Raw genomic sequence first — 57671 nt, 5'->3', positions numbered from 1 at the left:
CCGCTTCGAAGAGCGCGGGATCGCCGCCGGAGTGCGCGTCATCGACGACTACGCCCATCACCCGACAGAGCTGCGGGCCGTTCTCAACGCCGCCCGCGGAGTCGTCACCGACGGCGGACGCGTCTGGGCGATCTTCCAACCCCACCTGTATTCGAGGACCATGGAGTTCCGGGAGGAGTTCGGTCGAGCTCTGGGCCTGGCCGACGAAGTCGTCGTGCTCGACGTCTTCCCCGCCCGCGAAGACCCGGTTCCCGGTGTCACCGGCGCCCTCATCGCCGATCGGGTCCCGCACGATCACGTCACCTTCGAAGAGTCCTTCGCCGCGGCGGTTCCCTTCGTCGCCGAGCGCGTGCGTCCCGGCGACCTCGTGCTCACTCTCGGCGCCGGGGATGTGACGATCCTCGGGCCCGAGCTGCTGAGCGCACTGGAGAGCTGAGACCGATGGTGCCGCTTCCCCCAGCCCGCGCCGGTGAGAACTCCACCGCGGACCTCACCGGGGTCATCCGGGCCCGCCGCCGGCAGCTGTGGCGCAGACGCCTCATCGCCATCGGCCTCGTCCTCGGTGTGCTCGCCGTCGCCGCCATCGCATGGTTCTCACCGCTGCTGGCCCTGCAGAAGGTGAACGTGAAAGGCAGCGAACTCGTCGACCACGCCTCGGTGAGCTCCTTCGTCCTCGATGGGGAAGGCGGCACCCCACTGCCTCAGGTGCGTCCCGGGACGGTGGAGAAGTCCGTGCTCAAGAAGTTCCCGAAGGCCCAAGAGGCCGCGGTCCGCTACGCCGGGCCCCGGTCGCTGCAGATCACGATCACCGACCGGACTCCCGTGCTTGCGATCGAAGGCTCCTCGGGCTATCGCCTCTACGACGCCGCGGCCGTCGACCTCGGCGTCGTGGACAAAGCGCCGAAGAAGCTCACGGTGCTCGGAGACTCCGGAGCCGAACCCGACAAGTCGACGGTCTCCGCAGTCATCCGCTTCCTCGGCCACCTGCGGCCCGAGCTGCGCGGCCAGCTGACGACCATCGAGGCGAAGGACGCGAACAGTCTCCAAGCCGAACTCGACACCGGCGACGACCATGCCACGGTCGTCCTCGGCGATTCCTCCAACGCCAGCCTCAAGGTGCGCACAGCCGCACAGCTGGCCGCCGAGGGCCGCACCGAGATCGACGTCTCCGTGCCTTCGGTGCCCGTGACGAACTGAGGCAGTTCTCGCGTGGGAGACGCCCACGTCTGCGCCGCGGCACGAATCGCCGACGATTGCCGCTGTTTGGCTCCGACACACCGGGTGGGAAGTTTGGCCGAAGCCCGACACTCCGGGGAGAATGGTTGCAGTGATGTTGCCCCGCCCAATAGCCTCAGGGCAGAGAACACAGACCGAATGCGCACGCAGACCCTGCGTGACTGAAGCGCTTGAGACGAGGAACCGACTTGGCTGAATTCCCACAATCCGGAGCGGATATCAAGGTTGCCGGAACCGGCGGCGGCGGTGTCAACGCTGTGCAGAGGATGATCGACGTCGGCCTGCGCGGCGTGGAGTTCATCGCAATCAACACCGATGCCCAGGCTCTCGTCCTCTCCGACGCGGATGTGAAGCTGGAGATCGGCCGTGACCAGACCCGCGGCCTCGGCGCCGGAGCCGATCCGGAGATCGGACGCAAGGCCGCCGACTCGTCCGAAGAGGCCATCCGCGATGCCCTCGAGGGCGCCGACATGGTCTTCGTCACCGCCGGCGAAGGCGGCGGCACGGGAACCGGTGCGGCCCCCGTCGTCGCTCGAGTGGCCCGTTCGCTCGGCGCCCTGACCATCGGCGTCGTCACCCGCCCGTTCACCTTCGAGGGGCGCCGTCGTTCCGCGCAGGCCGAAGCCGGCATCGCCGCTCTGCGCGAAGAGGTCGACACCCTCATCGTCATTCCCAACGACCGACTGCTGTCGATCTCCGATCGCAGCGTCTCCGTCGTCGAAGCCTTCCGCTCGGCCGATGAAGTCCTGCGCTCCGGTGTCCAGGGCATCACCGACCTCATCTCGGTCCCGGGCCTGATCAACCTCGACTTCGCCGACGTGAAGTCCGTCATGCAGGATGCCGGCACCGCGCTCATGGGCATCGGTGCGGCCACCGGAGACGACCGCGCCGTGCAGGCCGCCGAATCCGCCATCGCCTCCCCGCTGCTGGAAGCCAGCATCGACGGAGCCCACGGCGTGCTCTTCTGCATCACCGGCGGCGGCGACCTCGGTCTCTTCGAAGTCAACGAGGCAGCGCGACTGGTCCAGGAAGCGGCCCACCCCGAAGCGAACATCATCTTCGGCGCCGTGATCGACGACAACATCGGCGACGAATGCCGCGTGACCGTCATCGCCGCCGGCTTCGACAACACCTCCCCGAACGCCGAAACCGCGGGTGCCGAAGCGGTCCCGGCCTCCATCCCGGCCGCCGCCCCGGCGGAGACCGAGAACGAATCACCCGTGATCTCCGAGCCGGAGGCCGAGGAAGCCGAAGCCACGGAGACTCAGCCGGCTCGCCGCAGCGAGGACCACCAGATTCCGGCGACGCTGCCCAACGAACGCAGCAGCTCGAACGTCGACAACGACCTCGATATCCCGGACTTCCTCAAGTAACATGCTGCGCTCGAGGTTCGTCATCCCCGGCAGGCGCACCGCCCACGTCGCCTTCACCGACCGGCACGGCGGGTACTCGAGCGGGGACTTCGCCTCGTTCAACCTCGCCCGCCATGTCGGCGATGATGACGAACTCGTCGCAGCCAACCGCGCCGCTCTGGCCCAGGTTCTGGGTCTGAGCGGCGAACGTCTGTCCTTCGTCTCCCAGGTCCATGGCACCACGGTGCACAGCATCGCCGCCGAGACCGAACTGCGGCAGGCTCCCGTCGAAGCCGATGCGCAGATGACGAACCTCGGCGGCATCGGACTGGCGATCATGGTCGCCGACTGCACCCCGATCATGCTCGCCGATGCCGAGACCGGGATCATCGCGGGTATCCACGCCGGCCGGCAGGGAATGGCCGCAGGAGTCGTGCCCGGCACGATCGCGCGCATGCGGGACGCGGGAGCCGGTCAGATCCACGCCGTCATCGGGCCCTCGGTGTGCCCTCGCTGCTACGAGGTCTCAGCCGAACTGCGCACCGAAGTCGCCGAGATCGAGCCCACGGCCGCCTCGGTGTCGGTGACGGGAACCCCTGCTCTCGATGTCGCCGGAGCGGTCGCCGAACAGCTGCGCCGGGAAGGCGTGACCATCGACCATTTCTCCCGCACCTGCACCAAGGAATCCGAAGATCTGTTCTCCTATCGCAGGCACCAGCGGACGGGCCGGTTCGCCGGGATCATCTGGCTGCAGGAAGAAAACCCCACGACACACCCGTAGGACTCACCCTTCCGTATGCCCACGTGCGATAGTTTGGGCCACAGGTGAGCAAGTGCCGAAGTCCGAGGAGCTTAAGACATGTCAGCAATCAAGAAGACGCTGGAATACCTGGGTTTCGTCGAAGAAGAGGACGAGACCACCGAGCGCCATGAGTCCGAGCGTCGCGAACCCGCATACCGGGACCGCGAAGTCATCGAAACCTTCGACGACGTCGACCGGCACGAAGAACCCGAAACGGCAGAGGATCGCAGCCCCGCTCCGGTGACGCCGATCCACCCGTCACCGATTCGTCCCGTAGACACCCCGGCTCCAGGAACCTCAATGAATCGCATCAGGACCATCCACCCGCGCAGCTACAACGATGCCATGGTCATCGGATCGGCCTTCCGCGAAGGCACCCCGGTGATCATGAACCTCTCGGAGATGGACGAGAACAACTCCAAGCGGCTCGTCGACTTCTCCGCCGGCCTCATCTTCGGTCTGCACGGTTCGATCGAACGGGTGACGAACAAGGTCTTCCTGCTCACCCCGGAGAACATCGAGGTCGCAGGCGAGAACGAAGCCGATTCGGACACTCAGGCCAGCTTCTTCAACCAGAGCTGAGCGGTTCGGGAACTTCTCTCAACTCCTCTTCAGCTCGAGCCGTTAGGCTGGGGCTCCGACACTCAAGCACCAACGAAAGGCGCGAGGGACCCCCGTGGCCATGATCTTCTACATCCTCGGCACTGCGCTGAGCCTCTATGTCTACGTGCTCCTGGCCCGAGTCGTGCTCGACCTGGTCCAGGTGTTCTCCCGTGACTGGAAGCCGGCCGGTTTCTTCCTCGTCCTCGCGGAGATCGTCTACACACTCACCGACCCGCCGCTGAAGCTGCTGCGCAAGGTCATCCCACCACTGCGGCTGGGGCAGATCTCGCTCGATCTCGGCTTCATCGTTCTGCTCATCGGCATCCAGATCATCGCCTCGGTGTTCTTCAACCTCTCGCACACCACGGCCTGATCCCCGGCGCGGAGGGTCCCACGCTCACAGGAGAGCGGAGACCGGTGTTTGCGGCGAATAGCCCGAAATGCTGATTGTGCCTCGTGAAATGCCTCAACGAAGTGCAATGCGACTATCGGGATTCGATTGTCCCAATAGTCGATAAATGGTGAATATACTCACCGAAATTGGCCGAGCGTGTGGAGACCTTGTTAGCCTCGGATAGGTAAAAGTTCGTCATCGAATGCGTGACACGCCTTAACTGCACGACAAAACTGCAGGTGTTACGCTAATGTGACGTTGAAGCCGTCCTTCCGGGCGGCAGCGTAATGATTGTAGATCGACCGAAGGTGACCTCATGGCGCTCACGCCTGAAGACGTAGTAAACAAGCGGTTCCAGCATGTGAAGTTCCGCGACGGGTACGACCAGGATGAAGTCGACGATTTCCTTGATGAGGTCGTCGTTGAGATCCGCCGTCTCTACCAGGAGAACGACGAACTGCGTCAGAAGCTCTCCACCGCCGAACAGCGTGTGAAGGAACTCGAAGCCGGCGGCGCCTCCGCCGCTCCGGCGCAGGACATCGACGCTACCCAGGCCATGCCTGCCGCGGTTCCGGCTCCCGAGGAGCAGGCCGAGGCGCCGGCACCCCAGGAAGCACCTGCCGCTCCGGCACCGGTCGAAGAAGCCCCGGCTCAGACCTCCGCTCCGGTGGTCAAGGAAGCCGCACCGACTCCGCAGGAGTCCTCGGCTGCACCCGCAGTCGCTGCCGGCGCAGCCGGTGGAGCAGCGGGCGCGGGCCTCGGTGCAGTCGGCGGCGACGGAGATGCCCACGGCCTCATCGCACTGGCCCAGCGCGTCCACGACGAGCACGTTGCCGAAGGTGAGCGCAAGCGCGACGAGCTCATCCAGGGCGCCGAGAAGGAAGCCGCCGATATCGTCGGCAAGGCCGAGACCAAGCGGGATGAGACCCTGTCGACCCTCGAGTCGCAGAAGTCCACGCTGGAGCGGTCGATCGACCAGCTGTCGAACTTCGAACGTCAGTACCGCACACGTCTGAAGAGCTACCTCAACGATCAGCTGCGGGACCTCGAGAACTCCACGAGCCTGGCTCCGGAGACCCTCGACGGAAACAATCCGCTGGGCGGTTCGTCGAACCACAAGCTCTGATCCACAGCGCACGGCAGAGGTCCGGGAACTCCGCGGAGGTCCCGGACCTCAGTCGTGCGCGTTCGACGTCGATGACGGTGGACTAGAATGAACCGAATGAACGATCCTGCCCCACGGGTGAACAGACCTCGTGCCGCCAAGCTGGTCCTCCTGTTCTCGATCGCGGCGATCGTGCTCGTCATCGATCAGGTCACAAAATTCCTCGCCGTCACTCTGCTCGAAGGGCAACCGCCGGTGCCCGTGATCGGGTCCTTGGCCGGGTTCAACTTCTACCGCAACCCCGGTGCCGCCCTGGGACTCGGTTCGAGTGTGACCTGGGTGTTCCCGCTCATCGCCGTCGGCGTGTTCATCGCGATCCTCCTGCTCTCCCGCAAACTCGGTTCTCGGGCGTGGGCGATCGGACTCGGCCTGCTGCTGGGCGGGCTCTTCGGCAACCTCGTCGATCGGCTGTTCCGGGAACCGGCATTCCTCCACGGGGCCGTCGTCGACTTCATCGATCTGTCGCTGTTCATCTGCAATGTCGCCGATATTGCGATCTCCGCCGCTGCCGTGGTGCTCATCATCGCCAGCCTCAAAGGCATCGAACTCGACGGTTCGGACTCCACCCGTGTGAAAGAGGACTCTCAATGACCGAACGTTCCATCCTCGTCCCTGAGGGGCTCGAAGGCCAGCGCGTGGACGCTGCGATGTCGAAGCTTCTCGGACTCTCCCGCACCGCCGCCGCAGACATCTGCGCCGACGGGGGTGTGCAGATGTCCGGACGTCCCGTGATCAAATCCGACCGGGTCATCGCCGGCGAACGCCTCGACATCATGATGCCCGAACCGAAACGGCCCCTCGAAGTCGTGGCCGACCCGGTGCCGGGCATGCGGATCGTCCACGACGAGGATGCGTTCGTCGTCGTCGACAAACCCGTCGGCGTCGCGGCCCATCCGGCCATCGGCTGGACCGGAAGGACCGTCGTCGGCGGACTCGCCGCAGCCGGTTTCCGGATCGCGACCTCCGGTGCTCCCGAACGTCAGGGCATCGTTCAGCGCCTCGACGTGGGCACTTCCGGTCTCATGGTCGTGGCGAAGAGCGAATACGCCTACAGCATGCTCAAGCGTGCGTTCAAGGAGCGCACGGTGGAGAAGACCTACCATGCGGTCGTCCAGGGGCTTCCCGACCCGGTGCTCGGAACCATCGACGCCCCCATCGCACGGCACCCGAAGCACGACGGGCTCTACGCCGTGCGCACGGAAGGCAAGAACGCGATCACCCACTACGAGGTCATCGAGGCCCACCGCCGTGCCGCGCTCGTCGAAGTCCACCTCGAAACCGGGCGCACGCACCAGATCCGCGTCCACTTCTCCGCGACCAAGCATCCCTGCGTGGGCGACGTGCCCTACGGTGCCGATCCGGTGCTGGCCAAAGAACTCGGGCTTGAACGGCAGTGGCTGCACGCGGTCAAGCTCGGATTCCACCATCCCGACACGCAGAAGTGGGTCGAATTCGAAAGCGGCTACCCCGAGGATCTGCAGGTCGCTCTCGACGGCATCCGACCGAACTGAGCACGGTCGGCCGGGCTATGACCGTGGCCCGAATGACAGCCTGTGGGCCTCTGTCGAAACGCAGCTGATGGACTAAGCTGGATGGGCAATACCGGCCACTTCAGGAAGGCGGCGCCCAGTGCCGAACGAGGACTTCGTCCACCTCCACGTCCACACCGAATACTCCATGTTGGACGGTGCGGCCCGCCTCGCCGACCTCATGGCGGCGACGAAGGCTTCGGGCATGTCCGCGATCGCCACGACCGACCACGGCTACCTCTTCGGTGCCTTCGACTTCTGGTCCCAAGCCACGGCGGCCGGCATCAAACCCATCATCGGCGTCGAAGCCTATGTCACCCCGGGAACCGACCGGCGGGACAAGACGCGAGTGAAGTGGCGCACCGACGAATCGCAGAAGAGCGACGACCTCTCCGGCGGTGGTCTCTACACGCACATGACCCTGCTGTCGCGGAACAACACGGGGATGCGCAACCTGTTCAAAGCCTCCTCGTACGCCTCTCTCGACTCAGTGACCGCGAAGTGGCCCCGGCTGGACCAGGAACTGCTCGAGACCTACTCCGATGGGCTCATCGCCACGACGGGCTGCCCCTCGGGCGAGATCCAGGTGCGGCTGCGTCTGGGGCAGTACGAAGAGGCCCGGGCCGCCGCCGGCAAGTATCGGGAGATCTTCGGCAAGGAGAACTACTACGTCGAACTCATGGACCATGGGCTGTCCATCGAGAAGCGCGTGACGAAGGATCTCATCCGTCTGTCGAAGGAGATGGACATTCCGCTGGTCGCGACGAACGACCTGCACTACACCCACGAATCCGATGCGAAGGCGCACGAAGCGCTGCTGGCCATCCAGTCCGGCTCCAAACTCATCGAACCGACCTACGATCAGGGCGGTTCCCGCTTCGCCTTCTCCGGCTCCGGCTACTACCTCAAGTCTGCGGCCGAGATGCGCTCCCTGTTCAAGGAATTCCCCGAGGCGTGCGACAACACCCTCGAAATCGCTGAGAAGTGCGAAGTCTCCTTCGACACCTCGGCGAACTACATGCCGAAGTTCCCCTGCCCGCCCGGCGAGGACGAGACCTCGTGGCTGATCAAGGAAGTCGCGAAGGGACTCGACTACCGGTACCCAGACGGTGTGCCCGACGATGTCCGCAGGCAGGCCGACTACGAGCTCGACGTCATCATCTCGATGGGCTTCCCCGGCTACTTCCTCGTCGTCGCCGACTTCATCAACTGGTCGAAAGACCACGGCATCCGGGTGGGGCCCGGCCGTGGTTCGGGTGCCGGCTCCATGGTCGCCTATGCCATGCGCATCACCGACCTCGACCCGCTCCAGCACGGACTGTTCTTCGAGCGTTTCCTCAACCCGGACCGTGTGTCCATGCCCGACTTCGACGTCGACTTCGATGATCGTCGCCGCGGTGAGGTCATCGAATACGTGACGGAGAAGTACGGCGACGAACGTGTCGCGATGATCGTGACCTACGGCACGATCAAGACGAAGATGGCGCTCAAGGACTCCGCACGTGTCCTCGGCAAACCCTTCTCCATGGGTGAACGTCTGACGAAGGCGCTGCCGCCGGCCGAGATGGCTAAGGACATCCCGCTCAAGGACATCGAGGACCCGGACTCCAAGCGGTACAAGGAAGCCGGAGAGTTCCGCGAACTCGTCGACACCGATCCCGAAGCCCGGGAGACCTTCGAGACCGCGAAGGGCCTGGAAGGGCTGAAGCGGCAGTGGGGCGTCCACGCTGCGGGCGTCATCATGTCCTCGGATCCGATCATCGACGTCATCCCGATCATGCGGCGGTTCCAAGACGGACAGGTCATCACCCAGTTCGACTACCCGACATCTGAGGGTCTCGGGCTCATCAAGATGGACTTCCTGGGGCTGCGCAACCTCACGATCGTCTCCGACGCGGTCGAGAACATCAAGGCCAACCGGGACCTCGACCTCAACCTCGAGCACCTGACCCTCGACGACCCCGACGCCTACGAGCTGCTGGCCCGCGGCGACACCCTCGGCGTCTTCCAGCTCGACGGCGGCGGACTGCGCGCCCTGCTGCGGATGATGAAGCCCGACAACTTCGAGGATATCTCCGCGACGCTTGCGCTCTATCGCCCCGGCCCGATGGGTGCCGACTCGCATACGAACTACGCCCTGCGCAAGAACGGACTGCAGGACGTCACCCCGATCCACCCCGAGCTCGAGGAACCGCTCAAGGACATCCTCGACACGACCTACGGCCTCATCATCTACCAGGAGCAGGTGATGGCGATCGCGCAGAAGGTCGCCGGATATTCGCTCGGTCAGGCCGACATCCTCCGTCGTGCGATGGGCAAGAAGAAGAAGTCGGAGCTCGACAAGCAGCAGGTCGGCTTCTTCGGCGGCATGAAGGAACGCGGCTACTCCGAGGCCGCCGCCCAAGCTCTGTGGGACATCCTGCTGCCGTTCTCCGACTACGCGTTCAACAAGGCTCACTCGGCCGCCTACGGAGTCGTGTCCTATTGGACCGCCTACCTCAAGGCCCACTACACCGCCGAGTACATGGCTGCGCTGTTGACCTCGGTCGGTGACAACAAGGACAAGTTGGCGATCTACCTCAACGAGTGTCGTCGTCTGGGCATCACCGTGCTGCCCCCCGATGTCAACGACTCGGCTCTGCACTTCACCCCGGTCGGCACCGATATCCGCTTCGGCATGGGCGCTGTGCGCAATGTCGGCTCCCATGTGGTCGAAGGCATCGTCGAGGCCCGCGGGGAGAAGGGCGCCTACACCTCGTTCACGGACTTCCTCGACAAAGTGCCCAGCCACGTGTGCAACAAGCGCACCATCGAATCGCTCATCAAGGCCGGTGGCTTCGATTCGCTCGAACACACACGGCGGTCCCTCGTCGAGATCCACGAAGAAGCCGTGGATTCGGTCATCGGCGTCAAACGGCAGGAAGCCAACGGCCAGTTCGACCTCTTCGCCGGGTTCGGCGGGGGAGACGATTCGCCGGGCTTCTCCGTGACGATCCCGGACCGTCCGGAATGGGAGAAGAAGGAGAAGCTGTCCTTCGAACGCGACATGATCGGCCTCTACGTCTCCGACCACCCGCTCAACGGGCTCGAAGGGGTGCTCGCCGCAGAATCCGAGGCCTCCATCGCCGAGGTGGCCGACCCCGAATCGCAGCGCCACGACGGATCCCAGATCAAGGTCTGCGGAATGATCACGCAGGTCACCCGCAAGGTGTCGAAGAACTCCGGACGCCCCTACGCGATCGTCACGCTCGAGGACCTCGAAGCCGAGATCGAAGTGATGTTCTTCGGTGACACCTACGAGCCCGTGGCGAGCCTGCTGGCTACCGACCTTGTGATCTCGCTGACCGGGCGCATCCGCACCTCCGAAGACCGCCCGACCTCGCTGATGGCGATGTCGATGACGATCCCGGATGTCACCGACCCCAAGGATCGGCCGCTCAACCTGCTCATGCCGATGGAGAAGGCCACCGAGGAGATGGCGACGAAGCTCAAACGGATCCTCGAGTCGAACAGGGGCCAGACCGATGTCCACGTGATCTTGTCCCAGCCGGGACGTCAGACCGTGATGCGGCTCGACCGGTCGATCCGCGTCGATCCGAATCCGAGCCTCTACGGCGACCTCAAGGCGCTGCTGGGATCGCGCTGCCTCAGCGGTTGAGCCGCGGGGGCCGGCAGAAACGGGGCCGGTGGCCCGCGGGTGGGCGAGGTGCCGTCTCCGCTGCCCGCTGAACGGCTCGAACCGCGGACCGGGCGTCTGGCCCGCAGCGACGGCGACTAGAATGGTGCAGGTGAACATTCTGGACTACCGTGGCGAGACCCTGAACAAGCGATTCCTGGCGCAGGCGCTTCCCCGTGCCGCCGATACGCATGCCGATATCGAACGTCGCGTGGCAGAGCTGCTCGAGACCGTGGCCGAAGGCGGAGCGGCCGCCGTGCTCGACTACACCGAACGCTTCGACGGGGTGCGCCCCGAGACCCTGCGGGTGCCCGCAGCGAGCCTGGCCACCGCCGCGGCCGAACTCGACCCGAAGGTCAAGTCCGCGCTCGTCGAGTCGATCGACCGGGCTCGGAAGGTCGCGGCCGATCAGCGCCCTGCCGATGTCCGCACCCAGTTGGCCTCCGGGGCCTTCGTCACCACTCGCCACCTGCCGGTCGAGCGTGTGGGACTCTATGTGCCCGGCGGTCTCGCCGTCTACCCCTCGACGGTGATCATGAACGTCGTGCCCGCCCAGACCGCAGGGGCAGACTCGCTGGCGATCGCCAGCCCGCCGCAGGCCGACGGACTGCCGCACCCGACGGTGTTGGCCACGGCCCACATCCTCGGTGTCGATGAGGTGTGGGCGATGGGCGGCGCCCAGGCGATCGGTGCCCTGGCATACGGCTTCGACGACGGGGAGGGACTCGAACCCGTCGACCTCATCACCGGACCCGGGAACGCCTATGTGGCGGCCGCGAAATCACTCGTGAGGTCCCGGGTCGGCATCGATGCGGTCGCCGGCCCGACGGAGATCATCATCCTCGCCGACGCGAGCGCGAATCCGCGATTCGTCGCCGCCGACCTCATCAGCCAGGCCGAACACGACGAACTGGCCGCCTCGGTGCTCGTGACCGATTCTGCGGACCTCGCCGAAGCGGTCGTGGCGGAGCTCAAGGTGCAGGTGCCTGCCGCAATGCACTCCGAACGGATCTCCACGGCCCTGTCCGGACGGCAGTCGGCCATCGTCCTCGTCGACGACCTCGACGCGGGCATCACCGTGGTCAACGGCTACGCGGGTGAACACGTCGAGGTCCACACCGCCGATGCCGCCGCGGTGGCCGAACGGATCACCAGCGGGGGAGCGGTGTTCCTCGGCGACTTTGCACCGGTCTCGCTCGGCGACTACTGCGCCGGTTCGAACCACGTGCTCCCGACGATGGGCACCGCCGCTCATGGTTCGGGCCTCGGGGTGCACTCATTCATCAAAGTCAGCCAGGTCATCGACTATGATCGCCAGGCGCTGTCCGAGGTGGCCGAACACATCGATGTTCTCGCCGCCAGCGAACAGCTGCCGGCCCATGGTCGCGCCGTGGATATCAGGTTCGAGGAGTAGAGATGCGTTGTCCGTTCTGCCGTGAGTCCGATTCCCGCGTCGTCGACTCGAGGACCAGCGAAGACGGCGCAGCGATCCGCAGACGGCGACAATGCCGCCACTGCGGTCGCCGCTTCACCACGATGGAGGCCACGAGTCTGTCGGTGATCAAACGCTCCGGGGTCACCGAGGAGTTCTCGCGGCAGAAGATCATGTCGGGCGTGCGCAAGGCCTGCCAGGGCCGACCGGTCAGCGACGATGATCTTGCGAAGCTGGCGCAGAAGGTCGAGGAGAACATCCGCTCGAAGGGCATCGCCGAGATCGATGCCGACGAGGTGGGACTGTCCATCCTCGATCCGCTGCGCGAGCTCGACCAGGTCGCCTACCTGCGCTTCGCCAGCGTCTATCAGGGGTTCGACTCGCTCGAAGACTTCGAAGCCGCGATCGATTCGCTGCGTGCCGATGCGCTTCTGCAGGCCGGCCAGACCCGGGAACCGACCCCGGAGGATTTCGCGGACTGACCGGATCCTGAGACCGTTGAAAAATCCCTGCGGAAATCTTCGTCTCGAGTACCGCGGTGCATAAATAGTTGTGTAGTATTGACAGTGCGCGCTACGGCGCGCGGCCGCTTGCGGTTCGGAGGGGAAGCCGAACCCAAGCGGCCTTTCACATTCACGCTCACGGAAACGGCGGGTCTGAGGCCGAAGAGCGCGTACAGCAACGGCCCCGTCCGAGTCGAAACGCCCACGTGTGAGACCGGGCTGTTCGACTCGGACGGGGCCGAAGCCGATTCGGTGCTGATCAGCCGGCGCGGCGCACGGATTCAGCGGCGAAGAGCTCGACGAGTTCCGTGGTCGCCGAGGCGAGGACGCGCAGACGCTCCGTGGTCCTCGTCAGTGCCACATAGAGCCCGCCGATGCCGGTTTCGCTGCCGGCAGGAGCGATGGAACCGGGTTCGACGATGATCACCGAGTCGAACTCGAGGCCCTTGGCCTGCTGCGGGGTGATGAGGGCGATCTGATGGTCGAGGCCGGTGACCGAACGTCCGAAGTCGAAGTCCGCGAGCACCTCGGCGATGGGGTCGATGAGCTCCGACGGAGCGATGACGGCGATCTTTCCGCCTTCTGCGGCAGCCACTTCCTCAGCGGTCGTGGTCACCAGGGCATCGAGGACCTCGGTTTCGTCGGCGAAGGTATCCAGGCGGGGGTCGACACCTCCCTGACGCACCGATTCGACGAGCTCGAGCTGCGGGAAATGACGGTGGAGGTATCGGTTGGCCAGATCCATCACCGACTGCGGGGTGCGGTAGGAGACCGTGAGCACCTGGAGAGCGAAGCGGTCTCCGACGAACTCGGAGAGGATCGAGGACCAGGTGCGGGCGTTGTCGACCTGCGAAGACTGCGCGAGGTCACCGACGACGGTCGCCGATTTCGAAGGAACCCTGCGGAAGAGCACCCGCCACTGCATGGGGGAGAGCTCCTGGGCCTCATCGACGACGAGGTGACCGTACGTCCACTCTCGGTCCTCCAGAGCGCGTTCGGCCAGGGTCATCGTCGGACCCTGCTCCTCCCACCGTTCGGCGAGCATCTCAGCGGTGACCATTCCGCCGGTCTCGGTCATATCCACGACGGCCTCGGCGTAGTCGCGGGCCGCATCGTCGCGGGCCTGGGTCTGCTGCGGGCTGGAGCCGAGGAGTTCGGCCAGCTCATCGAGCAGCGGGACATCCTCGACGGTGAATTCCTGCTGACGGTGCTCGAGCAGGGTCGACTGCTCGGCCGGGGTGAGGAGCCTGCCGGCGGCGGCACGCAGCTTGTGCGGTTTGCCCAGCAGGGCGCGCAGCGCACCGGCGGGACCGATGGGGAACCAGGCGAGATTGAGGGCACGACGGACGTCGACGCTCGACCTCAGCTCCTCCAACAGCTCGGGCAGGCGCTCACCGGCGGCATCGAGGCCCATCTCGCGGGCGAGATCCTCGGCGAGGATCTTCAGCAGACCGGTGACGAATCCGGTGCGAGCCGCGTTGTGCGCATCTCCGCTGCGCTGTGCTCGGTCGCGGGCCGACCGGACGTCCTTGCGTCGCAGCACGATGGTGTGCGAACCGACGCGCAGCTCCTCGTCGTGCTCGGGCACGCGCTGATAGTTCGCGATGTGATTCTTCAGGATCGTGGCCATGACTCCGCGGCCCTTGATCTCCGCGACCGCCGGATCGTCGGTGGCATCGGTGTCGAGTCCGGGGTAGAGCTGACCGGGGGTGAGGAGGACGGCTCCGGTCTCGCCGAGGCTGGGCAGCACCTTCTCGATGTACTTGAGGAACACCGTCGACGGACCCACGAGGAGGACACCCGACTTGGCGATCCTCTCCCGGTGACGGTAGAGGAGGAACGCGGCACGGTGGAGGGCGACCGCGGTCTTCCCCGTGCCCGGACCGCCTTGGACGACGAGGAGGCCGGAGAGCGGGCGGCGGATGATGGCGTCCTGCTCGGCCTGGATGGTGGCGACGATATCGCCCATCCGGCCGGTGCGATGACTGGACAGAGCCGCGAGCAGGGCTCCTTCGCCCTGCAGGTTCGACCGCTGATCATCGTCGAGGGCCTCGATGTCGAGCACATCGTCCTCGATCCCGGTGACCTTCCGGTTGGCGGTCACGAGGTGACGGCGGCGGGCGACGCCTTCGGGGGTGGCCGCGGTCGACTGGTAGAAACGCTCCGCGGCCGGTGCTCTCCAGTCGATGAGGATCTGCTGACGCTGCGCATCGGTGAGACCGATGCGGCCGATGTAGGTGGGGTCGTCCTCGTCGACGAGGTCGAGGCGACCGAAGCACAGTCCCTCCTCGGCGCCGTCGAGGCGGATGAGCTGATCTTCGTACAGGGTGGCGAAGGCATCACGTTCGGTGCGGTGCTGGTGGTTGCCTCCGACCTCGGAGATCCTCACGGTTCCGAGGCGCGCTGTCGTCTCCTCCCGCAGCTCATCGAGTCGGGCATAGAGCTCGTCGAGCTTGGCCTGCTCGACGCGAATTTCTGAAGTTTCGGTCATCTCACCTTCTTGGGTCGGCATTCAATTATGCCGAACTTTCCTCGGTGTCTGTAGTCGCAGGGTCATTTCGGATCGGGGCGTACCTCACATTCCCCACCAGGACGGGTGGTCAGGACCGCAACGGGGCCGGTTCGCCGTCGGAGTCTCGCGAGTTCACAGGCCCAGGCGGGAACGCAGACCCTTTCCGGACAGGAACGTCGCGACCGAAGCGGCTGTCCGCAGACTGCGGTCGAGTCCGGCCGTATCCAACGGTGTGTTCGATGCGAGCACGACGACGTTGCCGCGCCGACGTCCCTTGAGGATCGCCGGTTCCGTGGCCGCGGCGAGGTGCGCGAAATGCTCCCCCAAAGCATTGAGCTCGGATTTCAGCACCCCATGGTCACCGGAATCGGGGACATTGGCGACATAGAGACCGGAGTCCTTGACCACCTCGGCGCAGGACGCGAAGAAGTCTGGGCTCTGCAGGGCCGGGGGCACCGAATCGTGGTCGAAGGCGTCACGGACGAGGACATCGAGGGTGTCGGGCCGGAACGTCCCGATCTCCGCGGCCCCGTCACCGGCTCGCAGGGCCAGGGCGGGGGAGCGGGGCAGATCGAACCACTCGCGTGCGAAGCCGAGCAGCGCCGCGTCGATGTCGATCGCCGTCTGCTTCGATCCCGGCCGCGTCGCGTCGAGCGCACGCGCGAGCGCGCAGCCGGCCGCACCGATATGTGCGGCCCGCAGAGACCCGGCGGGGAGGACGACGTCGATCGCGCGGCGCATCCAGTCGAGGTACTCGAAGTCCAGGCGGGTGGGATCACTGAGGGTGATCGACGACGAGGGAACGCCATTGACGTGGAGGACATAGGAATCGGCCTCCCCGTCGAGCTTCTCCAGGCGGGCCGTCCCCGTCGAGATGTCGACCACTTGGGACCCCGGTGCTGTGTAAATCCGTCTCTTCGCCACCCCTCACTTGTATGTCAGTGGAGCCCGCGTGGCAATTCGGTCCGAATCCGCGTGGGGACGAAGGCCGCGACTCGGACACCGGGGGCCTGTGGATCGCTTCCCGCTGTCCACAGCCACGGGAAGAGGTCTGGTCGTCGGCAGAGCCGATCGGATGGAGTGGAACCTCGACCGCACCAACGAGTTCGGACCGCACCATCGAGCTCGGACCACACTGCCAGACCACAACGAGGACACAACAGGCGAGGACAGATCATGAGAACACCAGCCCGCTCACCAGAAGACATCATCGGAATCATCCCCCACACTCTCGGCTACACGCCTCGCCGCAGTCTCGTGGCGCTCATCGTCGGCACCGAGACCGGTGGGACCCAGACGAGTTCGACGACCCTGCGTACCGACTTCGACCGGGAGACCGCGGCGCGGATCATCTCCGAAGGAGGAACCTGGTATGCGGATCTCGTCTCCCGCGCCTGCGCAGTGACCGGCATCTTCTTCGTTCTCTACGATGACGACTACGAACCGGTCGCCGAGTGCGAACCGAACGGTGACAGCGAACCGACCGGCGGCTGCGGACCGACCGGCGACCTCGGCGCCGCCGGCCGGGTCGACGAATACGCCGCGGTCCACCGCAGCCTCATCCGTGCGGCCATCGACGAGCTGGCACTGACCTTCGACGCCAGAGGGATCGACACACTCAGCGCCTGGTGGGTGAGCAGGGACCGATTCGGGCGCATCGACCACGACGGATACGACAGCACACCCCTGATCGCAGCGACCACCTCGGCGTGTGCGACGGAACTTGTGGCCGGCGGATCCAATCCGGTCAGCGCCCCCGAAGAGCTCGTCATCGCTCCGCTGTCGGCCGAAGCCTTCGCCGACAGCAGGCGCGGACGCGAAGAGGAATGGATGGGCATGGGGGAGGCCTTCACGATCTTCGCCGAACTCTATCCCCGCCTGAACGCGATGCGCGACGGTGAGGAGCCCCTCGACATCGCCCGGCTGCAGGCCCTCATGGAGCTGCCGACAGTGATGGCCCTAGACACCCTCCTCGCCGAGAAATGGTCGAGGGACGCACTCGAGATGATCCTCAGCTTCGACCACCCGGACTTCCCGCCCGCTCGCGTCCTCGACGCCGACGGCGACCGACTGCGCGAACTCTGCTGGGACTCGAGTCGCCGGGCCGACGCGGCGCGGGAGCTCATCGGGCTCTCCGAACGTGCTCCGCACCCGCGCGATGTGCTGCTGTCCATCGCCTTCCTCAAGGAATACCTGCCGGTCGGTCACCCCCAGGTGCGAGCCACGGCATATTCGGTCATCGCATGGTTCGAATGGGCACTGGGCGGGTCGACGATGGCAGAGAACTACGCTCTGGCCGCCCTCGACCTCGAACCCGAGCACGGGCTGGCCGGGCTCATCGCGAACGCTGTGAAGAGGGGCTTCCTGCCGCGCTGGCTCATGGACACCGAGGGCGCACCCCTGTGAACGGGCGCACCGGCGCGGAGGAACGACCAGCGCGGAGGAAAGCCGGCGCGGAGGAGCGACCGCCGCACAGGAAAGTCCGGCGACGACGAAAGACCGGCGCGGAGGAAAGAGGGAACAGAACCGACGGGCGCGGTGTTCGCCCAGACAGAGCGTCGGCACGGTGCCCGGGACTTGCGCAGCCCCGATTCGCAATGCCGGGAATAACGTGCGAAAATTAGGCGTTGACCCAGTCATAGCATGATGGGCGGACTCTGCGTTCGCTCCGGACCGTACTCGGACCACTTGACTTGGGTCTTAGTACTGTCCGAATGCATGGGGAAGTTTCAACGCTCGCGAAAGGTGAACACGTGCCGAGAGTCGACAAGGAAACCACAACGGTGACAGAGAAGTCGGAGGGAACGGCCGGCAAGACCTCGACCGGTGGATCCAAGACCACTGCGGCGTCGAAGTCCACCGCGAAGAAGACGACGAAGGCGTCGACCACCGCCGGAGCGAAGAAGGCGACGACGAAGGCGACCGCGGCGAAGGTTGAGAAGGCCGCGCAGGCCAAGACCACCGCCACGAAGAAGCCGGCCGCTGCGAAATCCGCCGCGACGAAGACCACGGCAGCGAAGGCCACTGCGGCCAAGTCGACCGCGGCACCGAAGAAGACCACCACGAAGGCGGCCGCAGCCAAGGACGCGAAGAAGGCGACCAAGGCGAAGAAGACCGTCGAAGACATCGACACCACCGAAGAGGTCGAGCCGGCCGCGGACGCACTCGCCACCGAGGAGAGCCCCGCGGAGGCGACCGAGACGAAGAACTCGGAGGAGAAGGAGAAGAACGCAGCCGTCGCCGAAGCCGGCGGCTTCATCGTCTCCGACGCCGACGAGGAAGACGCTCCTGCACAGCAGGTCGTGTCCGCAGGTGCGACCGCGGACCCCGTCAAGGACTACCTCAAGCAGATCGGCAAGGTGGCCCTGCTCAACGCCGCCGAGGAGGTCGACCTGGCCAAGCGGATCGAGGCCGGCATGTACGCCGAGCACCTCCTCGACGCCGGTGAGGTCAGTGATCCGCGCGAGACGATGGACTACAAGTGGATCATCCACGACGGTCGGATCGCGAAGAACCACCTCCTCGAAGCCAACCTCCGCCTCGTCGTGTCCCTGGCCAAGCGCTACACCGGACGCGGCATGCTGTTCCTCGACCTCATCCAGGAAGGCAACCTGGGCCTCATCCGCGCCGTTGAGAAGTTCGACTACACCAAGGGCTTCAAATTCTCGACCTATGCCACGTGGTGGATCCGCCAGGCCATCACCCGCGCCATGGCCGACCAGGCTCGCACCATCCGCATTCCCGTGCACATGGTCGAGGTCATCAACAAGCTCGCTCGTGTGCAGCGCCAGATGCTCCAGGATCTCGGACGCGAACCGACCCCGGAAGAGCTCGCGAAGGAGCTCGACATGACGCCCGAGCGCGTCGTCGAGGTGCAGAAGTACGGGCGTGAGCCCATCTCGCTGCACACGCCCCTGGGCGAAGACGGCGATTCGGAGTTCGGCGACCTCATCGAAGACTCCGAGGCGGTCGTGCCCTCGGATTCGGTGAGCTTCACACTCCTGCAGGAGCAGCTGCATTCGGTCCTCGACACGCTCTCCGAGCGCGAAGCCGGTGTCGTGTCCATGCGCTTCGGACTCAACGACGGACAGCCGAAGACCCTCGATGAGATCGGCAAGGTCTACGGGGTCACCCGTGAACGCATCCGCCAGATAGAGTCGAAGACGATGGCGAAGCTGCGCCACCCGTCACGCTCGCAGGTGCTGCGCGACTACCTCGACTGATGAGCGGCTGAGCCCGCCCACACGAGACCGCACGCCCCGGGGACGCCCCTCGGGGCGTGCGGCGTCCGAGGGCCCTGTTCGCGAAGTCAGAACCCGGCGACCTCGGTGAAGTCAGAAGCTGTTGACCGTCGACCTCCGTGAAGTCAGAACCAGTCGACGATGCCGTCGAAGAGCGCCGCCGCGTATTTCGACTGCCCGGACTTCGACTCCATGAGCTTCGCTTCGGCGGGGTTGCGCATCTCCCCGCATTCGACGATGACAGCGGGCACGGAGGCATTGTTCAGGCCCGCCAGATCGGGGCGACGGCTGATCGCATCCTTCCCGTAGGCCTGATTCGGGGTGAACGTCTCACCCATCGCCGAGCCCAGCGACTTCGCCAGAGAGACGGAGGCCTTCTCGGTCTTCTCGTCTTCGCCGGGGTCGGCCACGATGATGTGGAAGCCCCGGACCGAACTCGATTCGCTGCCGTTGGCGTGGATGCTCACGAGCAGATCGGCGTCATCGGCGAAGGTGCCGCGCTCATCCACGCACGGCCCCACCCCCTTGTTGTCCTTGCGGCTGAGCACGACCGTCGCCCCAGCCTGTTCGAGGGAGTGCCGCAGCTTCTTCGCCACCGCCCAGGTGAAGTCGGCCTCCGGATAGTCCGAGTTCGTCGAGGTGCCCGTGGTGTTGCACGGCTTCGTGCCGCCGCGACCATCGGGGACGGGCCGATTGATCTTCGCCGGGGCGGCGGCATTGCCGCCGTTGTGGCCGGGATCGACGGCGATCGTCTTCCCACTGAGGTCGACCTCGGCCGGGTCACTCGCCGAGGCGGCCCCGGCGTCGGTGTCGGACGTGCGCTCACCTGCCGGTTCGGTCGCTGCTGCCGTGCCGGATGCCGGGGTCGTCGTGTCCGCACCGGGGGTGGTCTCCTCCCCGCAGGCGACGAGACCGGGCAGGCAGAGTGCGGCGGACAGGACGAGGGCGGCAGGGAGAAGGCGACGACGCATGAGTCCCATTGTCTCAGCCGAACCCGGTCGGGCACCGGAAATGAGCGAAACTCATCTCGACACGGCCCGCAGGGAATAGGGCGCAGAGCCCGCAACGATTAGAATTTAATCGAACGAGAGGAAATCTGTGGAAGACGAAAGCTACGGCGCCAGACATCTGTCGGTCCTGTCCGGTCTCGAGGCGGTGCGCAAACGCCCGGGAATGTACATCGGCACGACCGACTCCCGCGGTCTCATGCACTGCCTGTGGGAGATCATCGACAACTCCGTCGATGAGGCTCTCGGCGGGCACGGATCCGGCATCCTCATCGAACTCGCCCCCGACGGATCGGTCGCCGTCACCGACCAGGGCCGCGGCATCCCCGTCGACATCGAACCGAAGACCGGACTGACCGGAGTCGAGGTCGTCATGACCAAGCTCCACGCCGGCGGCAAATTCGGCGGATCCTCCTATGCGGCCTCCGGCGGCCTCCACGGCGTCGGCGCCTCAGTCGTCAACGCCCTGTCCGCACGCCTCGACGTCGAGGTCACGCGCGGGTCGAAGGTCCACAAGATGTCTTTCCGGCGTGGTGTGCCCGGTCGTTTCGACGACTCCGCCGGGACCACGAGTCCGGACAACCCCTTCGAAGAGTTCCACGAGCCGACGGGTCTCGACGTCGTCGGCAAGGCCAAGCGCGGAGTCACCGGCACGCGTGTGCAGTACTGGGCGGATCCGCAGATCTTCCTGGCCAAGGCTCAGTTCGACTATCAGCACCTCGTCGAACGAGCTCGGCAGACCGCTTTCCTCGTTCCCGGGCTCGAGATCCGCATCGTCGACCGTCGCGGTGTCGCCCGGGACGAGACCGGTGCCGTCATCGCCGAGCGCGAGGAGATCTTCAAGTTCGACGGCGGCATCACGGAGTTCGTCGACCATCTCTCCATCGACCCGCCGATCACCGACACATGGCGGCTGCAGAACACGGGCACCTTCAAGGAAACGGTGCCGGTGCTCGACGCCTCTGGGCACCTCGAATCCAAGGAGGTCGAACGCGAGGTCGGCATCGACATCGCACTGCGCTGGGGGACCGGCTATGACACGAAGCTCAAGACCTTCGTCAACGTCGTGGCCACGCCGCACGGCGGCACCCACCTCGCGGGGTTCGAACAGGCCTGCCTGAAGGCGATGCGCAAGGCCGTCGAGGCCAATGCGCGGAAACTCAAGGTCGGCAAGGACAAACTCGAAAAAGACGATGTCATGGCCGGGCTCACCGCTGTGGTCACCGTGCAGCTGGCCGAGCCCCAGTTCGAGGGCCAGACCAAGGAGGTCCTCGGCACGGCCGCAGTTCGGCAGATCGTTGCCAAGACCGTCGAATCCCAGCTCGGCGATGTGCTCTCGTCGACGAAGCGGGCGGAGAAGCAGCAGGCCGCGGTCCTCTTGGAGAAGGTCGTCGCGGAGATGAAGTCGCGTATCTCCGCTCGCACCCACAAGGAGAACCAGCGCCGCAAGACCGCGCTGGAGGCCTCCTCGCTGCCGGCGAAGCTCTATGACTGCCGTGACAACGGAGTGGAGAACACCGAACTGTTCATCGTCGAAGGCGATTCGGCGATGGGCACGGCCAAGGCCGCACGGAACTCCGACCATCAGGCACTGTTCCCCATCCGCGGAAAGATCCTCAACGTGCAGAAGGCGACCCTGGCGGACATGCTCGCCAACGTCGAATGCTCGGCCCTCATCCAGGTCATCGGTGCCGGCTCCGGACGCAGCTTCGACCTCGAATCGGCCCGGTACGGACGAGTGATCATCATGACCGATGCCGACGTCGACGGGGCGCACATCCGCACTCTGCTGCTCACCCTCTTCTTCCGGTACATGAAGCCGCTGGTCGAGCAGGGGCGGGTCTTCGCAGCCGTGCCGCCGCTGCACCGGGTCGAGGTCGTCACGAAGCGCGGCACCCCGAATGACGTCGTCTACACCTATTCGGAGGCCGAGCTGCATGCTCTGCTGAAGAAGCTCGAGAAGCAGAAGAAGGTGTACAAGGAGCCGATCCAGCGCTACAAGGGCCTGGGGGAGATGGACGCCGACCAGCTGGCCGAGACGACGATGGACCCGGGGATGCGCACGCTGCGGCGAGTGACGATGGCCGACGCCGAGGCGGCGGAGAACACCTTCGAACTCCTCATGGGCTCCTCCGTGGGGCCGCGCAAGGAATTCATCGTCTCCGGTGCCGCCGTCCTCGACGCCGAGCGCATCGACAGCTGAACCGCCGCTGTCCGCCCGCCGTCGCGGACGATCGCCCGCGCCGGTAATCAGATGCCGAAGGCAGCGGGCGTGAGGATGAGAAGGGTCGGGACGAGCAGCAGCACTGCGGCCAACCCGATCGACATCAGTCGCACGGGGATCCGTGTCGAGTCCAAGGGATGGGAGAGCCTGCGGATGCGCTGTGCCGAGAGGCCACCGCGGTGCTCGGGGTTCATCTCGGCCGCCGACTGCACGGCCTGAGCGAGGATCTGCGGATCCACGCGCTCTCGTGCCTGATCATCGGCCATGAGCTCGATGAGCCGATTCACCGAGTTGAGACCGATCGCCGTGGCAGAGAAGTAGGGCAGAGCGCGGTGCCAAGCGGCGAAGGGAATGACGAGCACGTCGTGCCGGAAGTCCAGATGCGCCCGCTCGTGCGCGATGACCGCGGTGCGTTCGTTCTCATCGAGGGCCTTGATCAGACCGGTGGAGAGCACAGCAGTGCCCTTCCGCGGTCCTTTCGGCAGACAGTACGCGACCACTTCGTCGGTGCTGATGATCCGCGTATCGGGGTAGGTCGCCGAGGGCTCGCTGAGCAGGTGGAGGATCTCATCGTGGCGCAGGCGCGCCTTCCTCGCCGAATAGAAGGTCAGAACCAGGCAGCCGAGCAGTCGGCCGATGAGGAGGACGGCGATGATGAGGAAGACCCATGCCACCAGCGAAAGCTGAGTATGGGCTTCACCGCGCAGCAGTTCGAGGAGTCCCTGAGGCAGACTGGTCGTTCCGGGAGCAACGGCGAAAGCGAGTGCGGCTCCGATGAGGGAGAGCCCACCGGAGAGGCCGACGGCCTGCCAGAGGACGACCTCGGAGATCGGATCACCGCGAAAGCGCGCGAGAGCCGCAGGAATCGGCCATGCCAGCAGAAACGCCAGCACGGCCAGAATCAAGCCCACGATGGTCATTGAGGTGACCGACCTGGGTCAGGACTGCGTCGAGTGATTGCGTCCGAGCAGGTTGCGCAGCGCCTTGGTGTCGGCTTCCGTGACGGTGCCGAGGAAGCGTGCGAGGACGGCCTGACGGTCCGGGGCCTGCGAGAGCATCTCGGTCATCAGCTCCGCCACGTGGTCTTCGCGAGTGGATACCGCGAGGTAGCGATGCGGGCGAATGCTCCGGTCGCGAGTGACGAAGCCCTTCTTCTCCAGGCGGGAGAGGACAGTATGGACCGTCGTCAGAGCGAGCTCTCGATCCGAGAGTACGTCGCGGAGCTCGGCGGCACTCAATCCGTCGTCATGGACCCAGATGGCGTCCATGACGCTGCGTTCGAGTTCACCCAGTGTTCCCACAGTTCTTAAGTCCTCAGTCTTCTTCGTCGGCCGGTACAACAAGAGTATATCTCTACAGTCTGTCGAATTCCAGGCAGGCGGCTGTGTGGCGCCCGCTGATCGACGCTGGTCTCCCGCGGCAGGGGAGGGGCATACTTGGTACAGGGAATCTTGAATGACGAAACGGTTACGGTGCCGGTTCTACGGAGTGTAGAATTCTACGCAGCGTAGAAACATTGCCGAACCTGAACGGAGAGCCCATGGAATTGGACCCGGTCCTCATCGGACGATGGCAATTCGGAATCACCACGGTCTACCACTTCTGGATGGTGCCGCTGACGCTGGGGCTCGGGATGCTCGTCGCGATCCTGCAGACGATCTACCACCGCACAGGCAACGAGGTCTACCTGCGGAGCACGAAGTTCTTCGGCAAACTCTTCCTCATCAACTTCATCATGGGTGTGGCCACCGGCCTCGTCCAGGAATTCCAGTTCGGCATGGCCTGGAGCGAGTACTCCCGCTTCGTCGGCGATGTCTTCGGCGCGCCCCTGGCTCTCGAGGCGCTTCTCGCCTTCTTCCTCGAATCGACGTTCATCGGCCTCTGGGTCTTCGGCTGGGGCCGGCTGCACCGGGCCGTCCACCTCGGTGCGCTGTGGTGCGCGGTCATCGGATCGTGGATCTCGGCCTACTTCATCATCGTCGCGAACTCGTGGATGCAGCACCCCGTCGGCGTCGAACTCGTCGACGGTCGACCGGTGATGACCGATGTGTGGGCCGTGCTCGGCAACAACACCGCCATCGCGGCCTATACGCACACGCTCTTCGGCGCCCTGGCCGTCGGCGGTTCGTTCCTGCTCGGCATCTCCTGGTACCACCTCTACCATCGACGCAAGGACGGCATCGACACCGTCGGCGCCGACGGCAAGGTCATCGTCGGGTCCACACCCGAACTGCCCGGGCGCGACGCGACCGACCACACGGTGTGGATCAAGTCGCTGCGCATCGGCGCCATCGTCGGCATCATCGCCTTCGCCGGAGTCTCCATCACCGGTGACGTCCAGGCGAAGCTGATGTTCGAACAGCAGCCGATGAAGATGGCCTCCGCCGAGGCAGCCTGCCACGACGGCACCGAATTCTCCGTCCTCACCATCGCCGACCCGGCGTCGAACGACTGCGACGGCGTCCAGAACATCTTCGAGATCCCCGGGCTGCTGTCCTTCCTCGCCAACGGCGACTTCGACACCCCGGTCCACGGCGTGACGACCCTGCTCCCGGAATACCAGGAGCACTACGGCACCCATATCCCCGATGACCCGAGATACGGCGAACACGCCGGTGAGCCGATCGACTACCAGCCGATCATGATCGTCACCTACTGGGGATTCCGCATGATGATCGGCTTCGGTGCTCTCGCCGCCGGTGTCTGCGCGATCGGACTCTGGCTCTCTCGCAAGGGCACGGTTCCGCAGTCGAAATGGCTCAGCCGCGGCTTCGTCCTGGCCATCACGGCACCGTTCATCGCGAACTCGGCAGGATGGATCTTCACCGAAATGGGCCGTCAGCCCTTCGTCGTGGCCCCGAACCCCGCCCAGCTCGACGGTGTGTTCATGTACACCCAGGCGGCGCTCTCACCCGAGGTCACACCCGCAATGCTGCTGTTCTCACTGATCAGCCTGACCCTCGTGTACGGGGTGCTCATGGTCGTGGAGCTGCGGCTGCTGACGACCTATGTCAAGGGCGGAGTCGCCTCGGCGATGCCGGACCTCGCGGCGCCCAAATCCAAACCCACGATCACCGACGACGGCGACGATGTGCTGTCGTTCGCCTACTGAGGGAGAATCACGATGGAAATCCTCGCCACGATCTGGTTCGTTCTCATCGTCGTCCTGTGGATCGGCTACATGTTCCTCGACGGCTTCGACCTCGGCGTCGGCATGATGATGCCGTTCCTGTCCCGCAGCGAACGCGGCAGACGCGTGCTGCTCAACTCGATCGGTCCCGTGTGGGACGGCAACGAGGTGTGGCTGATCACCGCGGCCGGCGCGATGTTCGCCGCGTTCCCGCATTGGTACGCCTCGCTGTTCTCCGCCCTCTACATTCCGCTCACCCTGTGCCTGCTCGGCCTCATCTTCCGTGCCGTGTCGATCGAGTACCGCGGAAAGGGCCACACACAGGCGTGGAAGTCGTTCTGGACCTGGGCGATGGCGGTCGGTTCGGCCGTCACCGCGTTCTGCATCGGTGCGATGCTGGCAATGACGACGACCGGGCTGCCGCTCAACGGCCACGGTGACATCGTCGGCGGTCCCTTCGCCTGGGTGTCCTGGCCGGCTCTGCTCGGCGGACTCGGCGGGATCGGGTTCACCCTCGTCCACGGGCTCGTCTTCCTCGGACTCAAGACGCAGGGAGAGATCCGGGCCCGGGCTCAGCGGTGGGCCGCGCGTGCCATGCTGCCTGCGGCGATCCCGTTCGTCATCTGGTTCGCTCTGTCCGTCACACACCGCACCTGGCTCATCGTGCCCGTGCTCATCGGACTCATCACTCTCATCACCGCGTTCTTCGCGGTGCGGGCAGGCGCTGAGAAGCGCGCCTTCGTCCTCCACGGGATCTACCTGCTGACCGGACTCGGCTCGGTCTTCGCCGGAGCGTACCCGAATGTGCTGCCGTCGACGCTCGATGCGGCGAATTCGCTGACGGTCGCCACGGCCTCGTCCTCGGACTACACCCTGACCGTCATGCTCATCGTCACCGTGGTCATTCTCCCGGTGATCATCGGCTATCAGATCTTCAGCTACCGGATGTTCCTCGGCCGCATCGCTGAGACCCACATCCCCGAAGCACACAAGGTGCCGGTGGCGATCCGGTCGTGAGCTCACCCCTGTCGATCCTGCTCGAGCTGCCGAACGGTCGGCGCGGACTCGTGCTCTCGGTGTGCTCCGCGCTCTCGCGGGCAACAGGGATCGTGCTCGTCGCCGAAGCGCTCGTGCGTGCCATCGTCGGCCACAGCGCACCGGGACTGTGGGTGGTCCTCGGCATCCTCGGTGCGCTGCTGCGCGGCGGCGGGCTGTGGCTGGACAGGCGACTGGGCGCTTCCCTGGCCGCCGAATCGAAACGCGATCTGCGCGCGGGGATCCTCGGCGCCCTGCTGCGCGGCCGCGGACGGCCGAAGACCACGACAGCGGTCACGGTCACCCGCGGCATCGACGACCTCGACGACTACTTCACCACGGTGGTGCCCGCGCTCAGCGCCGCCGCCGTGGTCCCCGTCGTCCTGCTTGTGCGGATCGTCTTCAGCGATGTGCTCTCGGCGGTGATCATCGCCGTGTGCCTGCCGCTGGTGCCCGTGTTCATGGTGCTCATCGGTCGGTACACGGCCGAATCGACGCGTGAGACGCTCGGTGCTCTGGAACGTCTGTCCGATCATCTGGCCGAACTCGCCGAGGGGCTCCCCGTCCTCATCGGTCTCGGCCGGTCCCGTGATCATGCGCGCCGTCTGCGCGAACTCGGGCAGCGCTATCACGATGCGAACCTCTCGACGCTGCGCATCGCCTTCCTCTCGAGCCTGGCGCTCGAGCTCATCGCCACGATCTCGGTGGCGCTGGTCGCCGTGGTCATCGGACTGCGCCTGGTCAACGGGACGATGGATCTCAGTGCGGGACTCTTCGTCCTCCTCATCGCCCCCGAATGCTTCATCCCTCTGCGTGAACTCGGCTCCGGGTTCCATGCCAGCGAGAACGGGCGCGAAGCTCGTGGACGGGCGCAGGGGCTGCTTGCCGAAGCACAGGCGGCGAGTGAGACGCCGGTGCGTGACGAGGGACAGGTGCCCGGCGCTGCACCGGTGCCGGGCGAGGTGGTGTCGGCCATCGGCGAGTCCGCGAGCCAGCACGTCATCTACGGTGACGGCACACTCGTCTCCTGGTCGGGCACCATCGACACCGCCCCGGGAGTGACCACGATCAGCGGACGCTCGGGCGCGGGGAAGACCACCGTCTTGAGCGCCCTGGTCGGCAGCCTGCCCGCCGACGCCCGGACCACCGTCGCACCTGTGTCTGCGGCCTATGTGCCGCAGGCGCCGCGGATGTTCTCCGCCACCATCGGTGCCGAACTCAGCCTGTTCGGACTCGATCGTGGACAGGCACGGGCCGCCTTGGCCGCCGCCGGTCTGCCCACGGAACTGTCCACCCAGACGGCCGCGCTCAGCCCCGGCCAGCAGCGTCGTCTCGCGTTGGTGCGGGTGCTGCACCGCCTCGGCGGGGGAGCCGATATCCTCGTCCTCGACGAACCGACCGCGCACCTCGACGCCGACAATGCCGACATCGTCATCGCCATGATCGCCGAGGCGGCCGCCACCCATCGTGTCGTCCTGGCCAGCCATGACGAACGGGTTCGCGCTCTGGCCGAGACCGAGATCCGCCCGGAGAAGACCCCGGCGGCAGAGAGAACAGGTGCCGAAGTGGAGGCGCACGTGCCCACCGGTGCTCCCGGAGTCAGTGAATCCTCGTCCTCGCTGGGGCCGGAGTCTGCAGGGGAGGCGCTCTCGAAGCGCGGTTCGGAGCTCGACTCAGAATTCGGCGAGGAGTCCGCTTCGGATTTCATGCCCGCCTCGGAACCGTGGCCGACTGCGCTGCGGAGGCGATGGGCGATCCTCTCCTCGAGCCTGCCGCTGTTCACCCCGTCGATGCTGATCGCCGCCCTCACGGCCTGTGCCTCGAGCCTGGCGGCCATCGCCCTGACCGCGGTCTCGGCCTGGCTCATCGTCGAAGCCTCGTACCAGCCGCCGATCATGCTGCTCATGGTCGCCATCGTCGGTGTCCGGTTCTTCGGCCTCAGCCGTTCAGTGCTCCTCTATGTCAGTCGCCTGCGGCTGCACTCGGCGATCTTCGCCGCGCTCACCCGACTCCGCACCACCGTGTGGGAGCATTTCGAATCCGTGGGCATGAGCGACCGGAGACTGCGCACCTCGGACTCCGCCCTGCGGGCCATGGTCGCCGACGCCGACGATGTGCGCGACCTCGTCCCACGCACCCTGTTCCCGCCGCTCGTGTCCGCGATGGTCGTCATCGGTGTGAGCATCACCGCAGCCCTGCTCGACTTCGGCGCGCTGCCGTGGATCCTGCTGCTCGCCGGGATCGATCTCATCATCGTCCCGATCATCGTCATCCGTGCCGAGAGCAGACTGGCACGCGGCATCCGCGATGACCACAACCGGATCCTCTCCCTGCTCACCAGAGCGCTGAGTGCCAAAGACGATCTGCATACGAATGGGGCCGATGACCGTGTCCTCGATCTGCTGGCCGCCTCGGAGAAGAGACTGGCCGCGAAACAGGCCGCCTCGGCACGGAATTTCGGACTGGCCCAGGTATGGCTGCAGCTGAGCACCTTCGCCACAGCTCTGGTGCTGGCAGTGACTTCGGAGACTCCGACGGAGATCCTCGCAGTCCTGACACTCATGGCTCTCGGACTCAACGACGTGTTCGCCTCCGCACTCGAGGCATTCCGGCAGCTGCCGGGACTGGCCGCAGCACTCGACGCGCTGCCGGCTGCACACCGCGGCACGAGGGCCCGGCAGCCGCAGGCTTCAGAGCCGGAGCGCGAGGACGACACCGCAGACGCAGAATCATCGGCAGCGCCATCGCGGACCGTGAGCGCTCGGGCGGGAATCGACGCACTCGAACTCGACGGAATCACCGTGGGGTGGGATGAGCAGGCGGTGCTCGAGGGACTTCAGCTGCAGGCCGAACGCGGCAGCTGGACCGTTCTGTGCGGAGACAGCGGCACCGGGAAGACGACGAGTCTGAGCGTGCTGCTGCGATTCCTCGACCCCTGGTCCGGGTCCTATACCGCCCGCGACAGCGAGGGCGAGGGCCACGACATGCTCACGCGCTCACCCGAAGACCTGGTCGGGCAGCTGGCCTGGTGTCCGCAGGAAGCACATGTCTTCCGCTCCACCGTGCGCGGCAACCTGGCGCTGGCCCGGCCGAGCCTGCCCTCTGACGCGGAGATGTTCGAGGCTCTGCGTGCCGCAGGGCTGGGCGAATGGGCCGATGCCGCCGGCCTCGACCGCTGGGTCGGCGATCACGGTACGGAAGTCTCCGGCGGTCAGCGACAGCGCCTTGCGGTGGCGAGGACCCTGCTCACCGGAGCCGGTGTCATCGTCCTCGACGAACCGACGGCACACCTCGACGACGAGACCGCGAGGGACCTCATCGACGATCTGCGCAGGAGCCTCGTGGAACGCACCGTCGTCATGGTCACTCACGACCGTCGTCTCATCGACGTCGGGGACACGGTCGTCGATCTGGGCCGGAACGCCCCGGAAGACGGCAGGGCCGAAGTCAGTCCCGCTTCGAGCCGAACATGATCTCGTCCCAGCTCGGGATCGACGCGCGGGAGTTCTTCTTCGCCTTCGGCTTCGCTTCCTTGGCCGCAGACGCATCCTTGTGCTGTTCGGAGTGGTCGCTGACACCGGGCTCATTGAGCAGGGACAGCTGATTCTCGTCATCGAAGACGCCGACCTTCTCGGTCGGCTCCTGCGGGTCGTCTTCCGCCGGTGCGGGATCTTCGAAAGCGAAGACCTCATCATCGGTGGCAGCCTCGGGCTGGCCAGGAGCAGTGTGGGCTCCCTGGGGGTGCGTCTCAGGATCCTCGGTGACCGCACGCAGACGAGTGCGCGGCTCCTCCTCCGCCTCATGATGGCGACGCTTGCGCAGGTTCTCCAGGATCCGCCCGGTCTCGGCCTGGTGGTCGCGGGCCTGCTGGGACGGCGCCGAACCGGCCGTCGGCCGCACGGGACCGTCTGAGGCGATCGACTCAGACGGACCCGACTGCGGGAAGACGTCGACCTCCTCGGTGGTGACCTGTCGTTCGGCTCCGGACCCATAGTTCGGGATCGGGCCGGTGTCGGTCGGACCGGAATCGGCGAGCCATTTGGCTTCGTCGTCGATCGGTGTCAGCGAGCGGCGATAGTAGTGCCAGCTCGCGGTGCGGACGCGGTCGGCGGCAGTGAAGGTGAGCTGGACGTACCAGTTGCCGTCCTGCTGCTTCCAGGAGTCCCATTCCATCGTGTCGATGTTGACGTCGCGCATCGCCAGACGTTCCCGGCACAGCTCGATGAGCGGGGTGGGATCACCGTTGGGATCGTGATCGGAGTAGATCGGATGACGACTGGCCAGGTACGCGGTACGTTCGCGTTCGGCCATGGCCGGGCTCTCATAGGTGCGCACGTAGTCGATGTCGGCGCCGGTGGAGGCGGCGACCTCTTCGGCGTCCATGCCGCCGCGGATCATGGCCTGGATGTCCTTGGGACGTACGGGAGCATCGGACTTGGATGGGGTGCGTTCCCTGCGCACCGCGGCGGTGAGAGCCTCGTCGAGGACGACTCGGTACTGAAGCCCGTTCTCGTCGTTCAACAGCAGATGGGTGCCATCTGCGTCGACTCCGTTCAAGATCAGTTCACGCATTGCCTTAAGCTCCTTTGTCGCGTCTCATCTGAATCGTGTCACGTTCGGCCTCTCGCACCGGGCAGATTTGCACGCGAGTCGCGAAATCACGGGCCGGTTCGGGGTTTGTGCGGGTGAAACTGTGAATTCGGACACGCAGGAGCGTCACTTGCCGCCGGCGAGGCGGGCCGCGACGGCGCGGCGTCTGCTCCGTGAGTGGGCCAGGCTCACTCTGCGGACATCGGGCCGAGACGCTCTACAGCCTGTAAAATCGAAACCGTGAATAAGACTGCACCCATCGATGCCCTGATCCTCATGTCATTCGGAGGACCCGAGGCCCCAGAAGAAGTGGTTCCTTTCCTCCGCAACGTCACCGCCGGCCGCGGGATCCCGGAGGAGCGACTCGAGGAGGTGGGGGAGCACTACTTCGGCTTCGGAGGCAAGTCCCCGATCAACGACCAGAACAAGGCTCTGCTCGCCGCGCTGCGGGCCGAACTCGACCGCCGGGGAATCGACACCCCGCTGATCTGGGGCAACCGCAACTGGGATCCCTATCTCACCGATGAGGTGCGCAGCCTCGCCCAGAACGGTGCCTCCTCGTTCCTCTCCATCGACACCTCCGCCTACTCGTCGTACTCCTCGTGCCGGCAGTACCGTGAGGACTTCGCGGAGACGATCGACACGCTCGCCGGGGAGGGGCTCACGGTCTCGATCGACAAGATCCGCCAGTTCTACAACCATCTCGGCTATGCCGACGCCTGTGCCGCCTGCCTGAGCCAGGCCCTGACGGACTTCAAGAAGCAGGTCGGTGAGCTCGACGCGGCCGAACACCGCATTCTCTTCGTCACCCACTCGATTCCGAACGTCATGCAGGATGCGTCGGCGGCGACGACGAACGGCTACCTCGCCCAGCACGAAGAGCTCATGGACCACCTCATGGGTCGCATGGACGAATCCGAGCGCATTCCCGCCGAACTCGTCTACTGCTCCCGGTCGGGTTCGCCGGAGGTGCCCTGGCTCGAACCCGACGTCAACGACCGGATGGCCGAACTCGCCGAGGAGGGGGTCAGCGGTGTCGTGCTCGTGCCCATCGGCTTCATCTCCGACCATATGGAGGTCGCCTTCGACCTCGACACCGAAGCGAAGGAGACCGCGGACGAACTCGGGTTCGCGTTCACCCGCGCCGCCACCGTCGGCACTCATGAAGCGTTCGTGTCCGGTCTCGTCGACCTCGTCATGGAGCGAGTCGCACAGCTGCGCGGTGAAGAGGTCGAAGCCCCCGCGCTGCCCGGAACGGTGGCGCTGGTGCCCGGCAGCGGAGCGTGCAGCATCGAGTGCTGTCGCGGTCGTATCGAACGCGCCACGGTCCCGAACTGGGCGCACGCGAACTGATTCCAGAACATGAAGAACCCTCCCTCACCGATTCGGTGGGGGAGGGTTCTTCGTACTCAGATCCTCAGGCGTCTTCCGGGCTCGGGATGACGGGCAGAGCGCCCGTCTCGGCCTGGATCACCTCGGCGATAGGTCCGGTATCGACGTCGTTGCGATCGGCGAGTTCCATGAGGTTCTGCAGGTCGTCGATGAGATTTTCGACGAGGAAGTCGTCACCGGCGGACCGGGCCTCGTGAATGCGATGACGGACATCATCGATTCGAGTATCGAGCTGATCAGCGAATTCACTCATTGTGGATCCGTCCTTCCTGGGGTCGCCTCCGGTGAGGACGAACCCGGTGTTCTACCGGCAGAGCGGACTGTCGGTGCTGTCCATCACAAGCATTCTTGCAGAGCTTCTCGAGAACTCTATGTGTGATCGACATGTGTCGACAAACTGGTGATGAGAATCACCGTATAGGGTACGCATTCCATCTTGCCAACGGCAAGCATACAGTGCACAATGCTGGGGACACGTCACGCGGAGGATACGATGATCCTCTTCGGCACCCCCTGGACAGAGAGCGATGAGGCCATATGGCAACAGACTACGACGCACCTCGCAAGCAAGACGATGAGATCAAGAGCGATTCGATCGAACAGCTCAAGGCTCAGCGCTCACAGGCGCAGGCAAGCAAGATCGATGAAGACGAGACCGCGGTCGCCGAAGGCTTCGAACTTCCGGGCGCGGACCTGTCGAACGAAGAGCTCTCCGTTCGTGTTCTCCCCAAACAGAACGACGAGTTCACCTGCATGGAATGCTTCTTGGTCCGCCATCGTTCGCAGCTTGCGACCGAAGAGGGCGGCGTGCCGATCTGCACGGACTGTGCAGGCTGATTCGCTTCTCTCCAGATATACGCAACGCGCCCTTCGCAATGAAGGGCGCGTTGCGTATTTCTGACTCTGCGGCAGATGAGATGCCTGCAGTCCGTTCAGCCGTTGAGTGCGGCTGCGAGATCGTCGGCGCGGCGCGTGGACACGAGCCAGTAGGGAGTGGGATCCGAGTCGTCATCGAGGTCGATCCGCACGACCGCCTTCGCCCAGGGGCGGATCTTGAGGAACGCTCGCGCATCGAGGTCGACGCCGCGGGCCTGGCGGGCTGCCTCGCCGTCGAAGGCCTGCGCACTCGGAACGAACTTCCGGTCGATATGGGCTTCGCCGACGAACAGCTGCTGCTCCGTGACGATGATCGTCACGGTCAGGGAGGTCAGCCACCATGCCAAGAGGGCGAAGCTGATGATGGGCAGGATGATGGTGCCCACGGGCCAGACGGGGGCGACCATGAGCGCGGTCGATGCCGCGGCCACCACGATGAAGAACCACATGCCGATCGACGGACGGAGTTTCTCCTGGAAGATCACCTGGGTGCCGGATTGCGTTGTTGCCATGTCCCCATTGTCCCACAGCGAAAAGTTTGGCCGCGCTCAGGCTGGAGCGTTAGAGTGCATCTTTGTGACGGAAACCCTGAAGATCAACCTCCAGCTCCTCGACGCGGGCATGAGCGCCCCCGCCTACGCGCACGCGGGCGATGCCGGAGCCGACCTGCGCTCGACCGTCGACTTCGTCCTCGAACCCTTCGAACGCCGTGTGGTGCCGACGGGAATCGCGATCGCCGTGCCCGAAGGCTATGCGGCGTTCGTCCACCCGCGCTCGGGACTGTCGAGCAAGCATGGGGTCACCGTCGTCAATGCGCCCGGAACCATCGATTCCGGATACCGCGGCGAGATCAAGGTGCCGCTCATCAACCTCGACGCGAAGACCCCGCTGCGCATCGCCCGGGGTGACCGCATCGCCCAACTCGTGATCCAAGCAGTGGCACAGGCTGACTTCGAGATCGTCGACACCCTTGACGCCAGTGACCGCGGAGCCGGCGGATTCGGCTCCACCGGCGGTATCGACGCCGGCCTCAGCGAAAAGGAGAAGTGAGGACTCATGGGACTGTTCTCCCGGTTCAAGAAGACCACACCGACGACCGATGACGATGTCCGCGCAGAAGAAGCCGTCGACGACGAAGAAGAGGACCTCACCGCCGAAGACACCGAGGCGACCGACCTCGAAACCGAGGACGGAGAGCCGGAGGATGACCTCGACGAAGAAGAGGCGCTGCTGGAGAAGTCCGCACCCTTCGACCGGTCCGAGAAGGGACCGTTCGACATTTCCGAGGACTATCCGGAGCACGATCGCCTCGACCTCGGCGCCCTCAAGGTGCCCGTCGTCGACGGCATGCAGGTGCGTCTGGACACCGACGATGATTCGCAGCGCGTTCTCGCCGTGACCCTCATCCACGACGGTGGAGGCATCCAGCTCCAGGCGTTCGCGACGCCGCGCTCCGAAGGACTGTGGAACACCGTGCGCCAGCAGCTCGCCGAGTCCGTGACCGGTCAGGGCGGAGAATCGTCCGAGCTGCATACCTCGCTCGGGAAGGAACTGGCGATCGAGGTCCCCGCGAAGACGGAATCGGGTCGCCCCGGCAAACGCGCCATGCGCTTCGCCGGCGTCGACGGACCGCGCTGGTTCATCCGCGCCGTGTTCTCCGGCAAGGCCGTGACCGATGATGAGATCCGCGCCGAACTCTCCGCTCTCCTGCGCGGAGTCGTCGTCGACCGCGGTGAAGAAGCCATGGCTCCCAGAGAACTCATCGCCCTCACCGCGCCGCAGGTCGGAAACGACGACGAGGAGGAGAAGGACGAGGACGAGCTCAACCCCTTCGAGCGCGGTCCCGAGATCACAGAGGTCCGCTGAACCGGGATGCTGGACCTCATCAGCCGGCTCGTGCGTGACTTCGGCTCCCGCGATGCCGAAGCCCGCGCAGATCTGCGCTTCGTCAGCCAGATCCCCGGAGTCGTCCCGGTCGAAGACTTGGAGGCTCGGAAGACCTCGCGCATCGCCGGAGTCGTCTCCGCCACCACCCAGTCGTGCAGCGGCGACAGCCCCCGTCTCGACATCACCGTGGCCGACGGCACCGGTGAAGCCCGCGCCCAGTTCCTCGGACGTCGGGAGATCAGCGGCATCCGACCCGGCGCACTGGTCGTCCTCGAGGGCCGATTCTGCGGCAAAGACGGTGTGCTGACCGCGCACAACCCCGTCTACGAACTGCTGCAGACACGCGACGACTCGGACGACTGAGCCAGCCTCGAAACGGACCGGACGACTGACCCGGCCACAACTCGGACGGCCGGCTCAGCTCCCAGCCGATTGACTCAGTCCTCGGTCGACTCCGCCGTCGCCCGCAGCAGCTCGAGCAGCGCCCCCTCCTGATCGGGGGAGGAGAGGAAGAACAATTCGTCCCCGGCCTCGATGACGTCATCGGCACTCGGAGCGAACGCTCGCGAATTGCGGATGATCGCCACCAGCACCGTATCCAGCGGGAACGTGATCCCGCCGATGCGTTCGGCCACGAGCGCGGCGTTCTCATGCACCGTGAACTCGAGCAGACCCGCCTGGCCGCGTTCGAAGCTCATGAGGTGGACGAGTCCGCCGACCTCCACCGCCTCCTCGACGAGAGCGGTCATCAGTCGCGGAGTCGACACCGCCACATCGACGCCCCAGTTGTCGTCGAAGAGCCATTCGTTCTTCGGATTATTCACCCGCGACACCGTCCGGGGCACCCCGAACTCGGTCTTCGCCAACAGCGAGAGCACGAGGTTCGTCTTGTCGTCTCCGGTCGCGGCCACGACGACATCGGCTTCCTCGAGCCCCGCCTCGGCCAGGCCGGCGAGTTCACACGCGTCGGAGAGCAGCCATTCGGCTCCGGGGATCCGCTCCAGCCCGAGAGCGTCCTTGTTCTGATCGATGAGCAGAACGGAATGATCCTTGTCGATGAGCTCCCGGGCGACCGAACGACCGACGGAACCGGCTCCGGCGATGACGACCCTCATTGTTCTTCCTCCACGGTGGCCACGGGCTGATCGAGGATCCGCTCGATCTCGCCGAGGCGCTCGACCGGACACATGAGATGGACGAGATCCCCGTCCTGGATGAGCAGATCTTCGTGAGCGACAATGCCCTCGGACAGGCGGGTGACGTAGGCGACCCGTGCCTTCGTCCGCGATTCGATCTCCTTGATCGGGCGGGCCACCCAACCGGGATCGAGATGCACCTCGGCGAGGACGAGATTGCCCGAAGGCTCACGGTATTCGGTGATCGACCCCTGCGGGACGAGCTTGCGCATCACCTGCTCAGCCGTCCACCGCACCGTCGGCACGGTCGGGATGCCGAGGCGTTCGAAGACCTGCGCACGAGCCGGGTCGTAGATGCGGGCCGCGACATTCGTCACCGCGAAGGTCTCGCGGGCGACACGCGCGGCGAGGATGTTCGAATTGTCCCCGCTCGAGACCGCAGCGAAGGCGAAGGCCTCGGCGGTCTTCGCCTGGGACAGGGTTTCTCGGTCGAAGCCGATGCCGGTGATCGTCGAACCGCTGAAATCGCGACCGAGTTTGAGGAACGCGTCCGGGTTCCGATCGACGACCGCGACGGAGTGTCCATTCGCATCAAGGGCTTTGGCCAGGGAGGCCCCGACCCGGCCGCAGCCCATAATCACGAAGTGCATCGGTTTTCCTCTCCGCAGTGATCTACCATTGGTTGCCGTGGCCAGCAGTTTTTCTGATGCCGTCAAAAGACTACTCGTTGGACGGCCCTTCCGCAGTGAGGACAGGCGTGCGCCGGCGCTGAAGAAGCGCATCGCAATGCCCGTCTTCGCCTCCGACATGCTCTCATCGGTGGCCTACGCTCCCGATGAGATCCTGCTGGCACTGTCGCTGACCTCACTCGTGGCCCTGACGGTGGCCCCGTGGATCGGCGTGGCCGTGGGCATCGTCATCCTCGTGATCGTCGCCTGCTATCGCATCAATGTCAGGGCCTACCCCTCCGGCGGAGGCGACTACGAGGTGGCCTCGAAGAACCTCGGCTCCGGTGCCGGGCTCGTCGTCGCCGCGGCCCTGCTCGTCGACTATGTGCTCACCCTGGCCGTATCGATGACGGTGTTCGCCGCGTACATCACGACGGCCTTCCCGCCGCTCGCGCCCTATCGGGTGCCGGTGGCGATCGTCGGCATCCTGCTCATCTGCCTCGCGGGCCTGCGCGGATCCCGGGCGACGCCGATGCTCCTGGCCGTGCCGACCTACCTGTTCCTCGGCGCCGTGTTCCTCACCATGTGCGTGGGCCTCATCAGGGTCGGCTTCGGCGACACCCCGCACGCCCAGACCGCCGACTACACGGTCGTCCACGGCAGCGTCGGCGACCAGGCGACACTCGGACTGGCCACGGTCCTCATCGTGCTCCGCGCCTTCTCCTCGGGAGCCGTTGCCCTGGCCGGTGTCCAGACCGTGGCCAACGCGGTGCCGGCGTTCAAGAAGCCGCGCGGCAAGAACGCCGGCAACACCCTGCTGCTGTCCGGCCTGCTCGCCGCCCTCATGCTCACCGGGCTGACCTACCTGGCCTCGGCCACCGGCATCAAATACGTCGACGACCCGCACCTCTACCTCGTCCGCGGCGACGGCAGCCCGATCAGTGCCGAATACGAGCAGGAACCCGTGCTCGCTCAGCTTGCACATGCGATCTTCGACAACGCACCCGTGATGTTCTACATCGTCGTGCTCATCACCGCCCTCGTGCTCATCGCCGCCGCGAACACCGCCGTCGAAGGCTTCCCGGGACTGGCCTCCCGATTGGCGCGCGACGAATTCCTGCCCCGACAGCTGGCGACGAAGGGTGACCGGCTCACCTTCTCCAACGGCATCCTCCTGCTCGCGGGGGCCGCGATCGTCCTCGTCATCGCCACGAGCGCCTCGGCGACGATGCTCATCCAGCTCTACCTCGTCGGGGTCTTCGCCAGCTTCGTCCTCGGACAGGCGGGCATGGTCCTGCACTGGCGCAAACGGCTGCGTTTGGTCATCGATTCGAAGACCCGGATGCGGATGCACTTCAACCGGGTCGTCAACGGAGTGGGGTGCGTGCTCGCCGCCGGAGTCCTCATCGTCGTCATCGTCTCGAAGTTCCTCGCCGGTGCCTGGCTGGCCGTGTTCGCGATGGCCGGTCTCTACCTCATCATGGGTGCCATCCACCGCCACTACTCCCGCGTGGCCCGGGAGCTCGCCCCGGACGCCGATGTGAATTCGCGGACCATCCCGTCGAACACACACGCCATCGTCGTCGTCAGCGAGATCGACAAACCCACCATGCGCGCCCTCTCCTATGCCCGAGTCACACGGTCGAGCCAGCTCGAGGCCGTCACCGTGGCCGTCGATGAAGACGCCGCAGCCGATCTGCAGAAGCGGTGGAACGCGATGGAGCTGCCGGTGCCGCTGACGGTCCTCGGCTCGCCGTACCGCGAACTCGTGCGTCCGATGCTTGCGCACATCCTCGCCATCCGCAGGCGGTCTCCGCGAGATCTCGTCATCGTCTACATCCCGCAGTTCGTCGTCGGCCGCTGGTGGGAGCACATCCTGCACAACCAGGTCGCGCTCAAGCTGCGCACCCGCCTGCTCCTCGTCCCCAATGTCGTCGTGGTCTCCGTGCCGTGGCGGCTGAGGTCGTTCTCCCGCCAATACGGCGGAGACGGCCCCGACCCCTCTCTGTACAGGCAGGCATAGAACACTCATGAGCGACACATCGGTTCCCGCCCAGGATCTCACCCTCGACATCGAGTCCCCGGCAGCCGGAGGCACCTCCATCGCCCGCCACGACGGACAGGTCGTGTTCGTCTCGGGTGCCCTGCCCGGTGAGAGGGTCCGGGCACGCACCGCCGCGGGACCGGCCGCGAGATTCCTCCGCGCCGAAGTCACCGAGGTGCTCGAAGCCTCACCCCACCGTGTCGCTGACCGTCGTGCCGCCTACCGGTTCGACGGACAGGCCGGCGGTCCGGCCGGTGCCGCCGACGAAGCAGCGACCGGCTTCGGCGGCATGGAATACGCACATGTCGACATCGCCCATTCGCGGACCCTCAAAGCCGAAGTGCTCACCGACCAGCTGGCGCGCATCGGCCACATCGATCGGCAGGTCGAGGTCCGGCCGGCACCGCACGAGACCGACGGCACCGACTGGCGCACCCGCGTCCAACTGGCCGTCGACGCCGAGGGCCGGCCGGGAATGCTCGCGTCCCGTTCACACGATGTCATTCCCGTGAACACTCCGCCGTTGGCCGCCGGAGCGCTCCACGACCTCGACATCGCAGCGCTGCGTGCACCGGGGGCACGCAGGCTCGAATTCGCTTGGTCCGGAGACCATGGAGCACTCATCGTCCGCGGGCGCCCCACCGCTGAGGTCCTCGCCGAGATCGACGCGTGGCTGCCCGCTTCCTTCTCTCTGCTCGCCGAGGCGGCCGGGCCCGATCACGGCAAGCGCAGGGGGCGCGGACGCGGCCGCAGGCGTCCTCCCGCCGAGCTCACCATCGTCCGCGGCCGCCGGAACCTCACCGAGACGGTCGCGGGACGGGACTTCACCGTCGCCGCCGACGGGTTCTGGCAGGTGCACCGGGATGCGGCCGAACTGCTCAGCGCGGAAGTCAGCGCCGCGCTGCCCGACCGAGTGAAGTCGCTCACCGACCTCTACTGCGGAGTCGGTCTGCTCGGCATCTCCGCGGCACGGGCGACGGGAGCACCGCTGTTCGGAGTCGAAGGGGTCGGACCGGCGATCGAGCACGCACGTGCGAACGCCGCCGATCTCGACGCCCGGTTCCTCACCCTCGACGTCGATCGGGCCCGCCTGCCCGAATCCGATGTCATCATCCTCGACCCGCCGCGGGCAGGGGCAGGGAAGGCGGTGACCTCGGCGCTCATCGGATCCTCGGCGCGGACTCTGGTCTATGTCTCCTGCGACCCGGCGACGCTGGCCCGCGACCTCGCGCAGCTGACCGGCGGGGGATTCGCGATCGAGAGCCTCACCGGCTTCGATCTCTTCCCGCTCACCTCACACCTGGAGACGGTCACCGTCCTCCGGAGGTGAGGTCGACGTCCCCGGCAGCGCCGCCTCGATGAGGGCCGCGGTCAGTGGTGGAGCCGCCTCGGCGAGGGATCATCCGGCCGGGGTCCGGCGGGGGAGGAGCACGAGGACGATGAGGGCGATGAACGTCGTGAGGAATCCCCACAGTCCCCACCAGCCGGCGGATCGGCCCTTCTCCCTGGCGAAGGAATTGCAGATCACGGCGAAGATGATGCCGACGAGCAGTGCGCCGAAGCCGAATCCGGCGCCGAGCGTGAACGGGTCCATGGGGGTCTCCTCGGTGCTGATGCGAGTATGCGACGATGTCCTCGACGCGGTTCTCACATTAGGCACCGCGCCACGGCGGCGTCCCTGGTGATGACCGCAGATGAGTGAGGGGAAAACCCGACCGGAGGGTTCGAACCTCCGTGTGCCACAGTGGTCAAAGCCCCTCGAATGAGATAGAATTTATCTTGACGTCAAGATACTTTTGGAAACATATGTGTCGCGTAAATCGGTGCGCGGCGCAAGGGCCTGCCCGCAGACTCGGAACGGTCCGGTTTCTTGGATGAGTATCGGATGAAACAGGAGAATCACGATGAGCAACGTCGATACGTTCAAATCGAAGAGCACCCTGACCGTGGGCGATAAGGATTATGAGATCTATCGCCTCGACAAGGTCAAGGGATCGGAAAAGCTTCCCTTCAGCCTCAAAGTGCTGCTGGAGAACCTTCTGCGCACGGAAGACGGCGCAAACATCACCTCGGAGCACATCGAGGCGCTCGGCAGCTGGGACCCCAATGCCGAGCCGGACACCGAGATCCAGTTCACCCCGGCCCGCGTGGTGATGCAGGACTTCACCGGTGTGCCCTGCATCGTCGACCTCGCCACCATGCGTGAGAAGGTCGTCGAGCTCGGCGGCAAGCCGGATCAGGTCAACCCGCTGGCTCCGGCCGAGCTGGTCATCGACCACTCGGTGCAGATCGACCGCTTCGGCACCGCCGACGCCGTCGAACTGAACATGGACATCGAATACCAGCGCAACGGTGAGCGCTACCAGTTCCTGCGCTGGGGCCAGACCGCATTCGAAGACTTCAAGGTCGTGCCTCCGGGCATGGGCATCGTCCACCAGGTCAACATCGAGCACCTGGCTCGCGTGGTCATGCCGCGCGAGGTCGACGGAGTCCTCCGGGCCTACCCGGACACCCTGGTCGGCACCGACTCGCACACCACCATGGTCAACGGCCTCGGTGTGCTCGGTTGGGGCGTAGGCGGCATCGAGGCCGAGGCAGCAATGCTCGGCCAGCCCGTGTCGATGCTCATCCCGCGCGTCGTCGGCTTCAAGCTCACCGGTGAGATCCCCTCCGGTGTGACCGCGACCGACGTCGTGCTCACGATCACCGACATGCTCCGTCAGCACGGTGCCGTCGGCAAGTTCGTCGAGTTCTACGGCAAGGGTGTGGCCGAGGTGCCGCTGGCCAACCGTGCGACGATCGGCAACATGAGCCCCGAGTTCGGTTCGACCGCCGCGATCTTCCCGATCGACGAGGTCACCATCGACTACCTCAAGCTCACCGGCCGCTCGGACGAGCAGATCCAGCTCGTCGAGGACTACGCCAAGACCCAGGGGCTGTGGCACGATCCGGAGAACGAAGTCGAGTACTCCGAGTACATCGAACTCGATCTGTCCACCGTGGTGCCCTCGATCTCCGGACCGAAGCGCCCGCAGGACCGCATCGAACTCTCCGATGCCAAGAACCAGTTCGCCAAGGACATCCACAACTACGCCGCGCCCGGCGAGGAGTCGAAGTCCGTCGACGTCACCACCGGTGACGGAGATCAGTTCGAGCTGGCCAACGGCGCTGTGGCGATCGCTTCGATCACCTCGTGCACGAACACCTCGAACCCCTCGGTGATGATGGCCGCCGGCCTGCTGGCCCGCAACGCCCGCAAGCGCGGACTCAACTCCAAGCCGTGGGTCAAGACCTCGATCGCTCCGGGTTCGAAGGTCGTGACCAACTACTACGAGAAGGCCGGGCTCATCGAGGATCTCGAGGCTCTGAACTTCTACATCGTCGGCTACGGCTGCACCACCTGCATCGGCAACTCGGGTCCGCTGGACCAGGAGATCTCCGACACCATTCAGGACAACGACCTCTCGGTCACCGCTGTCCTGTCGGGCAACCGCAACTTCGAGGGCCGCATCAGCCCCGACGTGAAGATGAACTACCTCGCCTCGCCTCCGCTGGTCATCGCGTACGCGCTGGCCGGGACGATGGACTTCGACTTCGAGAACCAGCCGCTGGGCAAGGACTCCGAAGGCGTCGACGTCTACCTCAAGGATCTCTGGCCCGCACCGGAGGAGGTCGAGTCGGTCATCGCCTCGTCGATCTCGACCGATATGTTCGACAACGAATACGGCCGGATCTTCGACGGTGACGAGCGCTGGCAGCAGCTCGACACCCCCGAGGGCAAGATCTTCGAGTGGGACGACAAGTCGACCTACGTGCGCAAGCCCACCTTCTTCGACGGCATGGGACTCGAGCCCGAAGCCGTCGAGGACATCAAGGGTGCGCGCGTGCTCGCGAAGCTCGGCGACTCGGTGACCACCGACCACATCTCGCCCGCAGGTTCCTTCAAGGCCGATACCCCGGCCGGCAAGTACCTCGTCGAGAACGGTGTCGAGCGCAAGGACTTCAACTCCTACGGCTCGCGCCGCGGCAACCACGAAGTCATGATCCGCGGAACGTTCGCGAACATCCGCCTGCAGAACCAGCTCCTCGACGGAGTCCAGGGTGGCTTCACCCGCGACTTCACGCAGGAGGGCGGACCGCAGACGACGATCTACGACGCTTCCGTCAACTACGAGGCCGCCGGCACTCCGCTCGTCGTCCTCGGCGGCAAGGAATACGGATCGGGATCCTCGCGTGACTGGGCCGCCAAGGGCACGAAGCTGCTCGGAGTCGAAGCGGTCATCACCGAGAGCTTCGAGCGCATCCACCGCTCGAACCTCATCGGCATGGGTGTGCTGCCGCTGCAGTACCCCGCCGGCGAATCGACCGAGTCGCTCGGCCTCGACGGCACCGAGACCTTCTCCATTGAAGGCATCACGGAACTCAACGAGGGCAAGACCCCCGAGACCGTGAAGGTCACCGCCGAGAAGGAAGACGGCACGAAGGTCGAATTCGACGCCGTGGTGCGCATCGACACCCCGGGTGAAGCCGACTACTACCGCAACGGCGGCATCCTGCAGTACGTTCTGCGTCAGCTGGCAACCGCCTGATCGCAGGAGATGCGGCCGGGCGCTGTGAGTCTCCGACTCGCGGCAGTCGGTTCGCGCTGAGGCGCTGAACCGGAAGAGAACGAAGGCCGGTGGGATTCTTCCCGCCGGCCTTCGTCGTCCCTGGGCGACGGGCAACGGTGGGCGGAGCATCCCTCACCGTCAGCGTCTCAACATTGTGGTGCATCGGGGCGGTGTCCCGCTGAGGGTGAGGGATGCCCGGCCGTCGGCGGGGAGAGCGGGGGCGGGCGGCGGTGCATGATGCATGGCCAGTGGGAGGAGATGGACGCAGCGCGAGGAAGTATCCGCAGTGGGGTGGGGCGCTCCGGGAAGTGCGCGATAGAATGTGGCGATTGGAGTCCGCCCGTCAACGATGATGTGAGAAGTGAGATGACCTTCCTCGAAACGATCCACTCGCCGAGCGATCTGGCCCGGCTCGACGCCGGCGAGTGCGAGGTGCTGACCAAAGAGATCCGTGACTACCTCGTGACCACGGTGGCCGGCACCGGCGGACATCTGGGCCCCAACCTCGGCGTCGTCGAACTCACCATGGGCATCCACCGAGTCTTCGACTCCCCACGGGACACCATCATCTTCGACGTCGGCCACCAGACCTATGTGCACAAACTGCTCACCGGCCGCTGCGAGGAATTCTCCACCCTTCGCCAGCGTGACGGACTCTCCGGCTACCCGAGCCGGGCAGAGAGCGACCACGACGTCGTCGAAAACTCCCACGCCTCGACCTCCCTGTCCTGGGCCGACGGCATCGCAAAAGCCCGTCAACTCACCGGTGAGAGGGACCGCCACGTCGTCGCCGTCATCGGCGACGGGGCGCTGACCGGAGGCATGGCCTGGGAAGCGCTCAACACGATCGCCGCCGACACGTCGACCCCGCCGAGGCGGCTGGTCATCATCGTCAACGACAACGGCCGCTCCTACGCCCCGACCGTCGGCGGATTCGCCGCCCACCTCGACGAGCTGCGCACGACCTCCGGCTACGAGAAGCTGCTGAGCTGGGGCAAAGAGACGCTGCGTCAGTCCGGTGCGCCCGGCCGCGCGGCCTACAGTGCGATCCACGGTGTCAAACGCGGACTCAAAGACATGGTCAGCCCGCCGCAGACGGGAATGTTCGACGAACTCGGCATCAAGTATCTGGGCCCTGTCGACGGCCACGATCTGTCCTCGGTCGAAAAGGCCCTGCAGCTGGCCAAACAGTACGACGGCGGCCCCGTCATCGTCCACATGATCACGCAGAAGGGGCACGGCTACGACCCGGCGGTCAACGACGACACGGACCAATTCCACTCCGTCGGCATCATCGACCCGGTCACGGGCAAGGCGACACCGTCGAAGTCGACGTCGTGGACCTCGGTGTTCGGCACCCAGATCTGCGAACTCGCCGAGGAGCGTGACGATATCGTCGCCGTCACCGCGGCCATGCTCACCCCGGTGGGACTGGCGAAATTCGCCGAGGAATTCCCTGACAGGGTCTTCGACGTCGGCATCGCCGAACAGCATGCGGTCGCCTCGGCGGCGGGACTGTCCTACGGCGGGCTCCACCCGGTCGTATGCATCTACTCGACATTCCTCACCCGTGCCTTCGACCAGATGCTCATGGACGTGGCCCTCCACCGCCAGGGCGTCACCTTCGTCCTCGACCGCGCCGGCATCACCGGTCCCGACGGGGCCAGTCACCACGGCATCTGGGACATCGCCATGCTGCGCATCGTTCCCGGCCTCCGACTCGCCGCACCTCGGGACGCCGCTCGACTGGTCGAAGAGCTGAGCGAAGCGGTCGCCGTCACCGACGGGCCGACGGTCCTGCGCTTCCCGCGCGGCGGCGTCGGAGCCGACATCCCCGCGCTGAGGCGGCTCGGCGATGGTGTCGATGTCCTCCGTGACACGCCCGCCGGTTCCGAACCGGATGTCCTCATCGTCTCCGTCGGTCCCTTCGCCCTGCTGGCTGAGGACGTCGCCGAGAAGCTGGCCGATCGAGGCATCACCGCCACGATCGTCGACCCCCGTTGGGTGCTGCCCGTGCCCGATTCCGTCATCGACCTCGCCGCACAGCACAGCCTCGTCGCCGTGATCGAAGACGGGGTGAAGATCGGCGGCATCGGCTCGCAGATCAGATCCGACCTGCGCGAGGCGGACTCGCGGATCGGGGTCCTCGAACTCGGGGTGCCCGACGAATTTCTGCCGCAGGGAACGCGCGAAGAGATCCTCGCACATGTGGGACTCGACGCTGACACGATCGTCTCCGACATCGTCGGTGCCCTGCCCGCCGAGGTAGCCGACCGTGCTGATCAGAGTTCCCGCCGCGCGGTGTGACGATTCCGCTCAGGCAGCGGACACGGTCGATCGGAGGGCAGCGGTCGCAGTCGTCCTCAGGGAAGCGATCGCAGTTGCTCCCAGAGGAGCAGACGAGGTCGCCCTCAGGGTCGGGGGAGGCCGGCCAGGGTCGTCGAGAGCACCGGAGTGCTCAGCTCGATCTGCCAGGGGCGCGCGCCCGCCTCGGCGAGGAAGTCCGCGACATCGACGACGGGCTGAGCGGCCAGGGACTTCACCAGGGCCGGCTGGAGCAGCACATCGTGGGGGATCGTCAGCTGCTTCGACAGCTCGGCCATCGCCGCCTTCAGTGCCGCGATACGGTCCTTGAGATCGGTATGGCTGAACGGGCTGCGTCGCTGCCGTCCGCCCTCCTGCTTCGGCGGGAGCTCTTCGGCGGTGAGGCGGGAGGCCTTGCGGTAGGCGCGGAAGAGGCGGGCCGCCTCGGCGCGGGAGAGTCGGCGCCACTTCGTCATGATGTCATCGCTGGACTTCACTCCGGATTGGGCGAGAGCGACGAGGTCACGGTCGCGCAGCACCTTGCTCGGGGCGATATCGGATTCGAAGGCCATGGCGTCGCGCGCCCGCCAGAGTTCGCGGACCCGGGCGATATCGCGGCGTGAACGCAGTTTCGACAGGCCGTGCGTGCGCCGCCACGGTTCGTCGAAATGCTTCGGTTCGAAGTCGAGCAGGTGCGTGAACTCCTGGCGCGCGTACTCCCAGCGATCGACCTCGAGCAGCGACTGATGGAGGATGTCACGGATCGGCAGGAGCACTTCGACGTCGAGGGCGGCATAATTCAGCCACGCCTTCGGCAGGGGCCGGGTGGACCAGTCGGCGGCCGAATGCTCTTTGGCCAGACGCACACCCAGAGTGCGTTCGGCGACCGCTGCCAGACCGAATTTCTCCCAGCCGAGGAGCCGTGCGGCCAGTTCGGTGTCGAACAGCGCCGCCGGGCGCATGCCGCGCTCCTGCAGGCACGGCAGATCCTGAGTCACCGAATGGATGACCCACTCGTCGGAGCCGAACGCGGGATTGAGGTCGCTGAGGTCTCCGAGGGTCTCGGAATCGAGGAGGAACGTGCCCGCACCCTCGCGACGCAGCTGGATGAGGAACGCCCGCTGCCCATATCTGATGCCCGAGGCCCGTTCGGCATCGATGGCGATCGGTCCATCGGCGGCAGCCAGGCTGGCGACCGAGGAGGAGAGTCCGTCCGGGGTGTCGACAACGTCGGGGACGCCGTTCGCGGGTGTTTCCAAAAGCGGTAGTTCAGATGTCATCGACGGCGCCCGGGCAGGGCAGTGACTCCTTCAGGAAGTGGTGGCAGTCCGGCGACTGTGCTGAGCAGATCGATCCAGGCTTCGAAGTGATTGCCGATCAGATCCGGCTCGTCAATCACGGGTGTCCACGAAGCGCGCAGCTCCAAGTCTATCGTGGCCGGACGATCGGCCAAGGTGCCGAAGCTCTCCGACAGCACCCGGGTCGTCGTCCCGCCGGCGGCGAGCACCTGGCAGTCGTTGGCTTCCAGGGCGTCCTCGAGCCAACTCCACGCCACGTGACCGAGCATCGTCTCATTGCCGAGTTCGTGTTCGAGCTCTGCCCGAATATAGGAGACCACCCGGAAGCGGCCCTCCCATTCCTCGGGTGCGGCCGGGTCGAAGAGGACGACGATGCGGCCGGTGGCGAGTTCGTCGATGGTCTCGCCGCTGGCCCGCAGGAAGGTCTCGTCGGCGCTGACTTCGGCACCGAGCGCATAGGAGTAGGGCGCCAGACGTGCCGGCGCCGGAATCTCGGAGATCGACACATTGTTCGTGCTGCGTGCCTGACGCAGCACCGAAGTCACGGCCGAGAACTCCGCCGGAATGCGATTGAGAGGTGAGGTGTTGACCACACTTGACACGATAGATCAGCACACCGGGCGGGGGAATCGCCCACGCCGAGGCGACCCCCGGAGATTCGGCTCGCGCGAACCGCGACGACGGTTAAGACGCGGTGTCTTGAAACCGGAACGCAGTTGGTCATCGTCTGGCGAAGAATGGGAAGATGGGGTCATGACATCACCCCTGTTGGCCGCCCTGCGTTCGGAGCCGGTGCCGCACACTCCCGTCTGGTTCATGCGGCAGGCCGGCCGCTCTCTGCCCGAGTATCGGAAGCTGCGCGAAGGCACGAAGATGCTCGATGCCTGCCGCGACCCCGAACTCGTCTCCGAGATCACCCTCCAGCCCGTGCGCCGCCACGGTGTCGATGCGGCCATCTTCTTCTCCGATATCGTCGTCCCCCTGCAGGCCGCAGGCGTCGACGTCGAAATCGTCCCCGGCGTCGGACCGGTCATCGCGCACCCGGTGCGCAGCCGCGCCGACATCGACGCCCTGCCCGAACTCGATGTCGCCGACATTCCCGACATCACCGGATCGATCCAGCGGGTGACTGCCGAACTCGGCGAGGCGACCCCGCTCATCGGCTTCGCCGGAGCCCCATTCACGCTCGCCAGCTACCTCATCGAAGGCGGCCCGAGCAAGAACCATGAGAAGACGAAGTCGCTCATGGCCTCCGACCCCGAATCCTTCTCCGCACTGCTGGCGAAGCTCGCCCGCATCTCCACCACTTTCATCGACGTCCAGCTGCAGGCGGGTGCGAAGGCCTTCCAGCTCTTCGACTCCTGGGCCGGCTATCTCAGCCGTGCAGACTACGAAGACCACGTCCTCGAGCATTCCACCTCGGTGTTCTCAGCACTGGCGGCTCACGAGGTTCCCAGCATCCACTTCGGCGTCCAGACCGGCGAGCTGCTGAGTTCGATGTCGCGGGCCGGATCGACGGCCGTCGGCGTCGACTTCCGCGTCGACCTCGCCGATGCCGCCACCCGAGTCCCGTCCGGACGGGCGCTGCAGGGCAACCTCGACCCCGCACTCCTCTTCGCCCCGTGGGAAGCACTGGCTCCGCGAGTCGAGGCCATCGTGAAGAAGGGGCTGGAACTCGACGGCGGATTCGTCTTCAACCTCGGCCACGGAGTGCTGCCGGACACCGACCCCGAGGTGCCCGGTCGCATCGTCGACCTCGTGCACCGAGTCTCGGCAGAGATCCTCGGTCGCCGCAGCTGATCCGATGAAGCACATCACCGTCGTCGGGGGAGGCGTCTCCGGGCTCGTCACCGCCTACCGCCTCTCCGCCGACCACGCAGTCACGCTGCTCGAGGCGGCCGATCGCCTCGGCGGGTGCCTCAGGCCGACCACCCTCGGCGGTGCTGTGCCCATCGGCATCGACTCCGGTGCCGAAGCGAGCCTCAACCGCCGACCCGAGACCAAAGGCCTGGCCCGCGAACTCGGCCTCGACACGGTCTTCCCCTCCACCCGCCACAACTCCCAGGTGCTCAACCGCGGGCAGCTGCATGCGATTCCGAAGCGCACCATCATGGGGGTGCCCGCCGACGCCGCAGAAGTCGAATCCCTCATCGGCGCCGAGGCGGCCGACCGTTTGGCGGCCGAAACGCTCACTGGCGCGATCGACACCGACGATGTCTCCTTGGGAGACTTCCTGTCCGCGCGCCTCGGCGATGCCGTCGTCGACTCGCTCGTCGATCCGCTCCTCGGCGGGGTCCACGCCGGCCGCTGCCGGGATCTGTCTCTGGCCGAAACGGTGCCCGCGCTCCTGCCCGCCGCGGTCGAGGGCACCTCGGTGCTCGACCTCGTCGCCGAACTCCTCGCCGCCCGCGAGGCGAACGCGAGGTCCGGGACTGAGCAGGAACCGGTGTTCATGAGCTTCGAAGGCGGCATCAACCGCCTCATCCCCGCCCTGCGCGAAGCGTTTGAGACCAACGGTGGGACGGTGAGGCTTGGTGCCGGGGTCACGCGAATCCGTCGTGGGGCCGGCACGTGGACGGTCTCCGGCGACGGGTTCGAGGTGGAATCCGACGGATTGGTCCTGGCCACACCGGCCCACATCAGTGCCGGGCTGCTCACCGAAACGGCTCCCGACGCTTCAGCGACTCTCGCGAGCATTCCCTACGCTTCGACAGCGCTCGTGGCGGCCTTGGTCGACCTCGACGGAACCGAGCTGGAAGGGTCGGGATTCCTCGTGCCGGCGACCGAGGACACCTTCATCAAGGCCTCGACGTTCGTGTCGAACAAATGGCCGTGGACGGCCGCACACATCCCACGCGGCACCGCGCTGGTGCGTATGAGCATCGGACGCTTCGGAGACGGACCCGAGGTCTGGTCCACGGCGTCGGATGAGGAACTCATCGACCGGGCCTTCGCCGATTGGCAGTCGATCACCTCTCGTTCGAGTGCACGGATCCTCGCCGCCGAAGCCCAGCGGTGGAACTCCGCGCTGCCCCAGTACCTGCCCGGCCACGCCGCGCGCATCGCCGGCCTCGATGAGCAGATCGCCGAGCTGGACGGCCTCGACCTGGCCGGATCGGCATTCGGAGGAGTGGGGATCCCCGCCTGTATCGCCCGCGCCGAGGCGGTCGCACAGCGCCAGCGAACCCGGCAGGCCGACGGGCCGTGACCGACGGATCCGCGCCACTGAACTTCACCGACTGACACTGACCCACCGATACAGAACGAACAGATCACAGAAGGAGCAGGAATGAGCGACCACACTCAGCCGACCGATGCCCAGATCGAAGAAGCGAACAGCGAGACGAGGTACATCGCCTATTCCGTCTACGCTTCGGCCGGTGAGCTCGGTGACGCCGACCGCGGCGAACTCGCCGAGGAGCTGCTGACCGGACTCGAGCCGCTGAAGGAGCAGGGACTCGTCGTCCGCGGCATCTACGACGTCTCCGCCCTGCGCGCCGACGCCGATGTCATGTTCTGGTACCACGCGCCCACCATCGAACTCGTCCAGGCCGCCTACTCGGTGATCCGTCGCAGCCTGCTCGGCGGAGTCCTCGAACCGATCTGGTCGGTCGTGGGCATCCACCGTCCGGCCGAGTTCAACAAGGGCCACCTGCCGGCGCTGCTCGTCGACGAGGTCCCAGGCGACTACATCTGCGTCTACCCGTTCGTGAGGTCCTACGACTGGTACGTACTCGATCCCGCCGAACGGTCGAAGATGCTGCGCGACCACGGCATGGCCGCCGCCTCTTACAAGGACGTCAAGGCGAACACGATCGCGTCCTTCGCCCTCGGCGACTACGAGTGGCTGCTCGCCTTCGAAGCCCCCGAGCTGCACCGCATCGTCGACCTCATGCGCGATCTGCGCAATACCGAAGCTCGGCTGCACGTGCGCGAAGAGATCCCGTTCTACACGGGACCGCGTCGGGAACTCGTCGACATCATCTCCGACTGGCGGTGACCGCTCGCGGTCGGGAGTGGGCCCAGCCGACTTCCGACCGAACCGGGGGAGTCACCGACCTCGGCCGGAGATGACACGCTCAAGGGCCGCCGCAGATGCGGCGGCCCTTGCACGTTCGCAGCGGTCAACGGCTGCCGGGTCAGTCGGCGGTCTTCTTCACTACGTAGGAATGGCCGCTGGCGTCGGTGCGCATCTCCAGGCCCATGTCCTCGAGCTGCTTGTGGCGCAGGGTCTCATCCTCGAAATACCCACCGGGACGCGTGTTGTCGACCTGTGCGGGACCGACGATCTTGCGGAAGAAGTTGTTGAGCCAGCCGACTCCGCGCTGCGATGTGCGGTGACTGCGCGGGTGTCTGTCGGAATCGTCGGGAGAAGCCTGCGAGGCGGACGGCATAAGAGAATCCTATCGACGAGTCACCGCTGCGGCGGGCTGCTGAACAATTTCGACTGTGCATCCAGTGTACCCTAATCATTAGTGCACTAATTGAAGGCCGCGCGGACGGTCGAACGGACGGCCGAAGGAGAGACGATGCTCGAGTCCGATGACGCTCAGGGACGAATGGACAATCCCCTGGCATTGGAGAGCCAGATCTGCTTCGCTCTGGCCGTGGCTTCACGCGGAGTGATCGGCGCGTACCGGTCAGTGCTCGAACCGATCCACCTCACGCACCCGCAGTACCTCGTCATGCTTGCGCTGTGGCAGCACGAGAAGCTCACGATGCGTGAGATCGCCGGACTGCTGCGTCTCGAACCGGCCACCGTCTCGCCCCTGGTCAAGAGGCTCGAGGCGCTTGACTATGTGGCGAAGATGCGCAGCGAACATGACGAGCGGATCGTCGAGGTCACACTCACCCCCACAGGGCTGCGACTGCGGGAGACGGCACAGACCATTCCCGGAAAGATGATGGACAAGCTCGGCATGGACGTCGACGGAGTGCGTGATCTTCACGCGGTGATGCAGAAGATCATCGCCTCCGTCGACGCCGCCGAGGATGACGCCGGCTGAGTTCAGTCCGCGGGGCGTTCCATCGGAGTGTGTTCGATCCCGTCCTCAAGGAAGCGCGGACCGTTGAGGGCGAACCCGAAAGAACCGTAGAGACCCTCGAGATGCGACTGCGCATTCAGCGTCAGCGGCGACTTCGCCCAAGCATCGACGATGTCTGCCAGCAGTCTGCGGCTCCATCCCTGACCACGTGCCTCGGGGAGAGTGACAACCCGACTGATGCTGCGGGCTCCCGGCCGCGCGGCCGGCCCGTCGGGGACATCTGCCGGCAGCAGGCGAGCATAGGCCCATGGAGCCAGGTCACGTCCGAAGGCGGCACCGTGGGTGTCGGCCATCGTCGAAGCCGGCCTCGGGTAGAAGATGTGCAGCGTCTCGGGCAGAGTGTCCACTCCGTCGGGGTCGAGGAAGACGCACTCCTGCTCGACGACGAAGGCACGGGACCTCAGCTGCAGGATCCCGTAGAGCTCCTCGGCCTGCAGCTGGGCGAATGTCCTGATGACCGGCTCGACCGCCGCGGTGGTGACAGGCTCTGTCGCCGCGGCACGGACCGGTTCAGCCGCCTCGGCGATCTGTGACTCCGTTGCCGCCTCAGCCATGGGCATCGGCGTTGTTGAGCTTGAGCGAGATCGAGTTGATGCAGTAGCGCTGGTCGGTCGGGGTGTCATACCCCTCACCTTCGAAGACGTGTCCCATATGGGAATCGCAGTTCGCGCATCGGACCTCGATGCGCTCCATGCCCATAGTGGTGTCGCGGATGTAGCGGACCCGGTCCTCGGCCAGCGGTGCGTAGAACGACGGCCACCCGCAGTGGGAGGTGAACTTCGTGTCCGAGGGGAAGAGGTCGGCCCCGCAGGCGCGACACTGATACATTCCTGCCGCGGTCTCGTCGTTGTACTCGCCGGTGAAGGGGCGTTCGGTCGCACCCTGCCTGAGCACCGCGAATTCTTCCGGGGAGAGGACGTCCTGCCAGCGGACCTCCTCGGGCGCGGTTCCCGTATTGCTGTTCGGTGCCTGTGACATCATGACCTCCAGTGATCGTCGACGGCTGCTGTTCGCATGGGCGGAGAGGATCTTCGCCCCTGCTGGGGACAACAGCGTTTGGCTCCTGCTCATTCCTTAGGCAACAATGAAGTCAGGAGGTTTACATGACCCGCGAGACGAAGTTCCCCGCCCGCCTGCTGGTGGCTGCTGTCGGAGTCGGCGCCGGACTGGGCGCGCTGATCTCCGTGGCGTCCTCGGGACTGGCCGCCTACTTCGCCCGCAGGATCGTGGTTCCGGAGAATGCGCCGGAAGAACTCGACATCCTGCACATCGACGGTTTCCCTCCGAATATGCGCATCCATCTGCCCGCCGACGAAGAGACGACGGTGCCCGGCGCCTACGGCCTCTACTTCAACCAGGGCGCGGGCCACGCAGTGATCGGCGACATCGTCGAGTACGATCCGCGTTCTCGCACCGTCTCACGCGAGATCCTCTCCGTGACCCGCGGAGACATCCGCCGCGCGTGGCGCGGACGCTGGACCGGCATCGTCTACCCCGATCCGGTGGCCGCAGGTGTGAACTTCGACGACATCGAGATCCGCTCCGATGCGGGTCGTCTGCCCGCCTGGCTGCTGCCCACCGATCACCCGGAACCGCAGGAGACCTGGGCGATCCTCATCCACGGTCGCGCCAGCACTCGCGCCGAGGGTCTGCGTGCGGCCCCGGTGCTCAACACTCTCGGAGTGCCTGCCATCGCCATGTCCTACCGCAACGACGCCGAGGTGCGGGTGGAGACCACCTCCCGCTACGGCCTCGGCGACACCGAATGGATCGACGTCGACGCGGCCATCGACTGCGCCGTGGCACGCGGGGCGAAGAACGTCGTCCTCTTCGGCTGGTCGATGGGCGGGGCGATCGCTCTGCAGGCGGCTTCGCGCGGACGCAACCGGCGCTACGTCACGTCCCTCGTCCTCGACGGGCCCGTCGTCGACTGGGTGAACGTGCTCGACGGACAGGCGAAGAAGAACCTGCTGCCGACCCCGATCGCGAAACTCACTCTCGAGATGATCACTCAGCCGTGGGCACGCCCGATCACCGGACTGGAGACCCCGCTCGACCTCGACCGCATGGATTGGGTGACACGGGCGGCCGAACTCGACGTCCCCGTCCTGCTCATCCACTCCGACGATGACGAATTCGTGCCTTCGGGCCCCTCACACGCCCTGGCCTCGGTGCGCCGGGACCTGGTGACGATGCCGACCTACAGCAAGGCCCACCACACGAAGGAATGGAACATCGACCCGGTGCGCTGGGAAGACGATGTCGCGAACTTCCTCGAGGCGAAGATCCTGCCGAAGCCCTGATCGCAGAGAGCGGCCAGCCGAGGACCGGATCCTCAGCAGAGCGTGCGCTTCAGGGCCTGAGCGTGAGCGTGTCTTCGGCCGCCGCAGCGACCGCCTGCTTCGAGTACGGCCAGGGACGGTTGACGTTGGCCGCCCAGTCGTTCGTCTGATCGTCGTAATGCGGGTGGAAGGCGTGCCCCGAAGCACCCGTGAGGTTGATCCAATTCGACGCGTCGAAGTTCGACAGGTCGACGGTCTGACGCATCGACGGGACCCAGTTCGTCTCATAGCCGACCGAAGCATCCCACCCGGTGGCCTGGACGACGCCCGAACCGCCCGAGACCTCATAAGGTCCGCGGTTGAACAGCTTCTCGATCGGGACGATCCCCGATTCGCCGAGGCTGGCGTTGCGGATCGTCAGCCGGTGCAGGATTCCCCACCGCCAGGTCGCGGGTTCGGACCCGAGCAGATCCTCCGTCGTCGACCATGCGGATTTCATCGCCTTGCGCAGTGCTTCGTCCCGACCGTCGACGCCCTTGCCCGACCACCACTGCGAATCGGGATCCTCGAGGAGATTCGACATCACGAGGTACCAGCGTGAACCGCCGCTGGGGGAGACCCCCTTGGGCAGCTTGTCCGCGATGACCTGGTCGAGGAGAGTCGTGGAGAGCACATTGAAGTAGGCGGCTCCGGCACTGTTGGCGGCGTCCTTGCCACTCCACTCCTTGAGCATCTTCTGCGCCCGGGCGATGTCCTCATCACCATCGGCGTCGATCTTCAGCACCGCGGGCACGAGCTTCGAGGCGAACGGGTTGAGGTCGTCGCCCTGAATGGCGGACATATCGACCGGCCGCAGCTTCCTGCCCTCGTTGACCGCGTCCTTGATGCGCTTGGTGATGCGCCGTGCCCGGTCGCCGTAGTCGACGTCGCGGCCCAGCTCGACGGTCTCACCGGGGGCGGCAACCGGATTGTTCGCGGTCACGATCCAGCCGCGTTCGGGGTTGTACAGGCTCGGCAGGTCCTCGAAGTCGACCCATCCCTGCCAGTCCTCATCGGATTTCCATCCGCGGCGCGGCACGGTCCCATCTGCTGTGCCACGGCGGGGGATCATCCCCGGGGCCTGGTATCCGATATTGCCGGCGACGTCGGCGTAGATGAGATTCTGGGACGGAACATCGAACAGGGAGGCCGCGTGCCGGAACTCCTTCCAGTTCGTCGCCCTGTTGATCGCGAACACCGCCGAGGCGGTCGTGCCCGGGCGCAGAGCCGTCCAGTCGAGGGCGAGACCGTAGTGCTCATCGTCGGGACCGGACTTCGGGTTCGTCGCATCGGCACCCGTGGAAGCGTCGAGGGCACGACGATAGGAGCTGTCGAGTTTGGACACGAGCGGTCCGTTGCGGGTGGAGCGGATGGTGATCTCCCGCGGGTCTTCGTTCGCGATCTTCACCGTCTCCTTGCGCACGCGCACCGGCTCATCGCCGTCGTCGTGGACGACTCGTCCGTCACGGATCTTCTCCACCACGAGGTCGGTGACATCGGCGCCGAGGTTCGTCAGTCCCCAGGCGATCGACTGGTTGTGGCCGATGACGACGCCGGGGAGACCGGAGAAGGAGAAGCCGGAGACGTCGAAGGGACAGTCCTCAGTGACCTTCTTGCAGCGCAGACCGACCTGGTACCACACCGAGGGCATCGCCGGAGCCAGATGCGGGTCATTGGCCAGCAGCGGGGAACCGGACTTCGTATGCTCTCCGGAGATCACCCAGGAATTCGATCCGATGTCGTCGCTGTTCATGCCCAGCAGCTGCGGCAGCGAGGCGACCGTCGATCTCAGATCGAGGAGGTCGTCGGTCGAGGTCGGGACGTCGGGGACGGTGCCCCCGGCCTGCGCCTCCTCGTCGTCGGTACCTGCCTCGCCCGAACCGACTGATGGCTTTTCGGCGGTCGGGGGAGCCTCACCCCGCCGGGTTCCGTTCTTCGCGGCTTTGTGTCCGGCGACGCCGCCGAGAATCGTCGGACGGGTGGCATACGGGTAGTCGGGGAACAGATCCTCGACCTGCTGCTGATCGAGTGCGGACGTCAGTATGGTGCGGTCGATCTCGTCTTCGAGGTTCGACCGGAGGTCCCAGGCCATGGCCTTGAGCCAGGCGACGCTGTCGGCAGGAGTCCACTTCTCGATCGTGGTCGCTCCCGACTGCAGCCCGAGGACGGTGTACTCGAGGGACACCTGACTGGGGGACTTGTCCTTGAGGTAGGCGTTGACTCCGTCCGCGTAGGCCTCGTAGTAGGCCCGGGTCGTCGGATCGAGTCTCTTCACTTCCTCTTCGGCGACTTCCCGCCAGCCCAGGGTGCGAATGAATGTGTCGGTGCCCAACTGGGAACTGCCGAAGAGTTCGGACAGACGCCCCGAGGTGACATGGCGGCGGAAGTCCATCTCCCAGAAACGGTCCTGAGCGTGGACGAAGCCCTGAGCCGCGAACAGGTCGTGGGCGGTCTCGGCTTCGATGGTGGGAACACCCGATTCGTCACGCTGGACGGTGACCGCGGCGTCGAGCCCCGGCAGGGAGATCTCACCGTCGGTGGTGGGGAAGGACCGGCGGACGAGGAAGACACCGATGACGGTCAGCAGCAGCGCGAGGACGAGGATGCCGGCGAGCACACGCACCAGTACACGGGTGCTGACTGACAGATGCGAACCGCC

General features: G+C 65.7%; 49 protein-coding genes (2 of these 49 cut by a window edge). 32 read left to right on the top strand and 17 right to left on the bottom strand.

Annotated features, from left to right (window positions below):
- From murC to nrdR, 12 genes are all read left to right on the top strand, one after another.
- Window positions 1–436, top strand: the 3' portion of a protein-coding gene (gene murC, locus EB836_RS13630; RefSeq protein WP_135541313.1) for a UDP-N-acetylmuramate--L-alanine ligase. Its footprint begins 965 nt before the window's first position; 436 of the gene's 1401 nt are visible here — the last part of the coding sequence; its start codon lies beyond the left edge, outside the window; the stop codon is at window positions 434–436.
- Window positions 437–441: 5 nt separating this feature from the next.
- Window positions 442–1197 (top strand): FtsQ-type POTRA domain-containing protein, encoded by a 756-nt coding sequence (locus EB836_RS13625; protein WP_135541311.1) that lies wholly within the window; start codon window positions 442–444, stop codon window positions 1195–1197.
- Between the two features lie 227 nt (window positions 1198–1424).
- Window positions 1425–2609 (top strand): cell division protein FtsZ, encoded by a 1185-nt coding sequence (ftsZ, locus tag EB836_RS13620; RefSeq protein WP_135541309.1) that lies wholly within the window; start codon window positions 1425–1427, stop codon window positions 2607–2609.
- A 1-nt stretch (window position 2610) separates the two neighbouring features.
- Window positions 2611–3369 (top strand): peptidoglycan editing factor PgeF, encoded by a 759-nt coding sequence (gene pgeF, locus EB836_RS13615; RefSeq protein ID WP_135541299.1) that lies wholly within the window; start codon window positions 2611–2613, stop codon window positions 3367–3369.
- Window positions 3370–3447: 78 nt separating this feature from the next.
- Entirely contained in the window at window positions 3448–3972 is a 525-nt protein-coding gene (gene sepF / locus EB836_RS13610) for a cell division protein SepF (RefSeq protein WP_135541298.1), read from the top strand.
- Between the two features lie 94 nt (window positions 3973–4066).
- Window positions 4067–4366, top strand: coding sequence for a YggT family protein (locus EB836_RS13605; protein ID WP_135541297.1), 300 nt, complete (start codon window positions 4067–4069; stop codon window positions 4364–4366).
- 337 nt (window positions 4367–4703) lie between these two features.
- Window positions 4704–5513 (top strand): DivIVA domain-containing protein, encoded by an 810-nt coding sequence (locus EB836_RS13600; RefSeq protein ID WP_135541296.1) that lies wholly within the window; start codon window positions 4704–4706, stop codon window positions 5511–5513.
- A 96-nt stretch (window positions 5514–5609) separates the two neighbouring features.
- Window positions 5610–6143, top strand: a complete 534-nt coding sequence (locus EB836_RS13595; RefSeq protein ID WP_135541294.1) for a signal peptidase II — start codon at window positions 5610–5612, stop codon at window positions 6141–6143.
- Window positions 6140–7063: an RluA family pseudouridine synthase gene (locus EB836_RS13590; protein WP_135541292.1), complete on the top strand. Its 924-nt coding sequence runs from the start codon at window positions 6140–6142 to the stop codon at window positions 7061–7063. Before EB836_RS13595 ends, EB836_RS13590 begins: the two co-directional genes overlap by 4 nt.
- A gap of 118 nt (window positions 7064–7181) precedes the next feature.
- Window positions 7182–10739, top strand: a complete 3558-nt coding sequence (gene dnaE, locus EB836_RS13585) for a DNA polymerase III subunit alpha (RefSeq protein ID WP_135541290.1) — start codon at window positions 7182–7184, stop codon at window positions 10737–10739.
- A gap of 121 nt (window positions 10740–10860) precedes the next feature.
- On the top strand, window positions 10861–12171 hold the full coding sequence (gene hisD / locus EB836_RS13580) for a histidinol dehydrogenase (protein WP_135541288.1): 1311 nt from the start codon (window positions 10861–10863) through the stop codon (window positions 12169–12171).
- A gap of 2 nt (window positions 12172–12173) precedes the next feature.
- Window positions 12174–12671, top strand: coding sequence for a transcriptional regulator NrdR (gene nrdR / locus EB836_RS13575; protein ID WP_135541286.1), 498 nt, complete (start codon window positions 12174–12176; stop codon window positions 12669–12671).
- Window positions 12672–12951: 280 nt separating this feature from the next.
- On the opposite strand, the gene EB836_RS13570 is transcribed toward nrdR, so the two are convergent.
- Both EB836_RS13570 and EB836_RS13565 read right to left on the bottom strand, forming a co-directional pair.
- On the bottom strand, window positions 12952–15183 hold the full coding sequence (locus tag EB836_RS13570; protein WP_135541284.1) for an ATP-binding domain-containing protein: 2232 nt from the start codon (window positions 15181–15183) through the stop codon (window positions 12952–12954).
- A 153-nt stretch (window positions 15184–15336) separates the two neighbouring features.
- On the bottom strand, window positions 15337–16128 hold the full coding sequence (locus EB836_RS13565; RefSeq protein WP_135541282.1) for a fused MFS/spermidine synthase: 792 nt from the start codon (window positions 16126–16128) through the stop codon (window positions 15337–15339).
- A 252-nt stretch (window positions 16129–16380) separates the two neighbouring features.
- On the opposite strand from EB836_RS13565, the gene EB836_RS13560 reads away from it, so the two are divergent.
- On the top strand, window positions 16381–17610 hold the full coding sequence (locus tag EB836_RS13560; RefSeq protein ID WP_135541280.1) for a DUF4192 family protein: 1230 nt from the start codon (window positions 16381–16383) through the stop codon (window positions 17608–17610).
- Window positions 17611–17987: 377 nt separating this feature from the next.
- Entirely contained in the window at window positions 17988–19427 is a 1440-nt protein-coding gene (locus EB836_RS13555; RefSeq protein WP_135541278.1) for an RNA polymerase sigma factor, read from the top strand.
- Window positions 19428–19570: 143 nt separating this feature from the next.
- On the opposite strand, the gene EB836_RS13550 is transcribed toward EB836_RS13555, so the two are convergent.
- A complete protein-coding gene (locus tag EB836_RS13550) occupies window positions 19571–20416 on the bottom strand; it encodes an N-acetylmuramoyl-L-alanine amidase (RefSeq protein ID WP_135541276.1) in 846 nt (281 codons plus the stop codon).
- 127 nt (window positions 20417–20543) lie between these two features.
- Here EB836_RS13550 and EB836_RS13545 point away from each other — a divergent pair, with 127 nt between their 5' ends.
- A complete protein-coding gene (locus tag EB836_RS13545; protein WP_135541274.1) occupies window positions 20544–22655 on the top strand; it encodes a DNA topoisomerase IV subunit B in 2112 nt (703 codons plus the stop codon).
- Window positions 22656–22702: 47 nt separating this feature from the next.
- Here EB836_RS13545 and EB836_RS13540 read toward each other — a convergent pair whose 3' ends face one another.
- Together EB836_RS13540 and EB836_RS13535 are read right to left on the bottom strand one after the other, a co-directional pair.
- Entirely contained in the window at window positions 22703–23596 is an 894-nt protein-coding gene (locus EB836_RS13540; protein ID WP_135541272.1) for a M56 family metallopeptidase, read from the bottom strand.
- A gap of 18 nt (window positions 23597–23614) precedes the next feature.
- Window positions 23615–23977, bottom strand: a complete 363-nt coding sequence (locus EB836_RS13535) for a BlaI/MecI/CopY family transcriptional regulator (protein WP_135541270.1) — start codon at window positions 23975–23977, stop codon at window positions 23615–23617.
- Between the two features lie 239 nt (window positions 23978–24216).
- Here EB836_RS13535 and EB836_RS13530 point away from each other — a divergent pair, with 239 nt between their 5' ends.
- From EB836_RS13530 to cydC, 3 genes are read left to right on the top strand one after another with little or no spacing between them, the layout of a single operon-like run.
- Window positions 24217–25788, top strand: a complete 1572-nt coding sequence (locus EB836_RS13530; RefSeq protein ID WP_240689977.1) for a cytochrome ubiquinol oxidase subunit I — start codon at window positions 24217–24219, stop codon at window positions 25786–25788.
- Between the two features lie 12 nt (window positions 25789–25800).
- Window positions 25801–26823, top strand: a complete 1023-nt coding sequence (cydB, locus tag EB836_RS13525) for a cytochrome d ubiquinol oxidase subunit II (RefSeq protein WP_135541268.1) — start codon at window positions 25801–25803, stop codon at window positions 26821–26823.
- Window positions 26820–30314, top strand: coding sequence for a thiol reductant ABC exporter subunit CydC (gene cydC, locus EB836_RS13520; RefSeq protein WP_135541266.1), 3495 nt, complete (start codon window positions 26820–26822; stop codon window positions 30312–30314). The genes cydB and cydC overlap by 4 nt, the downstream gene beginning before the upstream one ends.
- Here the strand turns inward: cydC and sepH are convergent.
- Entirely contained in the window at window positions 30289–31413 is a 1125-nt protein-coding gene (sepH, locus tag EB836_RS13515; RefSeq protein ID WP_135541264.1) for a septation protein SepH, read from the bottom strand. The genes cydC and sepH overlap by 26 nt on opposite strands.
- Window positions 31414–31671: 258 nt before the next feature.
- Here sepH and EB836_RS13510 point away from each other — a divergent pair, with 258 nt between their 5' ends.
- Entirely contained in the window at window positions 31672–32784 is a 1113-nt protein-coding gene (locus EB836_RS13510; protein WP_135541262.1) for a ferrochelatase, read from the top strand.
- A gap of 64 nt (window positions 32785–32848) precedes the next feature.
- On the opposite strand, the gene EB836_RS13505 is transcribed toward EB836_RS13510, so the two are convergent.
- Window positions 32849–33076, bottom strand: a complete 228-nt coding sequence (locus EB836_RS13505) for a hypothetical protein (RefSeq protein ID WP_135541260.1) — start codon at window positions 33074–33076, stop codon at window positions 32849–32851.
- 284 nt (window positions 33077–33360) lie between these two features.
- Between EB836_RS13505 and EB836_RS13500 the strand changes: the two genes are divergently transcribed.
- Window positions 33361–33660, top strand: coding sequence for a DUF4193 domain-containing protein (locus tag EB836_RS13500; RefSeq protein ID WP_135541258.1), 300 nt, complete (start codon window positions 33361–33363; stop codon window positions 33658–33660).
- Window positions 33661–33755: 95 nt separating this feature from the next.
- On the opposite strand, the gene EB836_RS13495 is transcribed toward EB836_RS13500, so the two are convergent.
- A complete protein-coding gene (locus tag EB836_RS13495; protein WP_135541256.1) occupies window positions 33756–34211 on the bottom strand; it encodes a DUF3093 domain-containing protein in 456 nt (151 codons plus the stop codon).
- Between the two features lie 64 nt (window positions 34212–34275).
- Between EB836_RS13495 and dut the strand changes: the two genes are divergently transcribed.
- Genes dut through EB836_RS13480 form a run of 3 tightly spaced genes read left to right on the top strand, consistent with a single transcriptional unit; the run spans window position 34276 to window position 35949 of the window.
- Window positions 34276–34749, top strand: coding sequence for a dUTP diphosphatase (gene dut / locus EB836_RS13490; protein ID WP_205683370.1), 474 nt, complete (start codon window positions 34276–34278; stop codon window positions 34747–34749).
- A gap of 6 nt (window positions 34750–34755) precedes the next feature.
- On the top strand, window positions 34756–35565 hold the full coding sequence (locus tag EB836_RS13485; protein ID WP_135541252.1) for a DUF3710 domain-containing protein: 810 nt from the start codon (window positions 34756–34758) through the stop codon (window positions 35563–35565).
- A gap of 6 nt (window positions 35566–35571) precedes the next feature.
- Entirely contained in the window at window positions 35572–35949 is a 378-nt protein-coding gene (locus EB836_RS13480) for an OB-fold nucleic acid binding domain-containing protein (RefSeq protein ID WP_135541250.1), read from the top strand.
- Window positions 35950–36023: 74 nt separating this feature from the next.
- On the opposite strand, the gene EB836_RS13475 is transcribed toward EB836_RS13480, so the two are convergent.
- Both EB836_RS13475 and EB836_RS13470 read right to left on the bottom strand, forming a co-directional pair.
- Window positions 36024–36701 (bottom strand): TrkA family potassium uptake protein, encoded by a 678-nt coding sequence (locus EB836_RS13475; RefSeq protein ID WP_135541248.1) that lies wholly within the window; start codon window positions 36699–36701, stop codon window positions 36024–36026.
- Entirely contained in the window at window positions 36698–37372 is a 675-nt protein-coding gene (locus tag EB836_RS13470) for a TrkA family potassium uptake protein (RefSeq protein WP_135541246.1), read from the bottom strand. The genes EB836_RS13475 and EB836_RS13470 overlap by 4 nt, the downstream gene beginning before the upstream one ends.
- Window positions 37373–37508: 136 nt before the next feature.
- Here EB836_RS13470 and EB836_RS13465 point away from each other — a divergent pair, with 136 nt between their 5' ends.
- On the top strand, window positions 37509–39413 hold the full coding sequence (locus EB836_RS13465; protein WP_135541244.1) for an APC family permease: 1905 nt from the start codon (window positions 37509–37511) through the stop codon (window positions 39411–39413).
- A gap of 7 nt (window positions 39414–39420) precedes the next feature.
- Entirely contained in the window at window positions 39421–40764 is a 1344-nt protein-coding gene (locus tag EB836_RS13460; protein ID WP_135541242.1) for a TRAM domain-containing protein, read from the top strand.
- Window positions 40765–40833: 69 nt separating this feature from the next.
- Here the strand turns inward: EB836_RS13460 and EB836_RS13455 are convergent, their stop codons facing one another.
- On the bottom strand, window positions 40834–41028 hold the full coding sequence (locus EB836_RS13455; protein ID WP_135541240.1) for a hypothetical protein: 195 nt from the start codon (window positions 41026–41028) through the stop codon (window positions 40834–40836).
- Between the two features lie 310 nt (window positions 41029–41338).
- Between EB836_RS13455 and acnA the strand changes: the two genes are divergently transcribed.
- Together acnA and dxs are read left to right on the top strand one after the other, a co-directional pair.
- A complete protein-coding gene (acnA, locus tag EB836_RS13450; RefSeq protein WP_135541238.1) occupies window positions 41339–44023 on the top strand; it encodes an aconitate hydratase AcnA in 2685 nt (894 codons plus the stop codon).
- A gap of 387 nt (window positions 44024–44410) precedes the next feature.
- Window positions 44411–46351 carry a 1-deoxy-D-xylulose-5-phosphate synthase gene (gene dxs / locus EB836_RS13445; protein ID WP_135541236.1) on the top strand — a complete coding sequence of 647 codons (1941 nt, stop codon included), beginning with the start codon at window positions 44411–44413 and terminating at the stop codon, window positions 46349–46351.
- Between the two features lie 104 nt (window positions 46352–46455).
- Here the strand turns inward: dxs and EB836_RS13440 are convergent, their stop codons facing one another.
- Both EB836_RS13440 and EB836_RS13435 read right to left on the bottom strand, forming a co-directional pair.
- Window positions 46456–47607: a ribonuclease D gene (locus EB836_RS13440; RefSeq protein ID WP_240689975.1), complete on the bottom strand. Its 1152-nt coding sequence runs from the start codon at window positions 47605–47607 to the stop codon at window positions 46456–46458.
- Window positions 47608–47624: 17 nt separating this feature from the next.
- A complete protein-coding gene (locus EB836_RS13435) occupies window positions 47625–48239 on the bottom strand; it encodes a DUF3000 domain-containing protein (protein ID WP_135541232.1) in 615 nt (204 codons plus the stop codon).
- Between the two features lie 160 nt (window positions 48240–48399).
- Between EB836_RS13435 and hemE the strand changes: the two genes are divergently transcribed.
- The 3 genes from hemE to hemQ all read left to right on the top strand — a co-directional run bounded on the left by hemE (window position 48400) and on the right by hemQ (window position 51646).
- Window positions 48400–49446 (top strand): uroporphyrinogen decarboxylase, encoded by a 1047-nt coding sequence (gene hemE / locus EB836_RS13430; protein WP_135541230.1) that lies wholly within the window; start codon window positions 48400–48402, stop codon window positions 49444–49446.
- Window positions 49447–49450: 4 nt separating this feature from the next.
- Window positions 49451–50854 carry a protoporphyrinogen oxidase gene (gene hemG, locus EB836_RS13425; protein ID WP_135541228.1) on the top strand — a complete coding sequence of 468 codons (1404 nt, stop codon included), beginning with the start codon at window positions 49451–49453 and terminating at the stop codon, window positions 50852–50854.
- 81 nt (window positions 50855–50935) lie between these two features.
- Window positions 50936–51646 carry a hydrogen peroxide-dependent heme synthase gene (hemQ, locus tag EB836_RS13420; protein WP_135541226.1) on the top strand — a complete coding sequence of 237 codons (711 nt, stop codon included), beginning with the start codon at window positions 50936–50938 and terminating at the stop codon, window positions 51644–51646.
- A 139-nt stretch (window positions 51647–51785) separates the two neighbouring features.
- On the opposite strand, the gene EB836_RS13415 is transcribed toward hemQ, so the two are convergent.
- Window positions 51786–52040: a hypothetical protein gene (locus EB836_RS13415; RefSeq protein WP_135541224.1), complete on the bottom strand. Its 255-nt coding sequence runs from the start codon at window positions 52038–52040 to the stop codon at window positions 51786–51788.
- A gap of 135 nt (window positions 52041–52175) precedes the next feature.
- Between EB836_RS13415 and EB836_RS13410 the strand changes: the two genes are divergently transcribed.
- The gene (locus EB836_RS13410; RefSeq protein ID WP_240689973.1) at window positions 52176–52652 is read left to right on the top strand and encodes a MarR family transcriptional regulator; all 477 of its coding nucleotides are present in this window, start codon (window positions 52176–52178) and stop codon (window positions 52650–52652) included.
- A 2-nt stretch (window positions 52653–52654) separates the two neighbouring features.
- On the opposite strand, the gene EB836_RS13405 is transcribed toward EB836_RS13410, so the two are convergent.
- Both EB836_RS13405 and msrB read right to left on the bottom strand, forming a co-directional pair.
- On the bottom strand, window positions 52655–53245 hold the full coding sequence (locus EB836_RS13405) for a GNAT family N-acetyltransferase (RefSeq protein ID WP_135541223.1): 591 nt from the start codon (window positions 53243–53245) through the stop codon (window positions 52655–52657).
- Window positions 53238–53669 carry a peptide-methionine (R)-S-oxide reductase MsrB gene (gene msrB / locus EB836_RS13400; RefSeq protein ID WP_135541345.1) on the bottom strand — a complete coding sequence of 144 codons (432 nt, stop codon included), beginning with the start codon at window positions 53667–53669 and terminating at the stop codon, window positions 53238–53240. Before msrB ends, EB836_RS13405 begins: the two co-directional genes overlap by 8 nt.
- A 125-nt stretch (window positions 53670–53794) precedes the next feature.
- Between msrB and EB836_RS13395 the strand changes: the two genes are divergently transcribed.
- Entirely contained in the window at window positions 53795–54994 is a 1200-nt protein-coding gene (locus tag EB836_RS13395; protein WP_135541221.1) for an alpha/beta fold hydrolase, read from the top strand.
- 49 nt (window positions 54995–55043) lie between these two features.
- On the opposite strand, the gene EB836_RS13390 is transcribed toward EB836_RS13395, so the two are convergent.
- Window positions 55044–57671, bottom strand: the 3' portion of a protein-coding gene (locus tag EB836_RS13390) for a penicillin acylase family protein (RefSeq protein WP_135541219.1). 66 nt of this gene lie beyond the right edge of the window; only the last 2628 of its 2694 coding nucleotides appear in the window; its start codon lies off the right edge, out of view; it ends in the stop codon at window positions 55044–55046.

The sequence above is a fragment of the Brevibacterium sp. S111 genome (assembly GCF_004745075.1).
Taxonomy (GTDB): Bacteria; Actinomycetota; Actinomycetes; order Actinomycetales; family Brevibacteriaceae; genus Brevibacterium.
This window is presented reverse-complemented; position numbering and strand designations above follow the sequence as displayed.

What these genes read in the sequence shown, in the direction of transcription:
- EB836_RS13455 (WP_135541240.1), bottom strand. Translation starts at nt 41,028, where the DNA reads ATGGACCCGTTCACGCTCGGCGCCGGATTCGGCTTCGGCGCACTGCTC.
- EB836_RS13410 (WP_240689973.1), top strand. Translation starts at nt 52,176, where the DNA reads ATGCTCGAGTCCGATGACGCTCAGGGACGAATGGACAATCCCCTGGCA.
- EB836_RS13590 (WP_135541292.1), top strand. Translation starts at nt 6,140, where the DNA reads ATGACCGAACGTTCCATCCTCGTCCCTGAGGGGCTCGAAGGCCAGCGC.
- EB836_RS13460 (WP_135541242.1), top strand. Translation starts at nt 39,421, where the DNA reads ATGAGCGACACATCGGTTCCCGCCCAGGATCTCACCCTCGACATCGAG.
- nrdR (WP_135541286.1), top strand. Translation starts at nt 12,174, where the DNA reads ATGCGTTGTCCGTTCTGCCGTGAGTCCGATTCCCGCGTCGTCGACTCG.
- EB836_RS13465 (WP_135541244.1), top strand. Translation starts at nt 37,509, where the DNA reads ATGCCCGTCTTCGCCTCCGACATGCTCTCATCGGTGGCCTACGCTCCC.
- msrB (WP_135541345.1), bottom strand. Translation starts at nt 53,669, where the DNA reads ATGTCACAGGCACCGAACAGCAATACGGGAACCGCGCCCGAGGAGGTC.
- dxs (WP_135541236.1), top strand. Translation starts at nt 44,411, where the DNA reads ATGACCTTCCTCGAAACGATCCACTCGCCGAGCGATCTGGCCCGGCTC.
- cydB (WP_135541268.1), top strand. Translation starts at nt 25,801, where the DNA reads ATGGAAATCCTCGCCACGATCTGGTTCGTTCTCATCGTCGTCCTGTGG.
- EB836_RS13470 (WP_135541246.1), bottom strand. Translation starts at nt 37,372, where the DNA reads ATGCACTTCGTGATTATGGGCTGCGGCCGGGTCGGGGCCTCCCTGGCC.
- hisD (WP_135541288.1), top strand. Translation starts at nt 10,861, where the DNA reads ATGGTGCAGGTGAACATTCTGGACTACCGTGGCGAGACCCTGAACAAG.
- acnA (WP_135541238.1), top strand. Translation starts at nt 41,339, where the DNA reads ATGAGCAACGTCGATACGTTCAAATCGAAGAGCACCCTGACCGTGGGC.
- EB836_RS13560 (WP_135541280.1), top strand. Translation starts at nt 16,381, where the DNA reads ATGAGAACACCAGCCCGCTCACCAGAAGACATCATCGGAATCATCCCC.
- hemQ (WP_135541226.1), top strand. Translation starts at nt 50,936, where the DNA reads ATGAGCGACCACACTCAGCCGACCGATGCCCAGATCGAAGAAGCGAAC.
- EB836_RS13550 (WP_135541276.1), bottom strand. Translation starts at nt 20,416, where the DNA reads ATGCGTCGTCGCCTTCTCCCTGCCGCCCTCGTCCTGTCCGCCGCACTC.
- EB836_RS13475 (WP_135541248.1), bottom strand. Translation starts at nt 36,701, where the DNA reads ATGAGGGTCGTCATCGCCGGAGCCGGTTCCGTCGGTCGTTCGGTCGCC.
- sepH (WP_135541264.1), bottom strand. Translation starts at nt 31,413, where the DNA reads ATGCGTGAACTGATCTTGAACGGAGTCGACGCAGATGGCACCCATCTG.
- EB836_RS13570 (WP_135541284.1), bottom strand. Translation starts at nt 15,183, where the DNA reads ATGACCGAAACTTCAGAAATTCGCGTCGAGCAGGCCAAGCTCGACGAG.
- EB836_RS13415 (WP_135541224.1), bottom strand. Translation starts at nt 52,040, where the DNA reads ATGCCGTCCGCCTCGCAGGCTTCTCCCGACGATTCCGACAGACACCCG.
- EB836_RS13480 (WP_135541250.1), top strand. Translation starts at nt 35,572, where the DNA reads ATGCTGGACCTCATCAGCCGGCTCGTGCGTGACTTCGGCTCCCGCGAT.
- EB836_RS13600 (WP_135541296.1), top strand. Translation starts at nt 4,704, where the DNA reads ATGGCGCTCACGCCTGAAGACGTAGTAAACAAGCGGTTCCAGCATGTG.
- hemG (WP_135541228.1), top strand. Translation starts at nt 49,451, where the DNA reads ATGAAGCACATCACCGTCGTCGGGGGAGGCGTCTCCGGGCTCGTCACC.
- pgeF (WP_135541299.1), top strand. Translation starts at nt 2,611, where the DNA reads ATGCTGCGCTCGAGGTTCGTCATCCCCGGCAGGCGCACCGCCCACGTC.
- EB836_RS13505 (WP_135541260.1), bottom strand. Translation starts at nt 33,076, where the DNA reads ATGAGTGAATTCGCTGATCAGCTCGATACTCGAATCGATGATGTCCGT.
- EB836_RS13500 (WP_135541258.1), top strand. Translation starts at nt 33,361, where the DNA reads ATGGCAACAGACTACGACGCACCTCGCAAGCAAGACGATGAGATCAAG.
- EB836_RS13625 (WP_135541311.1), top strand. Translation starts at nt 442, where the DNA reads ATGGTGCCGCTTCCCCCAGCCCGCGCCGGTGAGAACTCCACCGCGGAC.
- hemE (WP_135541230.1), top strand. Translation starts at nt 48,400, where the DNA reads ATGACATCACCCCTGTTGGCCGCCCTGCGTTCGGAGCCGGTGCCGCAC.
- EB836_RS13495 (WP_135541256.1), bottom strand. Translation starts at nt 34,211, where the DNA reads ATGGCAACAACGCAATCCGGCACCCAGGTGATCTTCCAGGAGAAACTC.
- EB836_RS13530 (WP_240689977.1), top strand. Translation starts at nt 24,217, where the DNA reads ATGGAATTGGACCCGGTCCTCATCGGACGATGGCAATTCGGAATCACC.
- EB836_RS13540 (WP_135541272.1), bottom strand. Translation starts at nt 23,596, where the DNA reads ATGACCATCGTGGGCTTGATTCTGGCCGTGCTGGCGTTTCTGCTGGCA.
- EB836_RS13595 (WP_135541294.1), top strand. Translation starts at nt 5,610, where the DNA reads ATGAACGATCCTGCCCCACGGGTGAACAGACCTCGTGCCGCCAAGCTG.
- EB836_RS13405 (WP_135541223.1), bottom strand. Translation starts at nt 53,245, where the DNA reads ATGGCTGAGGCGGCAACGGAGTCACAGATCGCCGAGGCGGCTGAACCG.
- sepF (WP_135541298.1), top strand. Translation starts at nt 3,448, where the DNA reads ATGTCAGCAATCAAGAAGACGCTGGAATACCTGGGTTTCGTCGAAGAA.
- EB836_RS13395 (WP_135541221.1), top strand. Translation starts at nt 53,795, where the DNA reads ATGACCCGCGAGACGAAGTTCCCCGCCCGCCTGCTGGTGGCTGCTGTC.
- EB836_RS13485 (WP_135541252.1), top strand. Translation starts at nt 34,756, where the DNA reads ATGGGACTGTTCTCCCGGTTCAAGAAGACCACACCGACGACCGATGAC.